Origin of the sequence: Clostridium sp. CCUG 7971 (assembly GCF_017590215.1) — a bacterium.
GTDB lineage: Bacteria > Bacillota > Clostridia > Peptostreptococcales > Peptostreptococcaceae > Faecalimicrobium.
Genome location: NZ_JAFFPK010000066.1, coordinates 1 through 53,952 on the forward strand (window position 1 = coordinate 1; position 53,952 = coordinate 53,952).

General features: G+C 27.9%; 52 protein-coding genes, 1 pseudogene, 1 riboswitch and 1 other annotated feature. Of the genes and pseudogenes, 42 read left to right on the top strand and 11 right to left on the bottom strand.

Annotation, left to right across the window (positions count from 1 at the left end; translation table 11 throughout):
• The first annotated feature begins 265 nt into the window (after positions 1-265).
• Positions 266-739: a hypothetical protein gene (locus JWF52_RS09300; RefSeq protein ID WP_208333299.1), complete on the top strand. Its 474-nt coding sequence runs from the start codon at positions 266-268 to the stop codon at positions 737-739.
• 197 nt (positions 740-936) lie between these two features.
• Positions 937-3,144 (top strand): SH3 domain-containing protein, encoded by a 2,208-nt coding sequence (locus tag JWF52_RS09305; protein WP_208333300.1) that lies wholly within the window; start codon positions 937-939, stop codon positions 3,142-3,144.
• Between the two features lie 63 nt (positions 3,145-3,207).
• Here the strand turns inward: JWF52_RS09305 and JWF52_RS09310 are convergent, their stop codons facing one another.
• Both JWF52_RS09310 and JWF52_RS09315 read right to left on the bottom strand, forming a co-directional pair.
• On the bottom strand, positions 3,208-3,585 hold the full coding sequence (locus JWF52_RS09310) for a hypothetical protein (protein WP_208333301.1): 378 nt from the start codon (positions 3,583-3,585) through the stop codon (positions 3,208-3,210).
• Positions 3,586-3,836: 251 nt separating this feature from the next.
• Complete coding sequence (locus tag JWF52_RS09315) at positions 3,837-4,406, bottom strand: hypothetical protein (RefSeq protein WP_208333302.1); 570 nt, start codon at positions 4,404-4,406, stop codon at positions 3,837-3,839.
• Between the two features lie 212 nt (positions 4,407-4,618).
• Between JWF52_RS09315 and JWF52_RS09320 the strand changes: the two genes are divergently transcribed.
• The 5 genes from JWF52_RS09320 (at position 4,619) to JWF52_RS09340 (ending at position 13,575) form a co-directional block, all read left to right on the top strand.
• Entirely contained in the window at positions 4,619-8,920 is a 4,302-nt protein-coding gene (locus JWF52_RS09320; RefSeq protein ID WP_208333303.1) for a PolC-type DNA polymerase III, read from the top strand.
• A gap of 258 nt (positions 8,921-9,178) precedes the next feature.
• A complete protein-coding gene (locus JWF52_RS09325) occupies positions 9,179-10,366 on the top strand; it encodes a hypothetical protein (RefSeq protein ID WP_208333304.1) in 1,188 nt (395 codons plus the stop codon).
• A 214-nt stretch (positions 10,367-10,580) separates the two neighbouring features.
• The gene (locus tag JWF52_RS09330) at positions 10,581-11,345 is read left to right on the top strand and encodes an ABC transporter ATP-binding protein (protein ID WP_208333305.1); all 765 of its coding nucleotides are present in this window, start codon (positions 10,581-10,583) and stop codon (positions 11,343-11,345) included.
• Positions 11,332-13,251, top strand: a complete 1,920-nt coding sequence (locus JWF52_RS09335; protein ID WP_208333306.1) for an ABC transporter permease — start codon at positions 11,332-11,334, stop codon at positions 13,249-13,251. The genes JWF52_RS09330 and JWF52_RS09335 overlap by 14 nt, the downstream gene beginning before the upstream one ends.
• Positions 13,252-13,263: 12 nt before the next feature.
• Positions 13,264-13,575: a transglycosylase SLT domain-containing protein gene (locus JWF52_RS09340; protein WP_208333307.1), complete on the top strand. Its 312-nt coding sequence runs from the start codon at positions 13,264-13,266 to the stop codon at positions 13,573-13,575.
• A gap of 300 nt (positions 13,576-13,875) precedes the next feature.
• On the opposite strand, the gene JWF52_RS09345 is transcribed toward JWF52_RS09340, so the two are convergent.
• Positions 13,876-14,346 carry a cupin domain-containing protein gene (locus tag JWF52_RS09345; protein WP_208333308.1) on the bottom strand — a complete coding sequence of 157 codons (471 nt, stop codon included), beginning with the start codon at positions 14,344-14,346 and terminating at the stop codon, positions 13,876-13,878.
• Between the two features lie 213 nt (positions 14,347-14,559).
• On the opposite strand from JWF52_RS09345, the gene JWF52_RS09350 reads away from it, so the two are divergent.
• The 3 genes from JWF52_RS09350 (at position 14,560) to JWF52_RS09360 (ending at position 18,212) form a co-directional block, all read left to right on the top strand.
• Positions 14,560-16,032: a protein adenylyltransferase SelO gene (locus JWF52_RS09350; RefSeq protein WP_208333309.1), complete on the top strand. Its 1,473-nt coding sequence runs from the start codon at positions 14,560-14,562 to the stop codon at positions 16,030-16,032.
• Between the two features lie 308 nt (positions 16,033-16,340).
• Complete coding sequence (locus JWF52_RS09355) at positions 16,341-17,525, top strand: M20 metallopeptidase family protein (protein ID WP_208333310.1); 1,185 nt, start codon at positions 16,341-16,343, stop codon at positions 17,523-17,525.
• Between the two features lie 36 nt (positions 17,526-17,561).
• Complete coding sequence (locus JWF52_RS09360; protein ID WP_208333311.1) at positions 17,562-18,212, top strand: helix-turn-helix transcriptional regulator; 651 nt, start codon at positions 17,562-17,564, stop codon at positions 18,210-18,212.
• Positions 18,213-18,309: 97 nt separating this feature from the next.
• Here JWF52_RS09360 and brnQ read toward each other — a convergent pair whose 3' ends face one another.
• On the bottom strand, positions 18,310-19,656 hold the full coding sequence (brnQ, locus tag JWF52_RS09365) for a branched-chain amino acid transport system II carrier protein (RefSeq protein WP_208333312.1): 1,347 nt from the start codon (positions 19,654-19,656) through the stop codon (positions 18,310-18,312).
• Between the two features lie 108 nt (positions 19,657-19,764).
• Positions 19,765-20,026, bottom strand: a binding site (T-box leader).
• Between the two features lie 259 nt (positions 20,027-20,285).
• Positions 20,286-20,362: riboswitch (cyclic di-GMP riboswitch) on the top strand.
• A gap of 219 nt (positions 20,363-20,581) precedes the next feature.
• Here brnQ and JWF52_RS09370 point away from each other — a divergent pair.
• From JWF52_RS09370 to JWF52_RS09380, 3 genes are all read left to right on the top strand, one after another.
• Entirely contained in the window at positions 20,582-21,013 is a 432-nt protein-coding gene (locus JWF52_RS09370; protein WP_208333313.1) for a hypothetical protein, read from the top strand.
• Positions 20,992-21,345 (top strand): PDC sensor domain-containing protein, encoded by a 354-nt coding sequence (locus JWF52_RS09375; RefSeq protein WP_208333347.1) that lies wholly within the window; start codon positions 20,992-20,994, stop codon positions 21,343-21,345. The genes JWF52_RS09370 and JWF52_RS09375 overlap by 22 nt, the downstream gene beginning before the upstream one ends.
• A gap of 71 nt (positions 21,346-21,416) precedes the next feature.
• Positions 21,417-22,646 carry a methyl-accepting chemotaxis protein gene (locus JWF52_RS09380; RefSeq protein ID WP_208333314.1) on the top strand — a complete coding sequence of 410 codons (1,230 nt, stop codon included), beginning with the start codon at positions 21,417-21,419 and terminating at the stop codon, positions 22,644-22,646.
• 130 nt (positions 22,647-22,776) lie between these two features.
• On the opposite strand, the gene dsdA is transcribed toward JWF52_RS09380, so the two are convergent.
• Positions 22,777-24,138, bottom strand: coding sequence for a D-serine ammonia-lyase (dsdA, locus tag JWF52_RS09385; protein WP_208333315.1), 1,362 nt, complete (start codon positions 24,136-24,138; stop codon positions 22,777-22,779).
• Between the two features lie 243 nt (positions 24,139-24,381).
• On the opposite strand from dsdA, the gene JWF52_RS09390 reads away from it, so the two are divergent.
• The gene (locus JWF52_RS09390; RefSeq protein WP_208333316.1) at positions 24,382-24,936 is read left to right on the top strand and encodes a helix-turn-helix domain-containing protein; all 555 of its coding nucleotides are present in this window, start codon (positions 24,382-24,384) and stop codon (positions 24,934-24,936) included.
• An 86-nt stretch (positions 24,937-25,022) separates the two neighbouring features.
• Here JWF52_RS09390 and JWF52_RS09395 read toward each other — a convergent pair whose 3' ends face one another.
• A complete protein-coding gene (locus tag JWF52_RS09395; protein WP_208333317.1) occupies positions 25,023-25,397 on the bottom strand; it encodes a MerR family transcriptional regulator in 375 nt (124 codons plus the stop codon).
• A 178-nt stretch (positions 25,398-25,575) separates the two neighbouring features.
• On the opposite strand from JWF52_RS09395, the gene JWF52_RS09400 reads away from it, so the two are divergent.
• Both JWF52_RS09400 and JWF52_RS09405 read left to right on the top strand, forming a co-directional pair.
• Positions 25,576-27,336, top strand: a complete 1,761-nt coding sequence (locus JWF52_RS09400) for a 1-deoxy-D-xylulose-5-phosphate synthase (RefSeq protein ID WP_208333318.1) — start codon at positions 25,576-25,578, stop codon at positions 27,334-27,336.
• 141 nt (positions 27,337-27,477) lie between these two features.
• Positions 27,478-27,780, top strand: a complete 303-nt coding sequence (locus JWF52_RS09405; protein ID WP_208333319.1) for a hypothetical protein — start codon at positions 27,478-27,480, stop codon at positions 27,778-27,780.
• A 123-nt stretch (positions 27,781-27,903) separates the two neighbouring features.
• On the opposite strand, the gene JWF52_RS19280 is transcribed toward JWF52_RS09405, so the two are convergent.
• Positions 27,904-28,026 carry a hypothetical protein gene (locus tag JWF52_RS19280; RefSeq protein WP_286184079.1) on the bottom strand — a complete coding sequence of 41 codons (123 nt, stop codon included), beginning with the start codon at positions 28,024-28,026 and terminating at the stop codon, positions 27,904-27,906.
• Between the two features lie 6 nt (positions 28,027-28,032).
• On the bottom strand, positions 28,033-28,215 hold the full coding sequence (locus JWF52_RS09410; protein WP_208333320.1) for a hypothetical protein: 183 nt from the start codon (positions 28,213-28,215) through the stop codon (positions 28,033-28,035).
• A 177-nt stretch (positions 28,216-28,392) separates the two neighbouring features.
• On the opposite strand from JWF52_RS09410, the gene JWF52_RS09415 reads away from it, so the two are divergent.
• From JWF52_RS09415 to JWF52_RS09450, 8 genes are all read left to right on the top strand, one after another.
• Entirely contained in the window at positions 28,393-28,713 is a 321-nt protein-coding gene (locus JWF52_RS09415; protein ID WP_208333321.1) for a PadR family transcriptional regulator, read from the top strand.
• 19 nt (positions 28,714-28,732) lie between these two features.
• On the top strand, positions 28,733-29,380 hold the full coding sequence (locus JWF52_RS09420) for a permease prefix domain 1-containing protein (protein WP_208333322.1): 648 nt from the start codon (positions 28,733-28,735) through the stop codon (positions 29,378-29,380).
• Between the two features lie 3 nt (positions 29,381-29,383).
• Positions 29,384-30,274, top strand: a complete 891-nt coding sequence (locus JWF52_RS09425; protein ID WP_208333323.1) for a DUF4097 family beta strand repeat-containing protein — start codon at positions 29,384-29,386, stop codon at positions 30,272-30,274.
• Between the two features lie 153 nt (positions 30,275-30,427).
• On the top strand, positions 30,428-30,847 hold the full coding sequence (locus JWF52_RS09430; protein ID WP_208333324.1) for a HutP family protein: 420 nt from the start codon (positions 30,428-30,430) through the stop codon (positions 30,845-30,847).
• Between the two features lie 455 nt (positions 30,848-31,302).
• Complete coding sequence (locus tag JWF52_RS09435; RefSeq protein WP_208333325.1) at positions 31,303-32,295, top strand: ABC transporter substrate-binding protein; 993 nt, start codon at positions 31,303-31,305, stop codon at positions 32,293-32,295.
• A gap of 1 nt (position 32,296) precedes the next feature.
• Positions 32,297-33,172 carry an ABC transporter permease gene (locus JWF52_RS09440; RefSeq protein ID WP_208333326.1) on the top strand — a complete coding sequence of 292 codons (876 nt, stop codon included), beginning with the start codon at positions 32,297-32,299 and terminating at the stop codon, positions 33,170-33,172.
• Complete coding sequence (locus JWF52_RS09445) at positions 33,165-33,959, top strand: ABC transporter ATP-binding protein (RefSeq protein ID WP_208333327.1); 795 nt, start codon at positions 33,165-33,167, stop codon at positions 33,957-33,959. The genes JWF52_RS09440 and JWF52_RS09445 overlap by 8 nt, the downstream gene beginning before the upstream one ends.
• A 153-nt stretch (positions 33,960-34,112) precedes the next feature.
• Complete coding sequence (locus JWF52_RS09450) at positions 34,113-34,391, top strand: hypothetical protein (protein ID WP_208333328.1); 279 nt, start codon at positions 34,113-34,115, stop codon at positions 34,389-34,391.
• 217 nt (positions 34,392-34,608) lie between these two features.
• On the opposite strand, the gene JWF52_RS09455 is transcribed toward JWF52_RS09450, so the two are convergent.
• Complete coding sequence (locus JWF52_RS09455; RefSeq protein WP_208333329.1) at positions 34,609-35,034, bottom strand: hypothetical protein; 426 nt, start codon at positions 35,032-35,034, stop codon at positions 34,609-34,611.
• A gap of 280 nt (positions 35,035-35,314) precedes the next feature.
• Between JWF52_RS09455 and JWF52_RS09460 the strand changes: the two genes are divergently transcribed.
• The 6 genes from JWF52_RS09460 (at position 35,315) to JWF52_RS09485 (ending at position 39,950) form a co-directional block, all read left to right on the top strand.
• Positions 35,315-35,839, top strand: a complete 525-nt coding sequence (locus tag JWF52_RS09460; protein WP_208333330.1) for a YcxB family protein — start codon at positions 35,315-35,317, stop codon at positions 35,837-35,839.
• A gap of 249 nt (positions 35,840-36,088) precedes the next feature.
• Positions 36,089-36,652 carry an alkyl hydroperoxide reductase subunit C gene (gene ahpC, locus JWF52_RS09465; RefSeq protein WP_208333331.1) on the top strand — a complete coding sequence of 188 codons (564 nt, stop codon included), beginning with the start codon at positions 36,089-36,091 and terminating at the stop codon, positions 36,650-36,652.
• 101 nt (positions 36,653-36,753) lie between these two features.
• Positions 36,754-38,427 (top strand): FAD-dependent oxidoreductase, encoded by a 1,674-nt coding sequence (locus JWF52_RS09470; RefSeq protein WP_208333332.1) that lies wholly within the window; start codon positions 36,754-36,756, stop codon positions 38,425-38,427.
• A gap of 42 nt (positions 38,428-38,469) precedes the next feature.
• A complete protein-coding gene (locus tag JWF52_RS09475; protein ID WP_208333333.1) occupies positions 38,470-38,613 on the top strand; it encodes a hypothetical protein in 144 nt (47 codons plus the stop codon).
• 172 nt (positions 38,614-38,785) lie between these two features.
• Positions 38,786-39,259: a methylated-DNA--[protein]-cysteine S-methyltransferase gene (locus JWF52_RS09480; RefSeq protein WP_208333334.1), complete on the top strand. Its 474-nt coding sequence runs from the start codon at positions 38,786-38,788 to the stop codon at positions 39,257-39,259.
• Positions 39,252-39,950, top strand: coding sequence for a DNA alkylation repair protein (locus tag JWF52_RS09485; protein WP_208333335.1), 699 nt, complete (start codon positions 39,252-39,254; stop codon positions 39,948-39,950). Before JWF52_RS09480 ends, JWF52_RS09485 begins: the two co-directional genes overlap by 8 nt.
• Before the next feature lie 84 nt (positions 39,951-40,034).
• On the opposite strand, the gene JWF52_RS09490 is transcribed toward JWF52_RS09485, so the two are convergent.
• Positions 40,035-41,036 carry a helix-turn-helix domain-containing protein gene (locus JWF52_RS09490; protein ID WP_208333336.1) on the bottom strand — a complete coding sequence of 334 codons (1,002 nt, stop codon included), beginning with the start codon at positions 41,034-41,036 and terminating at the stop codon, positions 40,035-40,037.
• A gap of 295 nt (positions 41,037-41,331) precedes the next feature.
• Here JWF52_RS09490 and ptcA point away from each other — a divergent pair, with 295 nt between their 5' ends.
• From ptcA to JWF52_RS09520, 6 genes are all read left to right on the top strand, one after another.
• Entirely contained in the window at positions 41,332-42,342 is a 1,011-nt protein-coding gene (gene ptcA / locus JWF52_RS09495; RefSeq protein ID WP_208333337.1) for a putrescine carbamoyltransferase, read from the top strand.
• 24 nt (positions 42,343-42,366) lie between these two features.
• Positions 42,367-43,755, top strand: coding sequence for an APC family permease (locus tag JWF52_RS09500; protein ID WP_208333338.1), 1,389 nt, complete (start codon positions 42,367-42,369; stop codon positions 43,753-43,755).
• Positions 43,756-44,853 carry an agmatine deiminase gene (gene aguA / locus JWF52_RS09505; protein WP_208333339.1) on the top strand — a complete coding sequence of 366 codons (1,098 nt, stop codon included), beginning with the start codon at positions 43,756-43,758 and terminating at the stop codon, positions 44,851-44,853.
• Between the two features lie 323 nt (positions 44,854-45,176).
• A complete protein-coding gene (locus tag JWF52_RS09510) occupies positions 45,177-47,237 on the top strand; it encodes a molybdopterin oxidoreductase family protein (RefSeq protein ID WP_208333348.1) in 2,061 nt (686 codons plus the stop codon).
• Positions 47,238-47,251: 14 nt separating this feature from the next.
• Complete coding sequence (locus JWF52_RS09515; RefSeq protein WP_208333340.1) at positions 47,252-47,665, top strand: 4Fe-4S dicluster domain-containing protein; 414 nt, start codon at positions 47,252-47,254, stop codon at positions 47,663-47,665.
• The gene (locus JWF52_RS09520) at positions 47,665-48,891 is read left to right on the top strand and encodes an NAD(P)/FAD-dependent oxidoreductase (RefSeq protein ID WP_208333341.1); all 1,227 of its coding nucleotides are present in this window, start codon (positions 47,665-47,667) and stop codon (positions 48,889-48,891) included. The genes JWF52_RS09515 and JWF52_RS09520 overlap by 1 nt, the downstream gene beginning before the upstream one ends.
• A 63-nt stretch (positions 48,892-48,954) precedes the next feature.
• On the opposite strand, the gene JWF52_RS09525 is transcribed toward JWF52_RS09520, so the two are convergent.
• Complete coding sequence (locus JWF52_RS09525; protein WP_208333342.1) at positions 48,955-49,914, bottom strand: TDT family transporter; 960 nt, start codon at positions 49,912-49,914, stop codon at positions 48,955-48,957.
• Positions 49,915-50,100: 186 nt separating this feature from the next.
• Here JWF52_RS09525 and mobB point away from each other — a divergent pair, with 186 nt between their 5' ends.
• From mobB to JWF52_RS09555, 6 genes and pseudogenes are all read left to right on the top strand, one after another.
• Positions 50,101-50,601: a molybdopterin-guanine dinucleotide biosynthesis protein B gene (gene mobB / locus JWF52_RS09530; protein ID WP_208333343.1), complete on the top strand. Its 501-nt coding sequence runs from the start codon at positions 50,101-50,103 to the stop codon at positions 50,599-50,601.
• 2 nt (positions 50,602-50,603) lie between these two features.
• The gene (locus JWF52_RS09535) at positions 50,604-51,809 is read left to right on the top strand and encodes a molybdopterin molybdotransferase MoeA (RefSeq protein WP_208333344.1); all 1,206 of its coding nucleotides are present in this window, start codon (positions 50,604-50,606) and stop codon (positions 51,807-51,809) included.
• Positions 51,810-51,821: 12 nt separating this feature from the next.
• Positions 51,822-52,394 (top strand): molybdenum cofactor guanylyltransferase, encoded by a 573-nt coding sequence (gene mobA, locus JWF52_RS09540; RefSeq protein ID WP_208333345.1) that lies wholly within the window; start codon positions 51,822-51,824, stop codon positions 52,392-52,394.
• Positions 52,382-52,812: pseudogene (locus JWF52_RS09545) on the top strand (MOSC domain-containing protein). The gene mobA and the pseudogene JWF52_RS09545 overlap by 13 nt, the downstream one beginning before the upstream one ends.
• Before the next feature lie 188 nt (positions 52,813-53,000).
• Positions 53,001-53,537, top strand: a complete 537-nt coding sequence (locus tag JWF52_RS09550) for a chromate transporter (RefSeq protein WP_208333346.1) — start codon at positions 53,001-53,003, stop codon at positions 53,535-53,537.
• Positions 53,537-53,952: chromate transporter (locus tag JWF52_RS09555; RefSeq protein ID WP_286184080.1), on the top strand; the 416-nt coding region annotated here is incomplete at its 3' end. The genes JWF52_RS09550 and JWF52_RS09555, both read left to right, overlap by 1 nt.

The following is a 53,952-nucleotide window of genomic DNA, read 5'->3' on the forward strand; positions in this document are numbered from 1 at the left end:
AAACTTAATGTAGAAAGTAAGATAAAACAAGATACGGAAATATTAAACCTATCTGAGAAGATAGATGCTGTGGTAACAATACTCTCATATACGAATATTAAATAATATAAAAGCACCTATAATTATAGGTGCTTTTATATTATTTAAAAAATTTAGAAAAAATCGAAAATTTGTAGTTCATATAAAAAGGAAAAAAGCATATATATGTAAAATATAATAACTAACATAAATATGATATTAAAACTAAAATAGGGGATGTGTATATATGAACATTAAAGAAGGAAAGTATAGAATGTTTGAAATATATGCTAAAGAATACAAAAAAGTTATGCAAGAAAAAGATCAAAAAAAGATTAATAGGCTAGAGGAAAAGATGAATACCATAGATAAAGAATTAACTAATTATACTAAAGAATTTTGCAAGCTAGATTTAGAATTTAAGGAAAACTCAAATGAAATTCCAGACCCTATAAAATATTATATGGAAAATGGTACTACATTAAATCCTCATAATTATGTGAATAACACTAAATGGGAAGGGTTTTGGAAAAAATGCAGTGGGAAAGATTTAGAATATTTCATATCGTATTTAGAATATCCAATTATGTACCCAAAACACGAAATTTATGTAGATAATAATAAAAATTTAATAGAAGTGTTTAAAAATGAAACAGGGATTAATAAAACTCCATATGGAGTAATTTGTGCAGAAATTATAAATAAGAAATATTTTAAATGAATTATAAAAATAGAATTTAAAGGTTTGATTTTAAAAAAGTTAGGATGACTAATAGTTTTAAAATAAAATCTAAATAAATCTTCATTGTTGACGAATAGATAATATACAACTATTTTACAACTACTATTATTTACTAGATATATAATATGTCGTATAATTGTCATATATGGAAAATAATGGGATGAGGTGGAGATAAATTGAAAAATAAAATTGCATTAGCAACATTAGCTATGTTACCAATAGCAGCCACTAATGTAAGTGCATCTGGACAGATAGGAGTAGTGACAACAAGTTCCTTAAATGTAAGAAGTGGAGTTGGAACTAATCATAGTGTTATTTTTACTATAAAAAAAGGTGACCAAGTTGAAATAAAAGAAACATCAAATGGATGGTATAAGATAAAAACTAACTCAGGGCAAGAGGGTTGGTCATCTTCTGAATATATATCAACTAGCCAAATTTCAAGACAAGAATCTTCAACAGGAAATAAGAAAAAAACTACTGATAGAGTAAACCTAAGAAATGGAGCAGGGACTAGCTATAGAGTTATTACTACTTTAAGTAAAGGTGAAGTACTAGAAGTTATTTCAGAAAGCAACGGATGGACAAAAGTTAAGCATGATGGAAGACTAGGTTATATTTCTAGTCAATACCTAGAAAATGTAGGGTCAAGTTCTAGTAATGTATCATCAACAAAAGTAGTTGATACAGAAACACTAAATGTAAGAAGTGGACCAAGTACTAGTAATGGCATAGTAGGTAAACTACGAAGAGGTGAAAAAGTAGGTGTAATATCAGAAAGCAACGGATGGTCAAAAATAAAGTTTAATTCGACTGAAGCATATACTTCTACAATGTATCTAAAAGCAGAAGGTCAAGTTACTGTACCAGAAAAACCATCTCAACCGGAAACTACTCCAGAAGCTACTAAAGAAACAAAAGAAGTAAATACATCTTCATTAAATGTAAGAAGTGGAGCAGGAACTAATCATTCTAAAATAGGAAGTTTAAAATTAGGAGAAAAGGTAGAAGTAATATCGGAAAGTAATGGATGGTCAAAAATAAAATTTAATGGGCCTACTGGGTATGTATCGAGTCAGTACTTAAGCAAAACAAATACAAATACAGAAAAACCATCTCAACCGGAAACTACTCCAGAAGCTACTAAAGAAACAAAAGAAGTAAATACATCTTCATTAAATGTAAGAAGTGGAGCGGGAACTAATAATTCTAAAATAGGAAGTTTAAAATTAGGAGACAAAGTAGAGATAATATCAGAAAGTAATGGATGGTCTAAGATAAAGTTTAATGGATCTACTGGATATGTATCAAGCCAGTATTTAAGTAAAGTAAATACAAGTCCAGAGACACCACAAAAGCCATCTAAACCTGAAACTTCTACTCAAACAAAAGAAGTAAATACATCTTCATTAAATGTAAGAAGTGGTCCAGGGAGTAACTACTCTAAGATAGGAAGTTTAAAACAAGGAAACAAGGTAGAAGTAATATCAGAAAATAACGGATGGTCAAATATAAAGTTTAGTGGAAAAGATGGGTTCGTATCAAGTGAATACTTAAGTCAAAAGGATAGTTCTACACCAGAAAATCCAGCACCTCCTGTTGTAGGTGGAGATAGTGTTCAAATAGTAGATGGTGCTACTGTACATAATAAAGGATTAACTTACTCATTAAGTAGTCACGTTGAAAAGCAGATTAATATAGGTAAAAATGTAAGGAATTCAGCTACTGCAAGTAAAAATGATTTAGAACAGTTCTTAAATCCTAATAATTTTAGAAATAGTAAACAGGGAATGATGCAGTTCTTAAGATTAGATACTTACAAAGGTGGAATAACTGCTAGTGAGTTAAATTCATTCTTGAATGCTCAAAAGCTTTCTTCACAAGGAAGTAATGTGTTCCATAACCAAGGACAAGCTTTTATAGATGCTGCTAGAAAGTATAATATAGATTTAGTATATCTTGTAGCACACTCTATGTGGGAAACTGGATATGGTTCTTCAACATTAGCACAAGGACAAATTTTAACAAGTTATAAAGGACAAGCTTTAAGTTCTCCAGTTAGAGTTTATAACTTCTTTGGGATAGGTGCGTTTGATGGAACAGCCAATTTATCAGGAGCAGAAGCAGCTTATGCAAATGGATGGACAAGCGTAGAAAAAACTATTGAAGGTTCTGCTAAATGGATAGTAAATAATTACATAAAGAGTTCAACACATAATCAAAATACAGTTTATAAAATGAAATTTAACTATAATAACCCAAGGCACCAGTATGCAACAGATGTAAACTGGGCAAATGGAATATCAGGTATAATGTATAGATTAATAGGAATGTATGATACAACAAGTAACTTAAAATATGAAATTCCTATCTATAACGGATAGTACAATAAAAAATAACTAGATTAATATAATATTAATCTAGTTATTTTTTATTAAATATTAATTTTATTTTTTGGTATTTAGATTATTATTAAAAAATCTATAAATTATTGATGCTAATAATGCAATATTTAAGGCAAAACAACCTAAACCAAGTAATCTTAAATCTCCACTAGCGCTCAGTATCCAAATAGTAGTAAATATTGAGAATAGTGCTACTGGAACAAATGCTACAAAATATCTTTTTTTAGAAAATAAAATACATATGATACTTAAAATACATATAAGAGCAATAGGTAACAACAATAATCCGAATTCACTCATAACAAATGGAAAATCAGAACTATCAAATAAATAGAATGAAGATGGTATTACCATTCCCATTAAATATATAAAAACTCCAATATTTCCTAATATATCATAGAGAATACTCCCTTTTTTCATTTTAGTCACATCCTTGTAAAGTATTAAAATATAACTAAATTATAACATTAAATTTCATATTACAAAAATATTTTAAACAACATAAAAATTCCCCATAAAATATAGATTTTAATACGTTATATTTTATAGGGATTCTTTATTAGAGAATTTTTATTTGAAATATCTTTTGTACTTGAAAAACACATCTATATTATGTTCTTTAACTATATTTTTTAAATTACCAAAATTATAGGTAGCTAGCGCGTATTCTCTCATCTTATTAAAACTAGTTTTTCATCATTATCTTTGAAAATTAAAAAGTCTCTTGCTATATCCCAGGCCTTAGACTCTCTAGCAATTAGGTTTTGCTTTAATTTTAAAACACAAAGTTCAAGATCGTAAGGTATATTACCTTTATGAAAATCAGTATTATTAATATCTATATCATATTCAATAATTTTATCCACAATATCAGATAATATTTCTGAGTACTCTTCTTTAGACTTAGTAATATCAGGGTCTAATATATGGCCAACTTCATGAGATAGTACAAACTTGGCGATAGATTGAATGTTAGTGGAGTTAATAGGGATAATATTTTTATCTACATTTATAAAAGTAAAGAAGTTATAACAAAAAGATAAAAATCCAAGTTTGGATGCTAAAATAAATTTAAAGTTAGGCAGTGTGCAAATCGGTATGTTTCTGGTTTTAGAGTAATAAAGATATACTTTTTTACTTATATTAAGACTTGATAAAGACTTTTTAAGTAATTTTTTTTCTCCTAATTCATGGTAGTAAAGTGCTATTTTTCTATAATTATCTGCATCAAAAGAAGACATGATAACACCGCCTTGCGTTATAGTATTGTATATTATAATATTAAATAAAGTTAAATTTGTAGCTAATCCAATTTAAAATAGTACAGGTATAAATTTAAGTTTGAAAAATCAAAAAATTTCGATAAAATATTGATATGAAAATTTAGATAACATGCTAGTCAAAAGGGTATATACCTATGATATAATAGTTAATCTATAGAAGGGAGTTGCCTATGGAAAGTGTAAAAGAGTATTTAGATAAATTAGAGATAAATAACAATATATTAGCAAAGCAACTAAAAGAAGTTTATATAAAGAAAGTAGTGTATTTTAAAGAAGATAAAATAGTTTATTTTCATTTAACTTCAAAAGATGTAGTATCAAACGAACTATTAGAATCGTTTAGAGAAGAGCTAAAGGAAAAGTTAAATTATTTTAAAGATATAAAATTAAAAATAAGATATACAGGACTTGATAGGAAATCAAACAAAGATATAATCAAAAGATACTGGGTAAATATTATGTATATACTAAAAAGTTTGTGTCCATCATTAGCAGGATGGCAAAAGCAAGTTGAATACTTATGTATAGATGATTTATTAAAAATAAAATTACCTAAAGGTTTATTTTATGATAGATTAATGAAGCAAAATATAATTCATGTAATTAAAACGGTATTAATTGAAGAAATAGGAATGGAAATCAATATAGAAATTGAAAGAGCTGTCGATGAAGAAGTAAATATTGAAAAAATAATTAAAAAAACAGATAGAATAACTGAAGAAAAAATTAGAGAATTAGAAATAAGTAGCCAAACTAAATCTGAAGAAGATGAAGAAGTAGGATACGTTATAAAACCAGAAGTTGATGAAAGTTTAATATATGGTGAAAATGTACATGCCATGGTAGAACATATTAAAGACTTAAATAATACCTCAGGGACAGTAAGTGTAATTGGGGAAGTTTTTGATGTTGAAACTAAAGAACTTAGAAATGGAAAGATTTTATTAATAGCTTCAGTTACAGATTATACTAGTTCAATAAGTTGTAAACTTTTCTTAAATGATACTAATAAAGATAGTGTACTGGACCACGTTAAAAAAGGTTCATATTTAAAAATTAAAGGTGACGTAATTTATGATACTTACCAAAGAGAACTTACTATGACGATAAGTGGTATAAGACAAGAAAGTAAGCCTGAAAGAAAAGATTTAGTTGAAGGTGATAAAAGGGTAGAGCTTCATGCACATACTCAAATGTCTTCTATGGATGCACTTTGTCCTACTAAAAAATTAGTAGAAAGAGCAATTAAATGGGGACATAAGGCAATAGCGATAACAGACCATGGAGTAGTTCAAGCATTTCCAGAAGCCATGAATGCAGCTAAAGGTCATGATATAAAAATACTTTATGGAGTTGAAGGATATTTAGTAGAAGATGATGCGCAAATTATAGAAGATGCAAATGATAAGCCTTTAACACAAAGCTTTGTAGTATTTGATATAGAGACTACTGGTTTTTCTAACACTAACGATAAAATAACTGAAATTGGTGCAGTTAAAATAGAAAACTTTAAAGTAGTAGATAAATTCAGTGAACTTATAAATCCTCAAAAAGATATATCTTATAAAATACAAGAATTAACAGGTATAACTAATGATATGGTTAAAGATAAGCCTACAATAGAAGAAGTATTACCTAGATTTTTAGAATTTATAGGAGACAGCGTATTAGTTGCACATAATGCTGAGTTTGATATGGGATTTATATCAGAAAAATGTAGACAACAAAACATAGAGTTTAATAATAAAAGTGTGGATACATTAACACTTGCTAGAATATTACTTCCAGATTTAAAAAGACATAGATTAAACGTAGTTGCAAAAGCATTAGGTGTGCCTCTTTTAAATCACCATAGAGCAGTAGATGATGCACAGGCAACAGCACTTATATATATAAAGTTTTTAGAAATGCTTGATAAAAAAGGTGCAAGTACTTTAAGTGAAGTTAATGAGGTACTTGGAAAGATTGATTATCAAAAACTAGGAACAAATCATATAACATTAATTGCTCAAAATTATACAGGACTTAAAAATCTATATAAAATAGTTTCAGATGCACATGTTAATCATTTTTATAGAGCGCCAAGAATACTAAGAAGTGTACTACAAGAACATAAAGAAGGAATAATTATAGGTTCTGCTTGTGAGGCAGGGGCTGTATTTAGAGCAGTTAAGAAAAATGTTCCTGATGAAGAAATGAAAAAAATAATCGAAATGTATGATTACATCGAAGTTATGCCAATAGACAATAACCGCTTTATGATAGATAAAGGTGAAGTAAGTGATGAAGAGGAATTAAGAGATTTAAATAGAAAGCTAATAGAAGCTGCATATAAATTTGGAAAAATTCCAGTTGCAACAGGTGATGTTCATTTTTTAGATAAGCATGAAGCAATTCATAGAAAGGTATTAAAATACTCTCAAGGGTTTAAGGTTGAAGATGAAGAAACCTACCTTCACTTTAGAACAACTGATGAAATGTTAGAAGAATTTAAATACTTAGGTGAGGAATTGGCTTATGAAGTTGTAGTAACAAATACTAATAAAATTGCAGATATGGTAGAGGTTATAAAGCCGATACCAGATGATACTTATCCACCAGTAATAGAAGGTTCAGATACTGAACTTAGAGAAATGTGCTATGAAAAAGCTAAAAGAATATATGGAGATCCAATACCAGAAGTAGTAATAAATAGATTAGATAGAGAGTTAAACTCTATAATAGGTAATGGGTACGCCGTGATGTATATAATATCTCAAAAACTAGTTACAAAGTCATTAAGTGATGGATACCTAGTTGGTTCAAGAGGGTCAGTTGGATCATCATTTGCAGCTACAATGAGTGATATAACAGAGGTTAATCCTCTTCCAGCTCATTATATTTGTGATGACCCAGAATGTAAGTACTCATACTTTTTTGAAATAGGAGAGTATGGTTCAGGAGTAGATTTACCTGATAAAGATTGTCCTAAATGTGGAAAACCACTTAGAAAAGATGGTCATGATATACCGTTTGAAGTTTTCCTAGGATTTGAAGGTGATAAGGAGCCGGATATAGACTTAAACTTCTCAGGAGATTATCAACCAATAATTCATAAATATACAGAAGACTTATTCGGTGAAGGTTACGTTTATAGAGCAGGTACAATAGGTACAGTGGCAGAAAAAACAGCATTTGGATATGCAAGAAAATATGTAGAAGAAAATAATATTCATGTACCAACAGCAGAAGTACTAAGACTTTCTAATGGATGTACAGGAGTTAAAAGAACATCAGGACAACATCCAGGTGGAGTTATGGTTATACCTCACTATAAAGACGTATACGACTTTACACCAATACAGTATCCTGCAAATGATACTTCTTGCGGAGTTATAACAACTCACTTTGATTATCACTCAATAAGTGGTAGAATATTAAAACTTGATATACTGGGACACGATGCTCCGACCATGATAAGGATGCTAGAAGATATTACTGGAATAACTGCAACGGATATTCCTCTAGATGACCCAGATACAATGTCATTATTTACTTCAACAGATGCACTAGGTGTAACACCTGAAGAGATAAATTGTCCAATAGGTTCACTTGCAGTACCAGAGTTTGGTACAAAGTTCGTTAGACAAATGCTTCTTGATACTAAGCCATCAACATTTGCAGCACTTGTTCGTATATCTGGACTTTCTCATGGTACCGATGTTTGGTTAAACAATGCACAAGATTTAGTAGTAGATGAAGTAGTTGGAATAGATGATGTTATATCAACTCGTGACGATATAATGAACTACCTTATATTTAAAGGATTAAAGCCTAAAAATGCCTTCACAATAATGGAAAACGTAAGAAAAGGTAGAGGACTAAAACCAGAGCATATAGAAGAAATGAAAGAAAATGATGTACCAGAGTGGTATATTGGTTCGTGTCAAAAGATAAAATACATGTTCCCCAAAGCCCATGCCGTGGCTTATGTTATGATGTCATTTAGACTAGCATATTGTAAGGTTCATTATCCAGAAGCATTTTATGCAACTTACTTTACAACAAAAGCAGAAGACTTTGATGCGGATTTAATAGTAAAAGGACTTCCTGCTATAAAAGCAAAAATAAATGAAATAGAAAGTCTTGGAAATGATGCAACAGCTAAAGAGAAAAACATGCTAACAGTACTTGAAGTAGCTCTTGAAATGTATGCAAGAGATATAAAAATACTTCCAGTTGATATATATAAATCAGATGCAACAAAATTCCAAGTAGCAGGAGAAAAATTACTTCTTCCTCCGATGATAGCTTTACAAGGGGTGGGAGAAAATGCTGCTATTAATATTCAAAAAGAGAGAGAAAATGGAGAATTTATCTCAAAAGAAGAATTAAGAAAGAGAACTAAAATTTCAAAAACTGTAATAGAAACACTTACAGTTCATGGTTCACTTGAAAACATGAGTGATGAGAACCAATTGTCTTTATTTTAAAATATAGATAGCTTTATATAAATATTTTAATCATTTAAAAGATATTGATTTAAGAATCAATATCTTTTTTACATATAGAAAACAAAAAGAGGAAGATAAAAAATGAAAAAAGGTATTTAATTACAGTTTTTTATAAAAATAAAATATATTGCTAAAAAATAAGATTAATCTATGAATATCTATAAACTAAGTAAATTATAAACCGATAAACTTTATATAGATAAAACTATAAATAGTTTATTAGGAGCAGAATAAAAGATGATTAACAATATAAACAAAAATCCATATAATATGAATCCTTATACAAATATCCCTACAAAAATTAATGGTGAAATTAAGCAAATACAAAATAACTTTCAAGAGATAGACAAAAATCTTTTGAACCAAATTAAAGAACAAATTCAAAATGCAGAATTAATAGCTATAAAAATGATTAAGGGAGAAAGGTTAACTACAAATGAAAAAAAATTTATATCTGAGAAATATCCTGATATAAAAGAAACAGCAGAGCAATCGATAAAAGAAAGTAAAAATATAAAAGAACAATTAAAAAACTTTAAAACAGATGAACAAAGACAACAATTCTTATCTAAGGTAATTAGTAATATAAAAGCTATGGGTAAAAATGGAGTATTATCAGAAATACAAGTTAAAATTAAATTATCATCTATAGAAGAAGTAAAAAAGTTATTTCAAAAGGATAAATTAGAAAGTAAAAAGGCAGAAATAATAGCTACAAAGTTAGTTAAAGGAGAAAAATTAACTTCAAAGGAGAAATCTTTTATATCTGAAAAATACCCTGATATAAAAGAAACAGCAGAACAATCAATAAAGGAAAGTAAAAATATAAAAGAAGAATTAAAAAGCTTTAAAACAGATGAAGAAAAACAACAATTCTTATCTAAGGTAATTAATAATGTAAAAGCTATGGGGAAAAAGGGAGTATTATCAGAAACTCAAGTTAAAATTAAATTGGCATCAATAGAAGAAGTGGAAAAGTTCTTTAAAAAGGATAAATTAGAAAATAAAAAAGCACAAGTAATAGCTACAAAACTGGTCAAAGGAGAAAAGTTAAATTCAAGTGAAAGAAATTTTATAACTGAGAAATATCCGGATATAAAACAAATAGCAGAACAATCAGTAAAAGAAAGCAAAGGTTTAAAAGAACAAATACAAAATTTAAAAACAGATGATGAAAAACATCAATTATTATCTAAAGTAATTAATGACTTAGAAGTTATGGGGGAAAAAGGAATACTTTCAGAAATTCAGATTAAATTTAGTATTCTATCTATAGAAAAAATAAAAAAAGAAATTAATAAAGAGAAAGAATTGAATTTTACTCTCAACCCATATATATATACGATTTTAGAATATTCACTAGGTAATTTAGCAGGAATCATTATATTTATAATAGTAATAGTAGGATTTTTATATTTAATTTAATGATAATTTTTAAAATATCAAAATTGAAAACAAAGCAGTACAAATACTCAAAGAAAGTACAAACTTGATTATATTAAGTTTGTACTTTTTTTATAGTAAATCTATAGATCTATGTGACAAATTTGTAAGGAAATTGAGATATAAATCGATTCTACGTAATTATAAAAAACTATATACTAAATTACTGTAAAGAAGAAAAAGGAGGTACACAAATATGTCGAAAATACTACAAGTTAAAAACTTAAAAAAGTCATATGGAACTAAAAAAAATACACAAACAGTGTTAAACGGTATAGACCTTGAAATAAACAAAGGAGAGTTTGTAGGGGTAATGGGACCTTCAGGAGCTGGTAAAAGTACTCTTTTAAATATTGTTTCTACTATAGATACAGCATCCAGTGGAGAAATAAATATAGAAGGTAAAAATATAACTAATTTAAACAATAAACAAATATCTAAGTTTAGAAGAGAAAGTTTAGGATTTATATTCCAAGATTTTAACTTATTAGATACTTTGTCTGTAAAGGACAATATTGCACTACCATTAGCTCTTGCTCGTGTTGATGCAAAGGTGATAAATAAAACTGTAAAGTCAATAGCTACTACACTAGGAATTGAATCATTGCTTGATAAATATCCTTATGAAATATCAGGTGGACAAAAACAAAGAACTGCTTGTGCTAGAGCTATAATTACAAAACCTTCGCTAATATTAGCTGATGAACCTACAGGAGCTCTTGACTCTAAATCATCTGCAGATCTTTTAAACGCTATGACTAGCTTAAATCAAGAACAAGATGCAACAATAATGATGGTTACTCATGATGCATTTGCTGCTAGTTATTGCAAAAGAGTTTTATTTATAAAAGATGGATTAATATTTAAAGAAATAATAAGACCTGGATCTAGAAAAGAATTCTTTAAAGAGATCTTAGATGTCTTATCTTTGATAGGTGGTGGTGATAGTGGTCTTATTTAATATAGCTAAAAAGAATATAGAGAAAAACTTAAAAGGATATTTCTTGTATTTTTTCTCTATAGTATTTACTGTATGTATATACTATACATTTAAAAATCTACAGTATAACCCAAGTATAGATAGTGCATTGGCAGGAAGTAGTAAGGCATCTACTGCATTTAATTCTGCTTCAGTTGTAATTGCTTTATTCTCAGTACTATTTATATGGTATTCAAATAGTTTCTTTATAAAGAAAAGGAAAAAGGAAATAGGTTTATATGCTCTTTTAGGAATAGAAAATAGAGAAACCGGACTTCTTTTATTCTTTGAAACATTAATAATAGGAATAGCATCACTAATAATTGGAATAGTGTTTGGAATTATATTTTCAAAACTTATGTTAGGAATACTTTTAAAAATTATAGGATTAAATTTAAGTATACCTTTTTCAGTATCATTTAAAGGTATATTTGATACATTTGTACTTTTTATATTTGTATTTTTAGTTATTGCTTATCAAAGTAATAGAATAATTTATAAATTTAAACTTATAGAGCTATTTAAAGCTTCAAGCGTATCGGAAAAAGCTAAAAAAGGATCGAAGTTATTAGCTATCATATCAATAGTTCTTATAGGATTTGGATATATAAATTATATTTCAGTTTTAAATGGAATGGATATAGTAATGGCAGCTATGGTTACTTTACTTACAGTTGTATTAGGTACATTTTTATTCTTTAGTTCGTTTATGTATTTTGTAATTAGAAAGAAAAAAAATAAAGAATCAAACTATTACAAAGGACTAAATATGATATCTACATCTCAATTACTTTATAGAATCAAAAGTAATGCGAAGATGTTATCTATAATATCAATATTAAGTGCGACTACTTTAACTGCTATAGGTGTATCTATGTCAACGTATTTTATGAGTTCTGAAAATGTAGCTAGTGTTGCTCCATTTTCTTATACTTTAAAAATTGATAATAAAGGTTATATAAAAGAATTTGAAAATATTTTAAGTAAGTCTAGTGAACATAAATTAGTTGATAAAGCTAAATTCACTTATATAACATTACCAGAGATAAAAAATGATTCAAATTCTGATTATACAGAAGAGTATGAAATAATATCTCTATCTAATTTAAATCAATTACTAAAGATAAAAGGCGTTAAAGAAGTTGGCAATATAAAAGATAATGAATTTATTAACGTATCTTCTAATGGGTATGGTTCTTATACTAAGCCTGTTATTAATATAGATAATGTGTATAGACTTGAATTGAATGTTAAATCTAGATTAGATGAAAAGTTATATAATACAGAAATACCTCAAAACACTATAGTTGTATCTGATAGTACTTTTGAAAATTTAAAATCAAATAATAAAATAAATAACTATTATTTATATAATTTATCTAATGCGAAAGATGGTGAAGATTTTAATAATAAGGTTTTAAAGTTAACTGAAAAATATGCAGTTGGAGATTATGAAAAATCTACGAATAGTTTAGTAAATTCTTATTACTCAACGTTTAAAGATACATTTACAACTTCTGGAATAATGGTATTTATAGGAGTATTTGTAGGGTTAGTGTTTTTAGTTTGTACTGGTAGTGTTATATTTTTCAAATTACTATCTGAGGCTCAAGATGAAGCACCTAGATATAGTGTATTAGACAAAATAGGTGTAGACAATAGTGATGTAAAGTCATCTGTTTATAATCAAGTTGGATTTAATTTCTTTGTACCGTTATTAATAGGAAGTATTCATAGTATTGTAGCAAACTATGTTGTTTGTAAAATGTTTGGACAAAACTTAATCTTTGTAATGGCGTGTACACTTATACCATATTCAATAATTTATGTAGTATATTACTTACTTACATCTAAGTTTTATTTTGATATAGTTACTAAAAAAAATTAAGGAGAATTTAATATGAAAAAAATAATATCTATTGCAATAGCAATTTTAATAATACTAGGGGGAGCATTTTTCGCTGTAAGAACATTGCTATTTCCTGTTAAATATAAATCTGATATAAAGAGTATTTCTAGCGAATACAAGATAGACCCATATGTATTAGCTACACTTGCACACTTTGAATCAAGATTTGATGATAAAAAATATGAGAAAAATTCAAACAACGGGATTTTAAGATTTAGTGATAAATCTTCAACTGAATTAGCAAAAGAATTAAATATGAGCGGATTTACACCTAAGGATTTAGTTAATGAAAAACTAGTTTAAAATTAGGGGCATATTATATATCTAAATTTAGTAATGAAGGTTTAAGTAAAGTAGTTCAAGAGTGGAATGTTAAAAATGGTGAAGAAGCTAATTTTGATAGAAGGGAATACGCTCAAAAGTACTATCTTCCTAAAATAGAAAAGAATATAAAAATATTTAAATTCTTATATCCAGATTTTAAAAAATAAATTTAAGTACTTAGTTAATACAAGGGTCTATCTTAAATAGAATATAAAATTTTATTTAAGATAGACCCTTTTTATAAAATATGTACTGTAAACAAATATAAAAAAATAATTTTTATCTAGTTAGTTTTTTTATTACATCTTCTAAATGAGGATACATATTTAAAAGATCTTTTCTTTCAAATAGCTCAAAATCATCAAAAGTAAATGCAGGAGCAACCATACATCCAACTAAAGCAAACCCATCGTTGTTCATAGAAGAACCGAATATGTATCCTTTAGGGACTAAAACTTGAGGAATTTCTCCTTTTTCTATATCTAATCCTAATTGCTTAGTTATAAGCTCACCATCTGGAGTTATCATATATATAGTCAGAGCCTGACCATCATGGTAATACCACATCTCATCAGAAGTCAATCTGTGGAAGTTAGATACCTCTCCAGTTTCAAGTAAGAAATATATGCTACTAAATAACTTCTTATCTTCTCTAAAGAAATCCTTAGATACTATTGATTCTTTGAAGTATCCTCCTTCAACGTGTGGTGTCATATCTAATTTTTCTATATAATATTGTGCTGATTTCATGTTGTACCTCCTAAGTATAATAAATATATTATATCAAAATCTAACTACTTTAGTAATAATATAAATTATTGACTTAATTACTTAGATTAATTTTAGTATAATTTAAACAATATTTTGATAAAAATAGAAATTAACTTATTTCAATCCGAGAATAAGGGTATATTAATATAACATAAATTACACACTAAAATATTAAATATACAAGGAGAAAAAATGACTAATAAAGAAGAAGTTATAGAAATAGGATGGAACTTAGATAATAGTTATACCACTTTACCAAAATTATTTTTTAGCAAAATTAATTTAAATAAAGTTAGCTCACCTGAATTAGTTATTCTAAACTATCCATTAGCGAGAACTTTAGGATTAAATATTGATGCTCTTAAAAGTTATGATGGTGTGTCAATACTTTCAGGAAATAAGACTATAGAAGAAGGTGCTTTTATTGCGCAAGCTTATGCTGGACATCAATTTGGGCATTTTACAATGTTAGGAGATGGAAGAGCATTATTGATAGGTGAGCAAATAACACCTTCAGGTGAAAGATACGATATACAACTTAAAGGATCTGGAAGAACTCCATATTCTCGTGGAGGAGATGGAAGAGCAGTACTTGGACCTATGATTCGCGAATATATAATAAGTGAAGCTATGTATGGTCTTGGTATTCCAACTACACGTAGCTTAGCAGTAGTTAAAACAGGAGAGCGTGTAATTCGTGAAAGTATGAAAGAAGGAGCAATATTAACTCGTGTAGCTTCTAGTCATATTAGATTTGGAACATTTGAATATGTTGCTAGGTTTGGTAGTACTGAGGAACTTAAAGAATTGGCTGATTACACATTAAAAAGACATTATCCACATGTATTAGATGATGAAAATAAATATATTAACTTACTTAATGAAGTAGTAAAAGTTCATGCTAGTCTTGTTTCTAAATGGCAAACTGTTGGATTTATACATGGTGTAATGAATACTGATAATATGACTATTAGTGGAGAAACAATTGACTATGGTCCTTGTGCTTTTATGGATACTTATAATCCAAATACTGTATTTAGCTCTATTGATGTCAATGGACGTTATGCATATAAGAATCAACCTATTATGGCTGAGTGGAATTTATGTAGATTTGCTGAAACATTATTACCTCTTTTACATGAAAACCAAGACAATGCTATAAAAACAGCTCAAGATGCTATTTCAAATTTTTCTAAGTTATACTATTTAAATTGGTTATCTAAAATGAGATTAAAGCTTGGAATATTTAATGAAGAAGCGCAAGATAAAGCAATTATTGAAGATTTACTTAGTATGATGGAAAAATATAATGAAGACTATACTAATACTTTCATTGCATTAACTTTTAATAGGAATAATGACAAAGGTATGTTTAGTACTGAAGAATTTTCTAATTGGAATAACGTTTGGCAAGAAAGGCTTAAAAGACAACCACAGTCAAATAAGTTAGTACATCAATTAATGAAGGAATCTAATCCAGCAATAATTCCAAGAAATCATAGGGTAGAAGAAGCAATAGAAGCTGCTGATAAAGGCGATTTTAATGTTATGATAAATCTTCTTAATGCTATTTCAATACCATATGAACATTCAAAAGACCAAGAGAAGTATTCTGAATTACCTAAACCTTCAAGTTGTGCTTATAGAACTTTTTGTGGGACATAAAAAACTTAAGTTTAATGATGCATATTATAATAAGCATAATTAAGCCATTATTAAAAATACCTTAATCATTATTAACATAAAAAAACACATTTATATAACTATAAATGTGTTTTTTATGTTAATAATTAGTAGAAACCCTAGACAATTTTCATATAAATTTAAACTTTATAAATTATAATTTTATCATTATATTTTATAAAATTAAAAAATATAAAAAAGAGGACTCTATATGTCCTATTTTAGTATTATTATTAAATAATAAGTTAAAAATAGGACTAAATTTTTATACAAATAAATGAGGTGATATTATGAAGAGCTTTATAGAACAAGCTAAATTAATAAAAGAAGACATTATAGATTATAGAAGGTCAATTCATAAAAATCCTGAAGTCGGGATTAACCTATCTAAAACAAAGTCTTATGTAATTGATAAGTTAAGATCATTTGGATATGAACCGAGGGAAATTTGTGAAAGTGGTATAGTTGCTACAATTGAAGGTAATAAGTCTGGAAAAACATTTTTATTAAGAGCAGATATGGATGCTTTGCCTATGAGAGAAGATACAAAATGTGATTTCAAAGCAACGAATGGATGTATGCATTCATGTGGACATGATATGCATACTGCAATGCTTTTAGGTGCAGCTAGATTACTTAAACAAAATCAAGACAAAATAGAAGGTACTGTTAAGTTAGTATTTCAACCAGATGAGGAAGGATTCACTGGAGCTAAAAGTATGATAAATGCAGGAGTGCTTAAAAATCCAAAGGTTGATGCAGCTATGGCAATGCATGTACACTCTGGAACACCTTCAAATACTATACTATATGGATTAGGAACTAGCATAGCTGGATGTAATAGATTTAGAATCCTTGTAAAAGGAAATGGATGCCATGGGGCAATGCCAGAAACAGGAGTAGATCCAATAAATATAGCAGTTCATATTTATTTATCTTTACAAGAAGTAATAAGTAGAGAAATATCAGCAACTAAACCTGCTGTAGTAACTATAGGAAAATTTGCTGGAGGAGAAGCTCCAAATATAATACCAGAAGAAGTAGTTATGGAAGGAACCATTAGAAGTTTAGATAAAGAAATAGGAGAATTTATATTCAATAGAATGAATGAGATAGTAAATTCTACAGCCAAAATGTTTAGAGGAAAAGCTCAATTAATAGAGTTATCATCAGTACCACCGTTAATTAATGATATAAATTTAGCAAACGAAGTGGCATCTTATATAAAAGATTTAGTTGGTGAAAAGTCAGTTATTTCATTCGAAGGTGGAGGTATGGGATCAGAAGATTTTGCCTCTTATTCATATGAGGTGCCGAGTGTTTATTTTATGTTAGGTGCAGGTACAAAGCAAGAAAATCCTTTATATGGGTTACCGATGCATAACGAACAAGTAGTATTCAATGAGGATATAATGGTTACAGGCGCGGCTATGCATGCGTATAGTGCAATTATGTGGCTAAAAAATAATAAATAAAATATTAGTTTAGTAGTAATTTGGAAGGATGCGGCGATGAGATTATTAGATATATTATTCTACTTATTAAAAAATAATTCTAAGACTACAATTAAGGAACTATCTGAAAGATTTAAAGTATCAACGAAAACCATACAAAGGGACTTAGATAAATTATCAGTACTTGGAATTCCTATAATAACATATAGAGGTGTTAATGGAGGAGTAGACTTAGATAGAAATTATATAATAGCTAAATATATTCTAACAGACAGTGACTATGAATCTTTAATATTAGCACTATATATTTCTGAAAATATAAGCGAAAATATAAAAAAATCTTTTCTTATTGATAAATTTACTCTTGTTGATTCTGATAGATGTTCTAGAATTTTAAATAATCTCAAAGAGAAGCTTATAATAGATTTATATGAAAATAAATTTAGTACTGAAAATAAAATATGCAATGAAATTAATAAATCTTTAGATAATAAATTTTTTGTAGAGTTAGAAATAGAGGGAAGTAAAGTTGAAGTATTTCCAATTTCTTATGTCTTAAAAAAAGAAGGACTATGCTTGTATTGCTGTGATGAAGAATATAAATTAATTTTAATTGATAAAATTTCTAAGGCTGTAGAGTGTAAGAAACGTTATTATGGTACTATAATTAGCTATATAGATAATAAAAAAATAGCTAAATTTATTTAAGTATATTTTAATATGGATATAATAAAGGTTTTGTTCTTAATATTAATTAAAAGGCTATAATTTTATAATTATAGCCTTTTTTATTTTTATAATTTATTTATTCTAAATTTCCGCTTTCATTAACTTCATTTTTAATTAAACTAGGTTTTAAATACATTGTTCCTAATCCTAAAAGGATTCCAATTATTGCAGGTACTACCCAACCTAAACCTTGAGAATATAAAGGTAATTTACTGAATAAATCTGAAATGTAACTTACTTTTATTCCTACCTGACCTAAAGTATCAACAACGCTTACTATACCAGTAAATAGTATTGTAAACTTGTAAACTAAAGTATTTTCTTTTATAAACTTATCAAACATTGATAGTACTATAAGCATTATTGAGATTGGGTATATTGCATTTAATAGAGGTACTGATACAGCTAGTATTTTTGTTAATCCTAGATTAGCAAGAGTCATACTAGAAATAGATAATATTCTAACCCAAGACTTATAAGATACTTTATCAGTAAGTGTAGCAAAGTATTGACTACAAGAACTTATAAGGCCAACACTAGTTGTTAAGCAAGCTAATGTAAATGTAGCGGCTAATAATAATGCTCCTGGTTTACCAAAAATATATGTTGTAACATTTGTTAAAGTTTGTGCTCCATTTTCAGTAGCTCCAAATTTAAAACCACTAGTAGCTCCTAGGTGAGCAAGTAATGAATATATTATTACTAGTAAAGTACCTGCTATAAGTCCTGCTTTTATAGTTGCTGAAACGACAGCTTTTTCATCCTTTACTCCATTAGATTTTATTGCTAATGCTATAACTATACCAAAATTTAAAGCCGCTATAGTATCCATAGTTAAATACCCATCTAAAAATCCTTTGACTAATGGATTAGTTACATAATCTTTGCTAGCTTCTCCGTAGCTACCTAGTGGTCTAAATAAAGACCCTAGAAAAATAACAAGTATTAATAGTAATAAAGTTGGAGTTAATACTTTACCCATACGATTTACCAATTTTGTTGGAGATAGTGAAAGCCAATATGCTACTAAAAAGAATACAAGTGTAAATAAGAATAATGCTAAAGATTTTGGTACACTTTCTGGTAAATATGGTGATACCACCATTTCAAAAGGTAGACTTCCAGCCCTTGGTATACCTAAACCAGGTCCTATTGATAAATATATTAAAATAGTAAATATTATTGCAAAACTATTATTAACTTTCTTAGCTAAGTTAGTTAATCCACCTGACTTAGCAACAGCAATTACACCTAATATCGGAAATCCAACTGCTGTTATAAAAAATGATGCCATTGCTATCCATGTATTATCTCCTGCTGATTGCCCAAGAAATGGTGGAAATATTAAGTTTCCTGCTCCAAAGAATAAAGAAAAAAGCATTAAGCCTGTAAGTAATAAATCTTTTTTTGATAAATCGTTCATTTTTATATCCTCCTGTTTTAATTATATTTTTCAGTACTTCATTATTTCACCTTCAATGTCCATTAAAATTCCCCCTTTCAAAAACAAAAAAACCGCCCCTTGTAAAATACAAGGGACGGATTATCCGCGTTACCACCCTAGTTCCAAAAATTAAGGTTATAAAAAATAAACCTATTTTTGGCTCTCAGTTACGTATCTATCAATACGCTTACCTTTTAACGGTGGAAGATACCGGCAATACTTACTGAAAATACGTTCAGCATTGCTTCTCAGAGATGATTTTTCAGTATAATTTGAACATTGGTTTTCAGCAAACACCAACTCTCTGTGGAACAAAAGAATACTTACTTTTTCTCTTCATAGAATTTGTTTTTTAAAAAATTTATTAATCTAATAATATAGACTATTTTTACTTATGTCAATATAAAAAATTAAATTTTTTGTATTTTTATATTTTTTCAAATAATCAATTAATTTCTAAAGTACATAAAAAATATATTAATTATGTAAATAAAAATACAATTTTCTGCTATTATATTAAAAAAATAATATAAAAATATATAATACCTTAAATATTTACAAAAATTACCATTCGTGTTAATATAAAATGTAAAATTAAATATAAAATAAAATTAAATTAGCAAACCCGAAGTGATTCGGCGACGCAAAGCTATAGGGACTTTTTTTAAGTCAGCCAGTTGCATAAATTTTGTATCTTATTTGTATTTTAGAAGAAGAGTATTAACTGGTTTATGTTGATGCTCTTTTATTTTTGTATTATGTAAGTGGGTTTTAATAACTATAATATTTTAATGTGTGAGGAGTGATTAAATAATAAAATAACTAAGACTTAAATAGTTAATTATGTTAGTAGTGCTGATAAATTAACATATAAAGCAAAATAATAAAGGGGAAAAAATGAAAAATGAATTTTAAATTAAGAGAAAAAAGTAAAGAAAAAAACAAAAGTATAAAAACTCAACTTGCTTTAACAATTGTGTGTTTTGCAGTTATTTGCTGTATATGTTTAGGAGCTATTACAAGTTTTTTAAATTATAAGACTTCTAACAGCATTTTATCTAAAACAGCAGTAGAGACTACTAAGCAAGCTGCCGAAACTGTTTCTCAAAAAATTACAAATCTTAAAAATGCAGCAATTCAAACAGGTATTATAAAAGAACTCTCAGATCCTAAGGTAAACTTAGAAGAAAAACAAAGTATTATAACTAGACAGGAAAAGCTATATGGATTATCATTAGGTCAAATTTTAGATGCAATGGTAAGGATCTTTTTAGTGGAAAAGATTATTCTGGAAGAGATTATTTTAAAATATCTATGGAAGGAAAAGCTTATATGAGTAGTCCTGTTGTAAGTCAAGTGACAGGAAATCTTACACTTGTAGTTTCAGCACCTATTTGGGAAAATGGAGTACAAGGTAGTAAAATAGTAGGGGTTGTAACTTTTGACCCAGACAAAGACTTCTTAAATGAAATTGTTAATAACATAAAAATAAGTAAAAATAGTTATGCTTATCTTCTTAACCATGAAGGAACAACAATTGCTCATAGAGATACTAGTCTTATCGGTGAAGAAAATACTATAAAAGAATCAGCAACAAATAAGGATTTATTACCTTTGCAGAAGCTGATAAAAAGCTTATTTCAGGAGAAACAGGATATACTGATGTAGATTTAAGAGGAGATGATTGGATTTTAGGATATGCTCCAGTAAAAGATAGTGATAATTGGGGTGTAGGTGTAATGATAAATAAAAATGATTTCCTTGGCCAAATGTATACTTCAATAATGATTACAGTTATATTATCTATAATATTTACAATTATAGCATTTATTGTAGCAATAAAGTTCTCTAATAAAATAGGAAATCCATTAAAGGAATGTAGTGAAAGATTGAAAAAATTGGCTGAAGGTGATTTAAATTCAGAGATACCAGTTATAGATGAGGATAATGAAATAGGTCTAGTAGCAGATGCTACAGGTAAAATAGTTACTGATTTTAGAGAAATGATAAATACACTAACAAATATATTATCTGAAATTAGTAATGGTAACTTAGATGTTGATATAGATGAGGATAGATTAGGTGATTTATTTGTAAATGATTTTGAGCCTATGTTAATAGCTTTAGATAAAATTGTAGATAGTTTAAATAGTACTTTAACACAAATAAATGTTTCTGGTGAACAAGTAGCAATTGGTGCAAATCAAGTAGCAGAAGGTGCACAAGTACTTTCTCAAGGTGCTACAGAACAGTCAAGTTCAATTCAAGAACTTTCAGCAACTATAAATGAAGTATCGGAACAAATAAAGCAAACTGCACAAAATGCAGAAAGAGCAAAAGAAATATCTGTGAAATCAAGCATTGCTACTGATAAAGGTAAAAAGCAAATGCAAGAGATGATTGCAGCAATGGATGAAATTAGCAATACATCGAATGAAATTGGACATATAATAAAAAATATTGATTCAATAGCATTCCAAACAAATATATTAGCTCTTAATGCAGCAGTAGAAGCAGCACGTGCTGGAGAAGCTGGTAAAGGATTCGCTGTTGTTGCCGATGAAGTTAGAAATCTTGCAGCAAAATCTGCACAAAGCGCAAAAGATACAGCAGAGCTAATTGAAAGATCAATTATAGCAATAAAAAATGGAACTGTAATAGTTTCAGAAACTGCAAAATCTCTTGAAGAAGTTGTTAATGGAGCCAAAGAGTCAGCAGAAGTTATACAAGAAATTGCAGATGCAAGTAATGAACAAGCAGAACATATAAACCAAGTAAATATTGGTGTAGAACAAATATCTGTTGTTGTGCAGACAAATTCAGCAACTTCTGAAGAAAGTGCTGCTGCAAGTGAAGAATTATCAAGTCAGGCTCAAATGTTAGAAGAACTTCTTCATAAATTTAATCTAAAAGAAGAAAAGAATAAATACTTTGATAGCAAAATGTTATTTGATAGTGAAGAATTCTAAATTAATTTTGAAGTAGTGTAACTATTCATAATTAAAATTAATAAAGACCGTGTTGACTAAGTAGTCAATACGGTCTTTATATTTGTAACATTAAATACTATTAAACTCCATAAAAATGAGTTTATTATTTTTATTTAAGTAATGAAACACCTTTATTATAATATTCATCCATCATATCTTTTGGGACCATACTTCCACCAGTTGCCCATGCAATATGAGTTGTGTTGTTTAATTTATCTTCAAGGTTGTTATCTCTTAAATATTTTTTACCTTCTTCAGATGTAAGTATATTTACAATACCTGGAACACCAGCAAGTGCTGAAGGTTCTAAGAATATTTTTTCACTATCAGCCATTTTAGTTAATAGTCTGTACATATTTTCATCTGTAATTGAGTAGCATCCACTCATTAATTTTTCTAAAATTTTACCAACAAATCCAGAAGCTCGACCTACTGCTAATCCATCTGCTGCAGTTATATTATCTATTCCAAATTCTTGAACAGAGACATTATCGTGTTCTCCAGTCATACAACCTATCATCATACATGGAGAATGTGTTGGCTCTGCAAAGAAGAAATGTACATTATCTTTGTATAAAAGCTTAAGCCCAAAAGCAACTCCACCAGGACCTCCACCAACTCCGCATGGTAAATATACGAATAATGGATTATTGCTATCTACTTTTACACCCATATCTTTTAGCTGTTTATCTAATCTTTTAGCTGCTACTGAATATCCTAAGAATAAATTTTTTGAATTTTCATCATCTACAAAGTAGCTACTAGCATCTGCTTCAGCTTGCTTTCTACCTTCTTCAACAGCTTTACTGTAATCAGATTCGTATTCTATAACCTCTACACCTCTGCTTCTTAAAAGATCCTTTTTCCATTGTCTTGCATCTGCTGACATATGAACAGTGACTTTGAAACCAAGTTTAGCACTCATTATACCTATACTTAACCCTAAATTTCCAGTTGATCCTACTACTACAGAGTAATTAGAGAAAAATTCTCTAACTTCATCGCTATCTAGCTTTTTATAGTTATCCTCTAATGTAATTATGTTGTTTTCTAAAGCTAAATCTTCTGCACGTTTTAAAACTTCATATATACCACCTCTAGCTTTTATAGATCCAGAAACTTTAAGGTGACTATCACATTTTAATAAAAGATTTCCTGCAAGTTCCTCTCCGCATATTTCTTCTAATTTAGCTTTCATATTATCTATTTTAACTATTGGAGATTCTATTATTCCATTTTCTGGTTTAGTTTCTGGGAATACTTTTGCTATATATGGAGCAAATCTATCTAATCTTTTCTCTGCATCTAATACATCATCATCAGATAGAGAAACATTTTTCATTCCTTCTTCAAAGTTGCTATGTTGTGGATTTATCCATAATGTTTCCTTTAAATTTATTATTTCTTGTAATAATGGATACTCTTCTATCCAAGTTGAGATTTCTTTGTTTAATACTTTTGAATTAGCCATAATTAACCATCCTTATCTTAATATTATATAGATTTAAATACTGTTAGTTAAATAATATTTAATTTTAACTTAATAAATTAAGTGTGCTTTAATAAATACTAGCATGTTTTTTTATGATAGTCAATGATATTTAATTATTTTGGATTTAAGTAAATAGAATTTAATCAAATTGCACAAAATAGCCTATACTGATATAATTATCTAATAATAATTTAAAATACGTAAAAATGAGGTAGTTTGTAAATGAATGAAGTAGATATATCAAAAAATATTTCAGAATACAGAAAAGGAAAAGAATTAACTATTAAAGAATTAGCTAATTTAATCGGTGTTACACCATCACTACTTAGCCAAATAGAAAAGGGAAGTGCTAATCCATCTATTAATACACTAAAACAAATTTCTAATGCTTTGGATATACCAATGTTTAATTTTTTCATAAATGATGTTGCAACTGAAAGTTTAGTAGTTAGAAAAGATAGTCGTAAGAAAATAATGTTTGCTGAAGATGACAGTTTTTCATATGAATTGTTAACACCCAACTCAAAAGGAGATATTGAGTTTATGCTTATGAAAATACCTCCTAAAAAATCTTCTTCAAAAGAGCTTTTTAGCCATAAAGGTGAAGAAGTTGCTTATGTAATGAAAGGATCAGTCAATCTTTATTTAATGAATGAGGTAGTTGAACTAAATTGTGGAGATAGTATAAAAATACCTCCACACTCAAATCATAAATGGGAAAATATATCTGATTTTGATTGTGAAGTTATATTTGCAGTAACTCCGCCATCTTTCTAGATTCATTGGTGGTGCTTCAACTCTTGAAAATATAAAGTTATTTGAAATACACAAAACCGTATAGATAATTCTATACGGTTTTTGAATTATTTACATATAATAGACTTTTGTTCTTTAATATAATGATTTATTTTGTTATCAACAATTTTAAGATAAGAATTAAAGTTTTTTATCTCGTTTTCTATATAATTCTTATGATTTAAAAGTATATCTTCACGTTTACAAATAGTATCGGGACCTTTTATACATAAATCCACATACTCTTTAATCTCAGATAGAGGCATATGAGTATTTCTTAAACAGCATATAAGATCAAGCCATTCGAAATCTTTATCACTAAAAACTCTATTACCTTGTTCATTACGTTTGATAAAAGGAAGTAAACCTTCTTTTTCATAATAGCGAAGAGTATGAGTGGATAAACCATATTTTTTAGCTACTTCTTTGATAGTATAGGTCATAATTTTACCTCCTAAAATAAATGATATTATATTATAACCCTTAGAGTGTACTCTAAGTAAAGGAAAAATTAGAAAAACTATTTTAAAATTTTCTATTGACTTAGAGTTTACTCTAAGATTTATACTAATCAATATATTAACAAAAATAATTTATAGTATAAATATTGGAGGTATTAATATGTCATTAAATATTTTAAATAAAATTAACAGCCCCAAAGATTTAAAAGTACTTAATAGTGATGAATTAAAAGCATTATCTAGTGAAATAAGAGAAAGTATAATAACAAAAGTAAGTAAAGTAGGTGGACACTTTGGGCCAAACTTAGGTATGGTTGAAGCTACTATAGCGCTACACTATATATTTAACTCACCAATAGATAAGATAGTTTATGATGTTTCTCATCAATCATATCCACATAAAATTTTAACAGGAAGAAAAAATGCATTTATAAATCCTAAAGAGTATAAAAGTGTTACAGGATATACTTCACCTAATGAATGTGAGCATGATTTCTTTACAATAGGACATACATCAACATCAATTAGTTTAGCATGTGGCTTAGCAAAAGCGCGTGATGTAAAGGGTGGTAGTGAAAATATTATAGCTGTTATAGGAGATGGTTCTTTAAGTGGTGGGCAAGCTTATGAAGGGTTAAATAATGCAGCTGCATCAGGAAAAAATATAATAATACTAGTAAATGATAATGATATGTCTATAGCTGAAAATTACGGAGGTCTTTATAAAAATTTAGCCTTACTTCGTGAAACTGATGGAAAAGCAGAAAATAATTTCTTTAAATCTTTAGGATTTAATTATCATTATGTTAAAGATGGAAATGATATTGAGTCATTAATTGATATCTTTAAAAAGGTTAAAGATACTAATCACCCAGTAGTAGTTCATATAAAAACACTTAAAGGTAAAGGATATAAAGATTCAGAAGAAAATAAAGAAGCATTCCATTGGGTAATGCCGTTTGACTTAGAAACTAAAGAACCGTTATTTAAAAGTACTGGAAAAGATTATGCAACTATTGCAGGTGAATTTTTATCACAAAAAGCAAGAAAAGATAGTAGTATTGTAGCAATAACAGCTGCAACTCCTGGACCAGTTGGGCTAGGTTCATTTAGACATGAATTTAAAAATCAATTTATAGATGTTGGAATAGCTGAAGAACATGCAATAGCATTTGCATCAGGTATAGCTTCACAAGGTGGTAAACCTGTGGCATCTTTTGTTAGTTCATTTATTCAAAGAACCTATGATCAATTATCTCAAGACCTTGCTATAAACAATAACCCTGCACTTATTATGGTTTACTGGGGAGGGATAACAGATAGTGATGTGACACATCTTGGACTATTTGATATACCTTTAATATCTAATATTCCGAATATAGTATACCTTGCACCAACTAATAAAGAAGAATACCTTGCTATGATGGAGTGGGGGATAGAACAAGATAAACATCCAGTTGCAATACGTGTTCCAAACATGGATGTAATATCAACTGGTGTTGAAGTTAAACCTGATTTTTATAATTTAAATACTTATGAAAAAGTGAAAGGTGGAAGTGAAGTAGCAATAATTGGACTTGGAAGTTTCTATCATCTTGGAGAAAAAGTACAGGAAAAATTAAAAGAGAATACAGGAATAAATGCTACATTAATAAATCCGAGGTTCATAAGTGGAATAGATAAAGATTTATTAAACGAGTTATTAGATAGTCATAAGTTAGTAATAACATTAGAAGATGGGATACTTGATGGTGGTTTCGGTGAAAAGATTTCAAGATTCTATTCAGATAAAGATATAAAAGTATTAAATTTTGGCGCTTCAAAAGAATTTACTGATAGTGTATCATTAGAAGAATTATATGAACGTTATCATTTAACGGAGGAATTAATAATATCAGATATAAAAAATGCTCTTAAATAAATTTATACTTTTTTATTTGTATATACTAAATTGAGAAAATGTAATATATTTAGGTTACAAAAAAGTGCCTAATTGAGAGAATTAAATAACCTTGCTATATTAAATATATAAAGATTTGTTATAAGCAAGGGAGATATAAATATGAAAAATAAATTAACTTATAAAATACAAAATATACTTGTAGAAAATGATTATACAGAAGTAATTGTAAAACATAAACAAAATAATGAAGAAGTAACTATTCAAAATGCTCAAATAAGATTTAGATATGAGCCTGAAAGAGACAAAGGATGTTTAAGTTTTGGTAAGTCAAAAGAAGATACTGTATGTGAAGTTAGTGATAAAAGTATAAAGGAAGTAATAGTATACAATGATTCTTTAAGCATAGAAACAGAAGAAAAAAGTTACTATTGCTATCAAAGTCAAGATAAAAGATTTTATTAAAAAGCTAAAAAGTATTGGTTAAAATAACCAATACTTTTTTATTTTAGATGTACATATTATTCGTAAAATAAGAGCGGAAGTGAGCTTAATAAAAGAAAATTAAAAAAAGAATTTGTTTGTTTATTAAATTAAACCTAGTTGTTTTAGAATAAATATCCAAAAGAATACTGTAAGTACACAAAAATCAGAACTAAATACTACTATTTGTCCCCAAAGATTGCTATCAGCATCCATTTGCTGAGCCATCGTAAATTATGAAACAGCAGTAGGTGCAGCAAAAATAACCATAAGAGTTGCAAGTTTAACATCTCTATATCCTGCTAATATACATATAGGTATAAATATGCAAGGTACTATTAATATCTTACCAACAACACCTACAGTAGTTTGCCTTAGGTGCTTCTTAATTTCAGTAAACTTAGATAATTTTTGCAATAAACTGTAACATTTATATATAAAATTTATATACTATATAGAAAAAGATACATTGACAGGCGAGGTATATAAAACTAATATGTAAGTATAATAGTAAATGTAAAGAATAAAATAATTGTCATATAAAACTAATATAAATTTAGTCAGATAATCATATAGAGAAGGAGGTGAAGTAATGTGTCAATTACTTCAGATTTAATAAGAGGTCACACAGAAACTATTATTCTAGCAAGCTTAGTTAAAGGTGATACTTATGGATATGAAATTAATAAGAGTATAAAAGAAAAAACAAATAATGAGTATGAATTAAAAGAGGCAACACTTTACTCAGCTTTTAGAAGACTTGAAGAAGGTGGTATGATTACATCATATTGGGGTAATGAAAACAAAGGTGCAAGGAGACGATATTACTCAATTACACCATTAGGAAAAAGCACATATGAAAAAAATAAGATAGATTGGGATGAAGCAAAAAAATTAATAGATAGTTTAATATAAAGAGATAGGAGAGGTAAAAATGAACAAAAAAATAGAAATGTATGTAAGTAGTTTATTTGAAAATGCACCTAAATCGAAAAAGAACTGTGATCTTAAAGAAGAGATTACATCAAGTGTAAATGATAAATATAATGATCTATTAGAATCAGGATTAGATGAAAAAGAAGCATATAACAAAGCTGTATCTAATATAGGTGATGTAGAAGAACTTATTGGATATGATTTTATGAATAAAGATGATGAAGAACAAAGAAAAAAATCAGCTAAGATTATAGCAATATCAGTTATGATGTATATAATATGTCCGATACCGGTTATATTATTTGAATCAGTGGGAACATGGGGTGAAGAATTAGGTACAGTAATAATGTTTGCACTTATTGCAGCGGCTACAGGACTTTTAATTTATAATGAAGTATCAAAACCTAAATATCAAAAAACAGATGATACTATGGTAGAAGAATTTAAAGAGTGGAAGTCAGCAAACGATCAAAATCATAGAGTAAGAAAATCTATTACATCTGCTATGTGGATTATGATAACCGCAATATATTTTTTAGTAAGTTTCACATTTGGGAACTGGGGAACTTCATGGATAGTATTTATAATTGGAGCATCTATAGAACAAATAATTAAGGCATTTTATGACTTTAAGGGGGATAAATAAGTTATGAGTAGGAAAAATGCTAAATTTAGGATAGTAATATGGTCTATAATAACTGTAATACTTATAGTTTTGTTTATAGGAGGAATATCATTAAGAAATGAAGATAATTTAAGTAAAACTAATGAATGGACTGTTAAGGTTGATAATTTAAAAGATATAAAAATAAATTTAACAAGAGACGATTTAGTTATAAAAACTACAAAAGATAAAGATATAAAAATAGTTGAGAGTAGCAATTATGAAATAAGTGAAAGAGAACAGTTAAAGATATCAGAAGAAAGTAGCAGTCTAAATATTCATAGAAATAATAACATATTAGGGTGGATATCATTTGGTAGATTTAAATTGAGAACTATAGAGATTTATATACCAGAAACTTATAAAGAAAATTTGACTGTAAATAATAATGTTGGATATATAGACGTATTATCAAATTTAAATTTAGAAAATTTTGAAATATATCAAAATGTTGGAGATTTAAATATTGAAGAAAATATTAGTTGCAATAGTTTTTATACAAAATTAGATGTAGGAAATATGGATTCTAAAATTATTAATACTAAAGAATATAATATTAAGGTATCAGTAGGAGATATTGATATTGAAGGTCTTAGTGGAAAAGGTAGTATAAAATCTAATGTAGGAGATATAAGATGTGAAATAGATAAAATAGATGGGAATATAGATATTAAATCTAATGTAGGGGATGTAGAGATATATATATCAGAAAATAGTAGTTTTGATATAGATGCTAAATCTAATGTTGGAGATGTTGATTCAAATTTCTCAGCAAATATAGATGGAAAAACATTAAAGTCATCTATAGGAACAGATATTTCAGGTACGATAAAAATAAAATCTAATGTAGGAGATATAAATATTAATAAAAAATAGAATTATAAAAAAATGTTAATTGTGTATATTACACCTATAAATAAATGCAAGCTTAATGATATAATAAGCTATAAAATATAAAAGTTTATTTTGGATTATAGAATTTTTGATATAAAAATCATGATATAAATAGCTTAATTAGGAGGTTTACTAATGAAAGAAAAGAATAGCGTCGATATAGCAAAGGCTTCTGTTAAAATGGCAATTTCTTCAAGACAAGAAGAAGAAAAACTTATAGAAGAATTTAAAAAGGAAAATGTTTTAGCTGTAGCAGTAGATATTGGTGGAAATTTAAATTCATCAATTCAAAAAATAATAGAAAGAGCTTTAGTTGCATCTAAAAGAACTGGAATAATTAAAGATTGTCATGTTCATGATGGTGCTATTGCAGGAGCTACTAGAGAAGCAATAATGCAGGTTGCAGATAAGGCAAATGGACTTAGTGTGGGTGGAAAAATTGGAGTTGCAAGACAAGGAGAGCATGTAAGTGTATGTATTTTCCTTAGTGTAGGATTACTTCATTTAAATGAAGTAGTAATTGGACTTGGACATAGATCAATAGCAGATTTATAAATTAGATAGTTGACAGAAGTGAAGAATCTATATATAATTCACTTTAATAGGAAAGTAGTATAGATAATATAGATTATCTTAGTAGGTAGAATAGTAGAACAGTAGTTTAATAGTATAAATGTTATGGAGAATTATAAGTATAGTAAGTAAACGTAGAATAGGAATTATTAATTCGCCAAACATTAAAAAATAATATATTAAAAATGTATTCAAATATATTAGTTTTATATATTTAGATACATAAATATTAAATAGTAGCACAGTAGCATAAGTAGGAGATATAGTTTTAATAATTAATTATTTTGGAATTAAAATAAGTCCTCTCCATTTAACTTTATGGAGGGGTTTTTTATTATAATAAATTATATCTGATTTTGACTACAAGAAAATACTATTTAAGACTTTGTTCTATTAATCATATATAAATTAAAACAAAGTATTTGGAGGTTGGTAGTATGGTAGCAAAAAAAATAATTTTATTAAGTTCAATTCTAGTAGGCATGTCTTTATTTTCAGCATGTTCAAATGGGAATTCTTCATCACAAGAAAATATGGTGAATATAGGGATATCCCAAATAGCATCTCACCCAGCTTTAGATTTAGCTAGAGAAGGATTTATAGAAGCCTTAAATTCTAAGGGATTTAAAGAAGGAGAAAATCTTAATTTAGAACTACAAAATGCAGAGGGTGATATTGCGACATCTCAAATGATATCTAACAATTTTACATCAAGTAATAAAGATTTAATATTTGCAATTGGAACACCTTCAGCACAAGGTGCTTTTAATACAACAAAAGATATTCCAATTATAACTACAGCAGTAACGGATGCTGTAAAAGCAGGTCTTGTAAAATCAGAGGATAAGTCAGGAACTAATGTGGCAGGGACTAGTGATGCAGTACCTATAGAAAAGCAATTAAAAATTATACAAGAAATTGTTAAAGATGTAAAAACTATAGGAGTTTTATACAATACTAGTGAGGTAAACTCTGAAGTTCAAGTAAATAATTTAAAAGAATTAGCTAAGAAAAATAATATAGAAGTAATTGTAAAGGGTGTAAATAGTGTAAATGATATAAGTCAAGGACTAGATTCTATCTTAGATAAAATTGATGTTTTATACACTCCAGCAGATAATATGATAGCTTCTTCAATGGCAATAATATCTTCTAAATCAGTAGATAAAAAAATACCAGTAATTGGAGCGGAAGAAGCTCACGTTAAAGGTGGAGCTTTAATCACAGAAGGTATTAATTACAAAAAACTTGGTTTCGAAGCGGGTCTTATGGCAGTTGAAGTTTTAGAAGGAAAAGATATAAAAGATCTATCTATAAAAACTTTAGAAGAAACAGAACTTGTTATAAATGAAGATACACTTAAAAAGCTTTCTATAAATATTGATAAAGACATAATAAATAGATCAAAGCTTATAAAAGGAGGTAAGTAATATGAACTTCTTTATAGGTACTTTAGAACAAGGTCTAATTTTTGCTATAGGAGCATTAGGAGTATATATAACTTATACTATATTAGATTTTCCAGATTTATCTGTAGATGGAACATTTAGTTTAGGTGCTGCAATTACTACAGCATTTATATTAAAAGATATTGATCCATTTTTATCATTGGTATTAGCATTTATGGGAGGAGCTATTGGAGGATTAGCTACTGGAATACTTCATGTAAAATTAAAAATAACTAATCTTTTATCGGGGATTTTAGTTATGATAGGGCTATACTCTATAAATTTAAGAGTAATGGGAAAGGCAAATCTTCCTATGATTAATAAGACTAATATATTCTCTAGTAATATATCGATAGTGATGATTTTAGTAGTAATGGTTTTAATAACTAAATTATTAATGGATATTTTATTTAAAACTAAGTTTGGTTTTATACTAAGAGCAACGGGAGATAATGACACATTAGTTACTTCCCTTGGAGTAAATAAAGGAACAATGAAAATAGTTGGACTTATGATATCTAATGGACTAGTAGCTTTAAGTGGAGCTATAATGGCACAATACCAAAGATTTTCAGATATATCTATGGGAAATGGATTTATAGTAGTTGCTTTAGCTTCTATTATACTTGGCCAATCTGTATTTAAAAATAGTAAGTTTTTAAAAGGAACTACAGTGGTTATAATAGGTGCATTTTTATACAAATTAAGCGTGGGTATTGCTTTAAATTTAGGTTTCCCACCAACAGATTTAAAATTAATAACGTCATTAATAGTAGTTATTGCTATAATTATGAATAATAACAATATATTAAATAAACTTAAATTTTCTTCAAGAGAAAGGGGGAGTTTAAATGCTTAAGATAAAATCAATAAATAAAGGTTTTAATAAGGAAACAATAAATGAAACTAGTATTTTTAATAATTTTAATTTAGAGATAAATAAAGGGGATTTTATAACTATTGTTGGAAGTAATGGAGCAGGAAAATCCACTCTTTTAAATATAATATCTGGTGCATTAGAGTTAGACTCAGGTAATATTTTTCTAGAAGAAAAAGATATAACTAATTTAAAAGAACACAAAAAATCAAGATTTATAAGTAGGGTGTTTCAAGATCCAACTAAGGGAACATCACCATCTATGACTATTTTAGAAAATTTATCTTTGGCAGATAATAAGGGTAGTAGCTTTGGACTTTCTTTGGGAGTTAATAAAAAAAAGATAGAGAAATTCAAAGACCCTCTTTCTATATTAAATTTAGGCCTTGAAGATAAAATTAACACAAAAGTAGGGATGTTATCAGGAGGACAAAGGCAAGCTCTTTCTTTACTAATGGCTACCTTAAATACACCAAAGATTTTACTTTTAGATGAGCATACTGCTGCTTTAGATCCAAAGACATCAGAAAACATTATAAATCTTACAAATAAAATAGTTAAAGAAAAAAATATTACAACGATTATGATAACTCATAATTTAAATCATGCTATAGAGTTTGGAAATAGGCTACTTATGATGCATAGGGGAGAAATAATTCTTGATATAGGAAGATTAGAAAAGAAGAATCTGACTAAAAATGATCTTATAGAAGAGTTTAATAAAATTACTTTTAAAGAAGAACTTTCAGATAGAATCATGTTTGCTTAATTTAATAATGAATGATAATATAACTAGTTTATTTAAATCATATTAAAATATAAATAATAAAAAACTCTTATACCTAATTTATGATTAGGTATAAGAGTTTTTTAAATTTGGAAAATAATGTATAATAGGGAATCGAACAAAATAGGAGGTCTTATGGGGAAAAAGAAAAAGATAGTTATTACATTAGCTTGTATTGTATTATGTATAGGTTATGGAAAGTACTTAGTAAGTAGAATAAAAAGTTTGGTCTACATGGAAAACAATTTAATGAATAGAGGAAGATATTTATTAGATAGAGAAGTAATGGAAATTATTAATACTTTTTATTCTCCTGATGAAAAGTATAAGGCTATTATATACTTTTACACAGGAGGCGGTGCTACAGTACCAAATAATGTTAGAGTTGCAGTTATTTCAAGTGATAAAAAATGAGCTTATGACTGCGATGTTAATTTTTCATTAAATAGAGCCTCTAGTGGTAGTGTCAATGCTAACTGGGAGAGTGATGATAAGCTAATTATTAGTTATAAAGATTATTCAGATGGTGTTATTAAAAAAGATAGTAAAGTAGGAAATATTAATATTTTATATGAAAAATTTAATTAATATTTATGAAAATTATATTATAGAGTAAATGGATAGAATAGATCTATACTCTATAATTTTCTACTAAATCTTGTAAGTTATATAGTTTTTCAGAAAGTTGATTTATCCTTATATTAGCCTCATTTTCATCTACGAATGTATAAAAATATGGGTTAGTAAAATCATCAAAGTATCTACCCATATCATCTAAAAATTCAATTGCAAGCTTTCTATGATCAATATTGTATTCATATAGCTTTGCTGGTTCATTAGAAATATTATGTATAATAAAGATACGATTATATTCAGATAAAATTAACAAAAATTCATTACCTTCTTCATCAAACCATACACTTGTAGGAAGTTTATTTTCAATTGTAGAAATAAATGCATTTACACAATCCATAGGTGTGTCAGTTAAATAACTTGGTGTTGCTTTAAAATCACCTAAAGTAAATTTAACCCATCCACAATCTGGTTTTGAAAACATAAATTTATCCTCCAATAAATAGAAATTATAAAAATTATTATAACATTAGTTAACCATTAAGTTAATAAAAACAACTTAAGTCAAAATAAAGATTAAAATTTTAAATATATGACCATTTAGACCTCAAAAACTACTATTTAAACCAAATATATATGCAGATTTGATATTAGATGTTATTATTTTAGAAAATAATTTTTAATATACAAATATAAAAATATAAAAATAGTATGTAAATATAATAGATAACCCAAAAGGGAGAGAAATAAAGGAGGTTTTTAAGATGAAGTTTGATTTTGAAATAACAGAAGACGATTACATTAAATTTAATTTATATCATATTGAAAATTCACCAGCTCACAAAAAAACATTTTATTTACTTAGATACTTAGTACCAGTAATTTTTTCAATACCAATATATTTTATAAGTCATAATTTATTTAGACAACCAAGTTTTTATTGGATTATAATTTCTATACTGTTTGTAATTGTATGGATTGTAACATATCCAAAACAATATAAAAACTTACTAAAAAAAGAAATTAAAAAATTATTGAATGAAGGTGATAATTCATCTATTTTTGGGAAAAAAACTTTAGAAATTGATCTAGATAATATAAAAGTATTTGGTGAATTTTCATCTGAAACTATTTTAAAAAGTAGTATAAAAAATGTAAAGGTCTATGAAGATATGATACTTATATATATAAGTGGATTTATTGCTGAAATAGTTCCAACTAGATACTTGGATAAAGATTTAAAAAATAAGATTTTAATAGAATTAAGGGAATATGTAGACGGTATATAAAATAATTTATTTTAGAAGTATGATAAGAAGCTGTATCACAAATAAGTGGTGCAGCTTTTTAATTGGACAAATGAATAATAAAATACAAAAATGGAATATTTTATGTTTAAATTTAAAATCTAGAGGTAAATATAAAATATAATAATGAAAATCATTATTAATTACTGTTGACAAATAGTAATATAAAGAATAAAATATAATTAAATAAATGATAATAGTAATCGTTACTAAAATTAGGAGGTAGTTAATATGTCATTAATAAATAAGAAAGTATCAGAATTTACAGTTCAAGCATATCAACAAGGAGAATTTAAAGAAGTAACACTTGATTCAGTAAAAGGACATTGGTCAGTATTTGTATTCTATCCAGCAGATTTTACATTTGTTTGCCCAACTGAGTTAGGGGATTTAGCAGATAACTATGAAAAGTTCAAAGAAATAGGTTGTGAAGTTTATTCAGTATCAACAGATACTCATTTTGTACATAAAGCATGGGCAGATGCTTCAGAAACAATAGGAAAAATAAAATATCCTATGTTAGCTGACCCAACAGGAAAGTTAGCTAGAGATTTTGAAGTTATGATAGAAGAAGAAGGCTTAGCTTTAAGAGGGACTTTCATAATAAACCCAGATGGAGAAATAAAGGCTTATGAAGTTCATGATTTAGGTATAGGAAGAAATGCAGAAGAATTATTAAGAAAAGTACAGGCAGCTCAATTTGTTGCACAACACGGAGATCAAGTTTGCCCTGCTAAATGGACACCAGGAGATGAAACATTATCACCAAGCTTAGACTTAGTAGGTAAATTATAATATTTATAGATAAACTTTAATCCTTAAGGGGATTGATTAAAATAAGAGGCATTGATATGCTTCTTATTTTTTAAATAAATTCATGTTGGGAGATTTTAAATATGAGTAAAGTATATGATTTAATAATAATTGGTGGAGGGCCAGCAGGTATATCAGCAAGTATATATGCAGGTAGAGCTAAGTTAAATACATTAGTTATAGAAAAAGAAAGTTGTGGAGGGCAAATAAAAACTACTAGTGAAATAGTAAATTATCCAGGCATAAGACAAAGTAGTGGCCCATATTTTATGGAAGAGATGAAACAACAAGCCCTAGACTTTAATGTTAAATTTAAAGAAGACGAAGTTTTAAATGTTGATTTAGATAGTGACATAAAAATAATTAAAACTAAGTCAGAAAACTTAAAATCAAGGTCTGTAATAATAGCAACAGGAGCATCTCCAAGAAAATTAGGATTTACAGGAGAAGAAAAGTTTACAGGTCGTGGAATAGCATACTGTGCAACTTGTGATGGTGAATTTTTCAAAGGATTAGAAGTATTTGTTGTAGGTGCAGGATTTGCAGCGGCAGAAGAATCATTATTTTTAACTAAGTTTGCTAGAAAGGTTACAGTTGTAGCAAGAGAACCAGAATTTACTTGTGCAAAATCTATAGCAGATAAGGTAAAGTCTCATCCTAAAATAGAAGTTAAATTTAATACAGAAATTATAGAAGCTGGTGGAGATGGTGTACTGCAGTATGCTAAATTCAAAAATAATGAGACTAATGAAGTATTTGAATATACAGCAAGTGAAAAAGATGGATCATTTGGTATATTTATATTTATTGGATATAAACCTCAAACAGGTTTATTTAAAGGGAAAGTTGATTTAGATAATTATGGATATATATTAACTAATGAGAATATGGAAACTAATGTTAGAGGAGTATATGCAGCTGGAGACTTAAGACCAAAGGAATTAAGACAGGTAGTAACAGCAGTTGCAGATGGCGCTATTGCAGCTACACGTGCCGAAAAGTTTGTATCAAGTGAAAAAGAGAGGCTTGGTATAAAAGAAGAAATTATAGAAGAATCTACTAATACAAGTAAAGTAGTTGAAAACAATGCAAAAGAGGAATTAAATTCTAATGTTAGTAAAAGAAGTAGTCTTTTAAACGATACATTAAGAAGTCAACTAAAAGGTATACTAGATAAAATTGAAAATGATGTAACATTAGTAACAGTAGTAGATGAAAGTTTACAAAAATCTTTAGAACTTAGAGACCTAGTTATAGACATAGCCGACCTTTGTGAAAAATTACATGTTGAAGTATATAAAAAATCTGAAAACTTAGATATAGAATCAAAAATAAATGCAGATAAACTTCCTGTAGTTGCCTTACTAGATAGTAATAAAAATTATTGCGGAGTTAAATTCCATGGAGTACCTGGGGGTCATGAATTAAATTCATTTATATTAGCTATATATAACCTGGGTGGTCCAGGTCAGAATGTAGATAAAGAGATAATAGATAATATAAAGGATATAAATAGAAAGACAAACATAAAGGTTGCAGTATCATTATCTTGTAATTTATGCCCTGATGTAGTTATTGCAGCTCAAAGAATAGCTATAGAAAATGAAAATATAGAAGCGGAGATGGTTAATATATCTGAATTTGATGAACTAAAATCAAAGCATAAGATAATGAGCGTTCCAGGGATCATAATTAATGATGAAGATGTATATTTTGGAGCAAAGAAAATAACTGAAATAGTATCCCTTATAAAGTAAGAAGTATAACAAGATTATTATTCAAATAAAGTAATGATCTATATGAAAAAGGTAGAACCTGTAGTATACAGAGATTTTGAAGTATATTTAAATCAAGAACCAGCTAATTCAAGGTTTGGATACCTATCAGAAGTAATAAAAAATAATTTAAATTTAATAGAAGCAAATAACCGTATCATAATTTAATGTGATGCGGTTTTTTAGGTAATAATTTGATTAAAAAAATATATATAAAAAGTAAAATACAAAATGCGGAAGAAATAATTTCAAAAGTATGATAAATTATAGATAAAAGTTCTATCTGTTATATATAAATATACAAAAGATTAAAAATAAAATAATAAATGGAGATACTTTTATGAAAAAAATATTTTATTATGAAACTAAAATTGGAAAAATTGGTATAGTACAAAATAATGAAAATATAACTAATATTTATACTTCTGACAAATTACCTTCAGATGGGATGGAAGTGGTGGAAACCCCACTAATTTTAAAAGCAGCAAATCAACTTAAGGATTATCTAGAAGGAAAAAGAAAATCATTTGATTTTTCTATTGAACCAGAAGGAACTGAGTTTCAAAAGAAGGTGTGGAAAGAACTTCAAAACACTCCTTATGGAGAAACTTTAAGTTATAAAGATATAGCAGAAAAAATAGGTAATCCAAAGGCCTCTCGTGCTATAGGAATGGCTAATAATAAAAATCCAATTTTGATAATAATTCCATGTCATAGGATAATAGGAAAAAATGGAAAATTAGTTGGGTATGCAGCGGGATTAGATATGAAAAAACAACTTTTAGAAATGGAAAAGGAAAATAAAAATGATTAGGGAGCAATTAGTAGAATTAGCAGAGGAGAATTATAAGGTTTTTTCTTCAAATTTGTTACCAGGAATAGATAATTTAGTTGGAGTTCGTATTCCTAATTTAAGAAAAATTGCAAAGCAAATTGTAAAATTAGATTGGAAAAGTTATATAGAAAATAATGATGAAATATATTTTGAAGAAGTTATGTTAAAAGGAATGATAATTGGATATTTAGAAAATCAAGATATTGAAGATATTTTAAAATATATATCTGATTTTGTGCCTAAAATTAATAACTGGTCTGTTTGTGATAGTTTTTGTGTAGGATTAAAAATAACAAATAAAAATAGAGAAAGAGTTTGGGAATTTTTAAAGCCATATATTTGTTCTGACAAAGAATTTGAAGTTCGATTTGCAGTAGTTATGATGATTAATTATTACATTAATGAAGATTATTTAAAGTTAGTTTTAAAAGAATTAGATAATATTAGTCACGACGGATACTATGCTAAGATGGCAGTGGCTTGGGCAATTTCTATTTCATTTGTCAAATTTGAAGAATTAACATTAGAATATTTAAAAAATAATAATATTGATGATTATACGTACAATAAATCATTACAGAAAATATGTGAATCACTTAAAGTTAAAAAGGATACTAAAGATATTATAAGAAGTATGAAGAGAAAAAGAATAAGATTATTAAAAGCCTAAATAGATGTCTATATTGTCATTAAAATATAACTAAAAGGATTAAATTTTAAAAATTTAGTCCTTTTTTATTATGGAAAGAATAAATTAATATTTTTCTATAGAAGAATTTTCAGCAGAAAATTCTTCATAAACACGAATTAACATGCTGCGCTTTTTTACATTAACCTTTTGAAAAATATTATGAATATGACTTTTAACTGTTCCTATAGAAATAACAAGCTCATTACTTATTTCTTGATTGTTTTTGTTTTGTAGTAATACTTCTAATATATCTTGTTCTCTAATTGTTAAATTATATCTTTCTGAAAATTGATAAAAAACATAATTTGAAATTTTAGTTTTATTTATTAATTCTAAATCGTCTGGGCTATCTTCTTTAAAAGCAGGTTTTACTATTATGGAATTATTAAATTGTTTAGAAAAATACCTAATAGCAGAAACTGCATAAATAATATTTAAAATATCCTCAGATATGCTTCTATTATTGATTTTAAGAGAAATGTGTGTGTAAATATCAAAACTAAAAATAACGATGGTATCTTCAATGATAATTAAAAATGAAAAAATAATAGTTAGAATTAGTAAGCTTTTATATCCTTTAATATTAGGATATTTTTCTATTAAATAAGAATTATTTTTTAAATATAAAATGCCAGTAAATCCTAAGTATAAAGTTAAAATTTGATAAGGAAGATAGTAAGACCAAACCATAAGAGCATCCTGAGAAATCATAGGTGTAAAAATTATAGAAACAGCAAGTAATATGAAAATACACCAATCAATAAATGAAATTTTCCTATCTAAAATATAGTGATGAATGAAGATTAAGCAAGTACCTGTAGCCATCATAATTACGGTTTTAAAGGCAGGTACATTTAGAAACTGTAGGTCATAGTAATGTGAAAAACTGCTTAAAAACTCAGACATATAGATGATAGTGTCATCAAAAATATAAAATAAAAATAGAACACTTATACATAGGTGGAAAGGATATTTTTTACGTAGGTATAGACTAGATGAATAAGTTAATGCGCTTGTGTATAAAGAAATTAAGAAAATATTATAAATAAAAACAGTAATTTTCAATAGATAATCCCTCCCTAAATAACTAACTAAATTTACCATAAAAGTAAATTTATAGTTTTAGTGTACTATAAAGCAAATCGTTTAGCAACTCAAAAAAACGTGTAAAATACAGGCGAAGATTAGAGAAGTTTAGAAGAGACATACACATAGGTTATAGAAAAATCTACCCTAAAGTAATATATTAGATTGATTTTAAACTTTAAATTTCGAAACTATGATTAAGGTATAAGTTGATCGATGAAACTTAGTAGTTGATTAACAAAATATACATTAAAAATTTAAGGGGGAAACGTTTATGCCAATAAAACATTTTATAGACACTAATGATTTTACAAAGGAAGAGTTAATGGAGATAATTAACCTTTCTCTTAAAATTAAAAGATGTATCAAAGTAGGCTATTATCCACAATTATTAAAAAATAAATCATTAGGAATGATATTTCAACAATCATCAACAAGAACGAGAGTATCATTTGAAACAGCAATGACTCAATTAGGTGGTCATGCACAATACCTTGCACCAGGGCAAATACAATTAGGAGGACATGAAACTCTAGAAGATACTAGTTGTGTATTATCTAGATTAGTAGATATAGTTATGGCACGTGTTGATCGTCATGAAAGTGTAGCAGACTTAGCAAAATATGCAACAATTCCAGTAATAAATGGTATGTCTGATTATAACCATCCAACACAAGAGATGGGAGATATGTGTACTATTATAGAGCATTTACCAGAAGGTAAAAAACTAGAAGATTGTAAGGTAGTATTTGTTGGTGATGCAACTCAAGTTTGTACTTCATTAATGTTTATTACTACAAAATTAGGTATGCATTTTACACAATTTGGACCTAAAGGATATCAATTAAAAGAGGAACATTTAAAAATAGCAGAAAAAAACTGCAAGGTTTCAGGAGGTTCTTATACTATAACTGATAATGAAGATGAAGCATTAAAAGATGCTGATTTTGTTTATACAGATGTATGGTATGGATTATATGATGCAGAGCTTTCAGAAGAACAAAGATTAGCAATATTTTATCCTAAATATCAAGTAACCCCTAAAATGATTAAAAAGGCAGCTCCTCATGTTAAATTTATGCATTGTTTACCAGCAACAAGAGGTGAGGAAGTTGTAAATGAAGTAATAGATGCACCTTATTCAATAGTATTTGATGAAGCTGAAAATCGTCTAACTGCAATGAGAGGTTTACTAGTTTACTTTATGAATTTGGCTGCTAAAGAAATAGATAAAGAAGAACAGGCAAAGGCAAAAGCTGACTTAGAAGAATTTATGAATAATTAGGAATCGGGGAAGGGGCAGGAGAAAATGAATGAGACTCAAGGAAAGAAAAAATTTAGATTAACGGATGCTGTCTTATCCGTAATCTGTGTAGTATTTGTTGCGGAAGCAGCAGCTCCAGTAGCAGCTATAGGTAACTCACAATATTTTTGGTGGATATTCCTGATGTTAACATTCCTTTTGCCATATGGTTTGATTTCTTCGGAATTAGGTACTACCTATAACGGAGAAGGTGGATTATATGACTGGGTTAGAAAAGCGTTTGGGCATAAATGGGGAGCAAGGGCATCTTGGTATTATTGGATCAACTACCCATTATGGATGGCTTCTTTAGCAGTAATATTTCCTGAAATTTTAGGAATTGCTTTTGGTATAAAAATTCCTTTAATTGCATCATTACTTATAGAATTAGCGTTTATATGGATTATAGTAGCTATTAGCTTTTATCCAGTATGTGATAGTGTATGTATTTTAAACGGTGCAGCATTTATAAAAGTATTATTAGCTGTTGTAGTAGGTGTACTTGGTATTTATGGAGCTATTACTAAAGGTGTAGCAAATGAATATACATTAACTTCCCTACTTCCATCTTTTGATTTAAATAGTTTATCATTTATTTCTGTTATATTATTTAATTTCTTAGGATTTGAAGTTGTTTGCACATTTGCAGATGACATGGAAAATCCTAAAAAACAAATTCCCCAGGCAATTATTATTGGAGGGATTGTTATAGCAGCAATTTATATATTCTCTGCATTTGGTGTAGGCGTTGCAATTCCAACATCTGAAGTAAGCACAAGCAGTGGATTAATTGATAGTATACAGTTATTAACAGGAAAAACAGGTGGATTATTTATTTCTATAATGAGTATTTTATTCTTATTAACTTTATTTGGAAATATGGTTTCTTGGGCTCTTGGAGTAAATAATGTGGCTTGCTATGCAGCGTCAAATGGAGATATGCCTAAAGTATTTGGTAAAAAAAGTAAAAAGAATGGTATGCCTGTAGGATCTTCAATGATGAACGGAATAGTTGCATCATTAGTAGTAATTATAGCACCACTTTTACCAAATGAGGATTTATTTTGGAGTTTCTTTGCATTAAATCTTGTAATGTTTTTAGCAGCATATTTACCAGTATTTCCTGCATTCTTAAAACTTCGTAAAATTGACCCTGATAAAGAAAGACCATTTAGAGTTAGTGGAAGCGATTTTGTATTAAAAGTTCTAGCTACACTACCAATGATTATGATTATTATTTCTTTAATATTTATTGCAGTTCCAATGAAATTTGATACAGCAAGTTTAGCAGAAACACTACCAATTACAATAGGTTCAATTATTTTCTTCATAATAGGAGAAATTCTTATAAAAGTAAGAAACGTTAAAAATAAATCAAAAGGGGAGATAAAATAAATGAAAAAGTTAACATCTACTCCGAAACAAGATGGCTTTAGAATGCCAGGAGAATTTGAAGAACATGATGGTTGTTGGATAATATGGCCGGAAAGACCAGATAATTGGAGACTTGGAGGTAAACCAGCACAGCATGTATTTGTAAAAGTTGCAACAGCAATTAGTGAATTTGAAAAAGTTACAGTGTGTGTAAGCAATGCTCAGTATGACAATGCACGTAATATGTTACCAGATAATATACGTGTAGTTGAAATATCAAACGATGATTCTTGGATTCGTGACTGTGGACCTACTTTTGTAACAAATGGAGAAGAAGTAAGAGGTGTTGATTGGTCATTTAATGCTTGGGGAGGATTAGTTGACGGTTTATACTTCCCTTGGGATAAGGACGATCATGTAGCTAGAAAAGTATGTGAAATAGAAAGAAAAAATAGATATCGTTTAGATGATTTTATTTTAGAAGGTGGATCTATTCATGTTGATGGTCAAGGAACATTAATAGTAACTGAAGAGTGCTTATTAAGTGAAGGGCGTAATTCTCATTTATCAAAAGAAGAAATTGAAGAGGTATTAAAAGAATACTTAAATCTTGAAAAAATAATTTGGATTCCACGTGGCATATACAATGATGAAACAAACGGACATGTGGATAATATAATTCACTATGTTGAACCAGGTAAGGTGATATTAGCTTGGACCGAAGATAAAAATGACCCACAATATGAAATATGCCAAGAAGCATATAAAATCTTAAGCAATTCAACAGATGCAAAAGGAAGAAAATTAGAAGTTGTTAAATTAATGCTTCCAGATAATATATTAATTACAAAAGAAGAAAGTCAAGGTGTAGATGGAATAGATGGAACATTTCCTCGTGAAGAAGGCGACCGTTTAGCAGCTTCATATGCAAATTTCTATATGGCAAATGGAGGCGTAGTATTTCCTACTTTCAATGACTCTAATGATGAAAAAGCAAGAAAAACTCTACAAAGTTGCTTCCCAGATAGAAAAATTGTTGGAGTTTATGCAAGAGAAATATTATTAGGCGGAGGGAACATACATTGTATAACACAACAACAGCCAAAATCTAAAAAATAAAAACTAGGAAATTTTTTAAGTAGCCTTTATAAGAGGCTACTTTTTATTTAGAATAAAGAAATTTAGACTTTTATTAATATTATAAATCTAGCATGATATTTAATTTTAATAAAGAGAATAATATTGATAAATTCTCTAAGTATCTAAATTTATAATGTTTTATAACAATGAAAATTGTTAAAAAATTGACTTAAACTATTGTATATGTGATTAAAATCACAGTATAAAAATTTATTAAACTATAAAATAAAAGTAATAGAAAATTTATTAATTTACGAAGTGGAGATGTAAAATAATATGAAAAAACCCAATCAACTTGTAATATATGTGCACTTGCATGTAACTTAGATTTTTACGTTGAAGATGACAAAATAACGAAGGTACTGCCTACAAAAGATTATCCAGTAAATAAGGGGTTTTGCTGTATAAAAGGTATAAACCTTGATAAACAACAAACGAAAATAAAGTCAAGAAAAAGACCTCTTTTAAGAGATGAAAATAATGAAATGAAAGAAATACCTTGGGAAGATGGTTTTAAAATATTTGCTAAAAAAATGACAGATATTCAACAAAAATATGGGAAAGAAGCAGTAGCATATATAAGTACAGGTCAAATGACGACTGAAGATATGGCTCTTTTAGGACATGTAGGAAGAAATTACATGGGAATAAATGGTGATGGTAATACAAGACTCTGTATGGCTACAGCAGTTGTTGCGCACAAGCAAAGTTTTGGATTTGATTCACCACCGTATACATTAAAAGATGCAGAACTTTCAGATACTATTGTATTTGTTGGGGCAAATCCAGTTATAGCCCATCCAGTATTTTGGGGGCGTTTAAAAGATAATAAGGATGCAAAAATTATAACTATAGATCCTAGAAAATCAGAAACAGCAGCTAAGTCAGATATATGGATAGATATTAAACCAAAGGCAGATTTAGTTTTAATTTATACAATAGCTAATATTTTAATAGAAAAAGGTTGGATAAATAATGATTATATAGAAAACTTCACAGAAGGGTTTGAAGGTTTCAAAAAACATGTTAAAAAATTCACTTTAGATAAAGTTTATCAAGAAACTGGAATATCTAAAGAAAGAGTTCTAGAATTAGCAGAGATTATACACAATGGAAAAAGAGTATCTTTTTGGTGGACAATGGGAGTAAATCAAGGTTACCAAGCAGTAAGAACTGCACAAGGTATAATAAATCTTGCATTAATAACAGGAAATATAGGAAAACCAGGAACAGGTGCAAATTCATTAACAGGTCAAAGTAATGCAATGGGTTCAAGAGCATTTAGTAATACAACAGGGTTTTATGGTGGAGGAGATTATGATAATACAGCTAGAAGAGAAGCAGTAGCTGAAGCATTACAAATTGATGAAAGCTTATTACCAACTAAGCAGACAATACCATATAACGTAATAATAGAAAAAATTAAATCTGGTGAGATAAAAGGTTTATGGGTAATATGTACAAACCCAAGACATTCATGGGCAAATAATCAAGAGTTTGAAAAAGCAGTTAAAAATTTAGATTTCTTTGTAGTACAAGATATATATGAAGATACACATAGTGCTAAACTTTGTGACTTATTCTTGCCTTCAGTTCCAGGTATAAAAAAAGAAGGAGTACTTATAAATACAGAACGTAGATTATCAAAACTTAATCCTATAATACCCAAGGAAGAAGGGGAAATGTCTGATTATGAAATATTTTATAATATAGGTAAAGAATTAGGCATGGGAAGCTTACTAGATAACTGGAAAACTCCAAAAGATGCATTTGAACTACTTAAAAAGTGCTCTAAAGGTATGCCTTGTGATATAAGTGGAGTAACTTATGAAATGTTAGAAGGAGAAGATAAAAAAGGATCAAAAGGAGTACAGTGGCCATTTAGAGCAGGTGATGTATTACTTAATGATGAAAGAAGACTATTTGAAGATAATAATTATTATACCTCAAGTAAAAAAGCTAAAATAATTTTTGAAGATATAACACCAAATCCAACAACAACTTCAAAAGAGTTTCCATATATATTTAATTCAGGAAGAGGAACAGTAGGACAATGGCATACTGGGGTTAGAAGTAGAGAAATAGATGCAGTAAATAGAATAATTAGAAAAGAATCTTATGTATTAATAAATACTAAATTAGCTAAGGATTTAAATATATTAGAAAATGAAAGAATTAAAATAAAATCTCAAAATGGGGTAACTAGTGAATTTAGTGCAGTAATATCTGATGATGTTAAGTATAATCAGTTATATGCACCTATTCATTATATAGAAACTAATTCACTTACTCCATCTATATACGATCCGTACTCAAAAGAACCATCATATAAAACTGTAGCAGTAAACATTATTAAATGCTAGTAAAGGGGATTAATATGAGAAGAATTAATATAGATAGAAAAAAATGTGTTGGATGTTTAACATGTACAACTGCATGTATGGTATCTCATGATAGTGAAGATACAAGAAGTAGGATAACAATTGATAGTAATTTAAAATATGCACCGATATTTTGTAGACATTGTGATAGACCAGAGTGTGTTTATACTTGTATGACAGGTGCTATGAGCAAAGATAGTAAAACTGGCCTTGTAAACTATGATAAAGATAAATGTGCAAGTTGTTATATGTGTATAATGGCATGTCCATATGGAGTATTAAAAGCTGATAGCAAAAATCAAAAGGAAATAATGAAATGTGATGGATGTAAAAATCATAAATCAGGTACATCTCAATGTGTAGAAAAATGCCCAATGGGAGCAATTACATTAGAGGAGGTACAAAATTAATGAAATATATAGTTATAGGGGCATCAGCTGCAGGAATAAGTGGAGTTAAAACTTTAAGAGGATTAGATAAGAACGCAGAAATAACATTAATATCTAAAGACGAAAATGTATACTCAAGGTGTATACTACATCATTATATATCAGGTCATAGAGATATAGAAAAGCTTAATTTTACAGATAAAGACTTCTTTAAAGAAAATGATATTAATTGGATTAAAGGTGTAGAAGTTAAAAATGTAAATGATGAAGAAAGAAATATAACACTCTCAAGTGAAAAAATATTAAGCTATGATAAATTAATGATTTGTAGCGGAGCATCTGCATTTATACCTCCTATTGAAGGTTTGAGAGAAGCTAATAATGTAGTAGGTCTTAGAAATTTAGACGATGCAGTTATTATAAAAAAACAAGTTAAAAAGATTAAAAATGTTGTAGTACTAGGAGCCGGGCTTGTTGGAATTGATGCAGTAAGTGGGTTACTAGATTATGACGTAAACATAACTTTAGTAGAAATGGGAGAAAAAATACTTCCTCTACAATTAGATAGTTATACATCAAAAGTTTATGAGCATAAATTTACGGAACGTGGAGTAAATTTAAAATTAGGAGTAAAAGCTGAAAAATTATTACTAGATTCAAATAATAACCCTAAAGGGCTAATGATAAATACTGGAGAAGAAATACCATGTGAATTAGTAATAGTTGCAACAGGAGTAAGGGCAAATATTTTATTTTTAGAAAATAGTAATATTAAGTGTGATAAATTTGGACTTATAATAGATGAAAAGGGTAAAACAAATATAAAAGATATATATGGTGCAGGGGATGTAACAGGAAGAAATCCTATATGGCCAACAGCTGTTAAAGAAGGAATAATTGCAGCTAATAATATGGTAGGAAAAGATACAAGAATGACAGATTTCTTTGGTAGTAAAAATACTATGAACTTTGTTGGTATAGCTACGATGTCAATTGGTATGGTAGAAGCTAAAGATAATACTTATAATGTAGAAGTAGAGGTTGATGGAGAAAACTATAAAAAAATTATCCACAAAGATGGGAAAATATATGGAAGTATAATACAGGGAGACTTATCTTATGCCGGAATATTAACTCAACTTATAAAAGAAAATATTGATATTTCAAAAGTAAAGAAAAATTTATTTGATATAGACTACTCAGATTTCTTTAATGTGGAAAAGAATTTTGAATTTAGTTATAAATAAAATCCCTTTAATAATAATTAAAAATGGGGCGTAATCTCTAATTTGAGACAGCCCCTTTTAAATTTATATATTCTTAGTTTTAAATGAGTTTATAAACATTCTTATAAAATTATAGACTACAAAGACTATCCCAGCACAAGCTATTACAAGTTCAATTGAACCAAATTCTCTAAGTATAATTGAGAAACTAGTTTGACCTAAATTATCCATAAAAGCAGAGACTTTAAATGTTGCTAATGTAGATATTGCAAGTGGAAATGTTACTCCAGCAAAAGTAGGTATAAACTTCATGCTAAAAATTTTAGGAAATCTAGTATACATATATATTGTCATTATAAATACAAGTGCATATAAAAATAAAACTAAATATACATTTGGCTCACTAAATAAAGTTAAATAAGCAACTACACAAAGGCTTGGTGGTGCAGACATAATAGACAGTGTAGGGTATGGTCCATCTGCAACAGGTTTTGTACATAATCTATGAATCATAAATGGTAGTATTACAAAATAAGCAGTAAATGCAAAATAAAAAATACAATTTACAAGAATAGGTTCATTCATGCCTGGACTAGTTATAACAGAAACTATGATTCCAACATATGCTACCCAAAATGGTGGTAGAAACTTTATATGTTCAAAATTTTTAATTAAGTTGTTATAAGTAAATATTATTATTATTATTATATTTAGACAGACAGCAAATAACCATAAAGATTTTCCAAGTGCATAGTTATAATTTACATAATAAGAAGCCATAAGCATCATAGACATACAAAATGTAGGATATATGCTAGCTAAAGTCATATCCTTAAGCTCTAAGGCTACTTGTTTTGGGTATAAAAATAATTTTAAAAATCCTGAAATTATTAGTATTACTCCAAGATTAACAGATATGTGTCTTAGAGAATTAAATCCTAAAGTTGCAAATATATTAGCTAAAGTAAGTACACTTAATAGGGTGGCAACAGCACCAATGAGTAAGTTTTTAATTTTTTCTTTTAAAATAGAAATATTAGACAATGAATTAAACCTCCTTGAAATCCCTAATTACTTCATTATAAGAGAAGTAAAATTATGTTATTTTTTTATCATATAAATATTATACTTTAAAGCAAAATGAATTTATGTGACGAAAGTCTCATTTTTAACATATATATGATAAATTTTAAACAAAAAATAAAACTATATAAGTTGAAGGAGTAAAATATGTCAAAGGTAATAAATATAATCGGATCAAGCTCTAATGTAGGAAAAACCTTTCTAATAGAAGGATTGATAAAAGAGTTAACTAAAAGAAATTTAAAAGTAGCAACAATTAAACATGATATCCATGGCTTTGATATAGATAAAGAAGGAAAAGATACATATAAACATAGAAAAGCAGGAGCACAAACTGTTATAATATCGTCAAAAAATAGATTAGCAATGATAAATGAACTTGAAGAAGAAAAGAAGCTAGATGATATTATTAATATGATTGATAATAAAGATATTATCCTTGTTGAAGGTTATAAAAAAAGTAATCTTAGAAAAATAGAAGTATTTAGAGATGGAATTAGCAAGGAGATTATATCTCCTAAGGAGAAATTAATAGCAATAGCAAGTGATATAGATATTAGTTTTGAAGAAATACCTGTAATACATAAAGAAGACTATAAATTACTTGCTGATTTAATAGAAAAAGAAAAAGATTATATTAAGGAGTAGATATGAAAAGCTTTATAAGTTTAGAAGAAGCAATAGAAATATTAAATATTAATACAAAAGCTTTAGAAGTTGAAGAAGTAGATTTAATAAAGGGAATAAATAAGACATTAGCAGAAGATATTTATTCTAAAATCAACAATCCTCCTTTTGACAAATCTGCTATGGATGGATATGCTATAATTTCGGAAGATACTTTAAATGCAAAAGTAAAACTTAAAGTAATAGATACAATTTATGCAGGAGAATGCTCTAATAATGAAGTTACTAAAAATACCGCTATTAAAATAATGACAGGAGCGCCTATTCCAAAAGGTGCAAATGCAGTAGTAAAGCAAGAAGATGTACATATATATGATAAATTTATAGAAGTTAATAAAATAGCTAAACCCAATCAAAATATATGCTTTAAAGGTGAAGATATAACGAAAGGAAGCCTTTTAGTTAATAAACATAAAAAACTTAATTATTCTGATATAGGAATAATTGCAAGTTCTGGAATTAATAAAATAAAAGTTTATAAAAAGCCTAAGGTAGCTTTTATTAGTACAGGAGATGAAGTATTAGATATAAATGAAAATCTTACAGAAGGTAAGATATACAATAGTAATAAATATAGCATACTTTCTAGAGTTTATGAACTTGGATATGATGTTATAGGCATAGATCATGCAAATGATAGTAGCAAAAATATAGGAAATATTATAAAAGAATTTTCAAAAGAAAGCGATTTAATAATTACTACTGGAGGAGTATCAGTTGGAGAAAAAGATTTATTAAAAGATACTATGGATGATATAGGTGCAGAAAAATTATTTTGGAAGGTAACGATTAAACCAGGATCAGCAGTATTATGTTCTAAATTTAACAACTCTATTATAATAAGTCTTTCAGGTAATCCAACAGCATCATTAACAACTTTTGAACTTTTAGCAAGACCAACATTAGATAAACTAAGTGGTAATGAAAAAATAGAAATAAAAAGAGAGAAGGCAATACTTTTAGGTAACTTTAATAAGAAGAGCCCACAAAGAAGATTTATAAGAGGGAAAACAGTTTATAATGAAGGTAAACAGTATGTAGAAATGACTCAAATAAAAACTGGGAACGGAATACTAAGTTCAACAAAAGACTCTAATTGTCTAATAGAAGTTCAAAAAGGTAATACAGGACTTGAAGAGAAAGTATTAGTCGACATAATTAAATTCTAAGGAGGGTTAGCTTTGATTAATAAAACCCTGGCCATTTTAGCAGGTGGAAAAAGTAGTAGAATGAACTACAATAATAAAGCGTTTTTAAGTTATAAAGATAAAACTTTTATAGAACATATAATAGGTTGTGGAAAAGATTATAAAGAAGTTATAATAGTAGCTAATGATGAAAATTTATACGAAAGATTTAACTTAAGAATTGTTAAAGATATATATGTAGGAAATGGTCCTTTATCAGGAATACATACAGCACTTAAAAATTCCATTACAGATAAGGTTTTATGTATAGCATGTGATATGCCTCTAATTAATAAAGAAATTATAAATACTTTAGGTAATTATAGTGAAAATTATGATGTATTAGTTCCTAAAGTAGATAATAGACTACAACCTCTGTGTTCAATATATTCAAAGAATATAATCAATAATATTGAACATAGCTTAAATAAAAATGAAAATAAACTTCAAAAACTAATAAAAAACTTAGATTACAAAGTAATAGAAGGATTTGAAGTTGACAAGTTTTCAAACATTAATACACCTGAGGAATATAAGGACTTGGAGGAGAAGAAATGCACAAATTAATAGCAATATGTATAAGTGAAAAAAGGGTACTTCAAAAACTATGGTTGAAGAAGCTAATGTCATAGAGGACTTTGGTATAGAAAGTGATGCTCATGCAGGGAAGTGGCATAGACAAGTAAGTCTTTTAGCACTAGAAAAAATTGAAGATTTCAGAAATAAGGGAGCAAAGGTTGACTTTGGGGCATTTGGAGAGAACTTAGTTGTAGAAGGTATAGAGCTAAATAAACTTCCCATAGGTCAAAAGATTAAAGTTGGAGAAATTGAGCTTGAAGTAACTCAAATAGGGAAAAAATGTCATGATAAATGTGCAATATATTATCAAGTAGGTCAATGTATCATGCCTAGCAATGGAATATTCACAAAAGTATTAAAAGGTGGAAAAGTAAAGGTTGGAGATGAATGTGTCCTATTAGATTAAAATAGTGAAAGCTATAAATATTTTTATTTATAGCTTTTTTATATTAACTTAGATATTAGGAAATAGTAGTTATAAAAGTAAGTAATTACACAATAAATACTAGTTAAAATAATATGAAATTTATGGTAATAAAAGATTTATTTAAGTTATATTTTATTTTATAATAATCCTATATAGGAGGTATGTATATGAGTGAGTTATTTGATTTATTTAAGACATTTTTTAGAATTGGGGGATTAACTTTTGGAGGTGGATACGCAATGCTTCCTATGCTAGAAAAAGAAGTAGTTGAACAAAGAAAGTGGACAACGAGTGAAGAACTATTAGACTATTATGCAGTTGGTCAAGCTACACCAGGAATAATTGCAGTAAATACAGCTACATTTGTAGGATATAAAGTAAGGGGTATAGTAGGTGCATTTTTTGCAACTTTAGGGGTGGTATTTCCATCTCTTGTAATAATATTAATAATAGCAAGTTTTTTACAAAACTTTGCACAGTATGAAGTGGTAAAACATGCTTTTTCAGGAGTTAGAGTTGCAGTAGCGGTGCTAGTTTTAAATGCAATAATCAATCTGTGGAAAAATTCAGTAGTAGATAAAATAGGAGTAGTAATTTTTGCAGTAACATTTATACTAGGTGCGTTTTTAAATATTTCACCTATTTATATAGTTATAGGGGCGTCTGTATTAGGACTGATACTTAAGTTTAGGAGAGCAAAATAATGATAATTACATATATACAATTATTTTTTGAATTTTTTAAAACAGGACTATTTGCTATCGGTGGTGGGCTTTCCACGTTACCATTTTTGTATGATATAGCTGAAAAATATACATGGTTTGATAAATCCATGCTTGCCGATATGATAGCAATATCTCAATCAACTCCAGGACCAATAGGAATAAATATGGCAACATATGCTGGATTTAATGCAGCTGGAACATTAGGAGCAGTTATAGCCACATTTGGACTTGTACTACCATCATTTATAATAATAATTATAGTAGCTCATTTTCTAAAGAAATTTAGAGAGAGTAAGGGGGTAAATGCAGTTTTTTATGGGATTAGACCAGCTGTGACAGGACTTATAGCAATTGCAGGATTTGAGATTTTAAAATTATCAGTTATTACATTAAA

Coding starts and splice junctions, on each gene's coding strand:
- JWF52_RS09300 (WP_208333299.1), top strand. CDS start 266: ATGAACATTAAAGAAGGAAAGTATAGAATGTTTGAAATATATGCTAAA.
- JWF52_RS09310 (WP_208333301.1), bottom strand. CDS start 3,585: ATGAAAAAAGGGAGTATTCTCTATGATATATTAGGAAATATTGGAGTT.
- JWF52_RS09315 (WP_208333302.1), bottom strand. CDS start 4,406: ATGTCTTCTTTTGATGCAGATAATTATAGAAAAATAGCACTTTACTAC.
- JWF52_RS09320 (WP_208333303.1), top strand. CDS start 4,619: ATGGAAAGTGTAAAAGAGTATTTAGATAAATTAGAGATAAATAACAAT.
- JWF52_RS09325 (WP_208333304.1), top strand. CDS start 9,179: ATGATTAACAATATAAACAAAAATCCATATAATATGAATCCTTATACA.
- JWF52_RS09330 (WP_208333305.1), top strand. CDS start 10,581: ATGTCGAAAATACTACAAGTTAAAAACTTAAAAAAGTCATATGGAACT.
- JWF52_RS09340 (WP_208333307.1), top strand. CDS start 13,264: ATGAAAAAAATAATATCTATTGCAATAGCAATTTTAATAATACTAGGG.
- JWF52_RS09345 (WP_208333308.1), bottom strand. CDS start 14,346: ATGAAATCAGCACAATATTATATAGAAAAATTAGATATGACACCACAC.
- JWF52_RS09350 (WP_208333309.1), top strand. CDS start 14,560: ATGACTAATAAAGAAGAAGTTATAGAAATAGGATGGAACTTAGATAAT.
- JWF52_RS09355 (WP_208333310.1), top strand. CDS start 16,341: ATGAAGAGCTTTATAGAACAAGCTAAATTAATAAAAGAAGACATTATA.
- JWF52_RS09360 (WP_208333311.1), top strand. CDS start 17,562: ATGAGATTATTAGATATATTATTCTACTTATTAAAAAATAATTCTAAG.
- brnQ (WP_208333312.1), bottom strand. CDS start 19,656: ATGAACGATTTATCAAAAAAAGATTTATTACTTACAGGCTTAATGCTT.
- JWF52_RS09370 (WP_208333313.1), top strand. CDS start 20,582: ATGAATTTTAAATTAAGAGAAAAAAGTAAAGAAAAAAACAAAAGTATA.
- JWF52_RS09375 (WP_208333347.1), top strand. CDS start 20,992: ATGGAAGGAAAAGCTTATATGAGTAGTCCTGTTGTAAGTCAAGTGACA.
- JWF52_RS09380 (WP_208333314.1), top strand. CDS start 21,417: ATGATAAATAAAAATGATTTCCTTGGCCAAATGTATACTTCAATAATG.
- dsdA (WP_208333315.1), bottom strand. CDS start 24,138: ATGGCTAATTCAAAAGTATTAAACAAAGAAATCTCAACTTGGATAGAA.
- JWF52_RS09390 (WP_208333316.1), top strand. CDS start 24,382: ATGAATGAAGTAGATATATCAAAAAATATTTCAGAATACAGAAAAGGA.
- JWF52_RS09395 (WP_208333317.1), bottom strand. CDS start 25,397: ATGACCTATACTATCAAAGAAGTAGCTAAAAAATATGGTTTATCCACT.
- JWF52_RS09400 (WP_208333318.1), top strand. CDS start 25,576: ATGTCATTAAATATTTTAAATAAAATTAACAGCCCCAAAGATTTAAAA.
- JWF52_RS09405 (WP_208333319.1), top strand. CDS start 27,478: ATGAAAAATAAATTAACTTATAAAATACAAAATATACTTGTAGAAAAT.
- JWF52_RS19280 (WP_286184079.1), bottom strand. CDS start 28,026: ATGGCTCAGCAAATGGATGCTGATAGCAATCTTTGGGGACAAATAGTA.
- JWF52_RS09420 (WP_208333322.1), top strand. CDS start 28,733: ATGAACAAAAAAATAGAAATGTATGTAAGTAGTTTATTTGAAAATGCA.
- JWF52_RS09425 (WP_208333323.1), top strand. CDS start 29,384: ATGAGTAGGAAAAATGCTAAATTTAGGATAGTAATATGGTCTATAATA.
- JWF52_RS09430 (WP_208333324.1), top strand. CDS start 30,428: ATGAAAGAAAAGAATAGCGTCGATATAGCAAAGGCTTCTGTTAAAATG.
- JWF52_RS09435 (WP_208333325.1), top strand. CDS start 31,303: ATGGTAGCAAAAAAAATAATTTTATTAAGTTCAATTCTAGTAGGCATG.
- JWF52_RS09440 (WP_208333326.1), top strand. CDS start 32,297: ATGAACTTCTTTATAGGTACTTTAGAACAAGGTCTAATTTTTGCTATA.
- JWF52_RS09445 (WP_208333327.1), top strand. CDS start 33,165: ATGCTTAAGATAAAATCAATAAATAAAGGTTTTAATAAGGAAACAATA.
- JWF52_RS09450 (WP_208333328.1), top strand. CDS start 34,113: ATGGGGAAAAAGAAAAAGATAGTTATTACATTAGCTTGTATTGTATTA.
- JWF52_RS09455 (WP_208333329.1), bottom strand. CDS start 35,034: ATGTTTTCAAAACCAGATTGTGGATGGGTTAAATTTACTTTAGGTGAT.
- JWF52_RS09460 (WP_208333330.1), top strand. CDS start 35,315: ATGAAGTTTGATTTTGAAATAACAGAAGACGATTACATTAAATTTAAT.
- ahpC (WP_208333331.1), top strand. CDS start 36,089: ATGTCATTAATAAATAAGAAAGTATCAGAATTTACAGTTCAAGCATAT.
- JWF52_RS09470 (WP_208333332.1), top strand. CDS start 36,754: ATGAGTAAAGTATATGATTTAATAATAATTGGTGGAGGGCCAGCAGGT.
- JWF52_RS09475 (WP_208333333.1), top strand. CDS start 38,470: ATGAAAAAGGTAGAACCTGTAGTATACAGAGATTTTGAAGTATATTTA.
- JWF52_RS09480 (WP_208333334.1), top strand. CDS start 38,786: ATGAAAAAAATATTTTATTATGAAACTAAAATTGGAAAAATTGGTATA.
- JWF52_RS09485 (WP_208333335.1), top strand. CDS start 39,252: ATGATTAGGGAGCAATTAGTAGAATTAGCAGAGGAGAATTATAAGGTT.
- ptcA (WP_208333337.1), top strand. CDS start 41,332: ATGCCAATAAAACATTTTATAGACACTAATGATTTTACAAAGGAAGAG.
- JWF52_RS09500 (WP_208333338.1), top strand. CDS start 42,367: ATGAATGAGACTCAAGGAAAGAAAAAATTTAGATTAACGGATGCTGTC.
- aguA (WP_208333339.1), top strand. CDS start 43,756: ATGAAAAAGTTAACATCTACTCCGAAACAAGATGGCTTTAGAATGCCA.
- JWF52_RS09515 (WP_208333340.1), top strand. CDS start 47,252: ATGAGAAGAATTAATATAGATAGAAAAAAATGTGTTGGATGTTTAACA.
- JWF52_RS09520 (WP_208333341.1), top strand. CDS start 47,665: ATGAAATATATAGTTATAGGGGCATCAGCTGCAGGAATAAGTGGAGTT.
- mobB (WP_208333343.1), top strand. CDS start 50,101: ATGTCAAAGGTAATAAATATAATCGGATCAAGCTCTAATGTAGGAAAA.
- JWF52_RS09535 (WP_208333344.1), top strand. CDS start 50,604: ATGAAAAGCTTTATAAGTTTAGAAGAAGCAATAGAAATATTAAATATT.
- JWF52_RS09550 (WP_208333346.1), top strand. CDS start 53,001: ATGAGTGAGTTATTTGATTTATTTAAGACATTTTTTAGAATTGGGGGA.